We start from the raw sequence: 57,671 nt of genomic DNA on the forward strand, positions 1-57,671 counted from the left end.
CTCGTCAAAAAACTCCCAACGAGTTAGCGTTATCTGTGTTGTTGGCAGGGTTAACACTCATTTTTCTCATTGTTATTGTTTGTCTGCCCCCTGTAGCTGATTATTTGGGGAAAAGCTTAAACATTGCCACGCTCATTGCTCTGTTGGTTTGCCTAATTCCCACAACCATAGGAGCTTTGCTCTCGGCTATTGGCATTGCTGGTATGGATCGCGTGATTCGCTTTAACGTTATTGCCAAATCTGGTAAAGCGGTGGAAGCTGCCGGAGATGTCAATACGTTGATTTTGGATAAAACCGGAACAATTACAATAGGTAATCGATTGGCTTCAGAGTTTATTCCTGTTGGTGGTCATGAAGAAAAGGAATTAGCCGAGCAAGCAGTCCTATCTTCTTTGTTTGATGAAACGCCCGAAGGTCGTTCTGTGGTTGAGCTTGGTCAAACTATGGATATTCAATTGCGTCGCGAGGATTATGTTGATGCGGAGAATGTTGAATTTAGTGCGGACACACGAATGAGCGGATTAAATCTTAAGAATGGCTTCATTATCCGTAAAGGGGCAGTAGATGCCATCAAACGATATGTTCAAGAACAGGGCGGGGAAATCCCGGAAGACTTGGATCACTACACTGAACTGATTGCCAAAGATGGCGGTACGCCTTTGGCAGTCATGGTGAATAAAGAAATTTACGGTTTGATTTATCTGAAAGATATTGTTAAGCCGGGAATGCGCGAACGATTTGCTGAGCTGCGCAAAATGGGGATTAAAACAGTTATGTGTACGGGAGATAATCCGTTGACAGCCGCAACCATTGCTAAAGAAGCTGGAGTAGATGATTTTATAGCAGAAGCTAAGCCTGAGGATAAGATGCAGTTAATCCAGCGAGAACAAGAACAGGGAAAATTGGTGGCTATGTCTGGTGATGGTACGAATGATGCGCCCGCCTTGGCTCAGGCGGATGTGGGCCTAGCTATGAATACTGGTACGGCAGCTGCTAAAGAGGCAGGAAATATGGTCGATCTCGACTCTGATCCGACCAAGCTGATTGAAGTAGTTTCCATTGGTAAACAGTTATTGATAACGCGTGGAGCTTTGACCACTTTCTCCATTGCTAATGATGTAGCGAAATATTTTGCCATCATACCTGCCATGTTTGTAACGATGATTCCCTCACTACAAGTTTTGAATATTATGCACCTTTCTAGTCCAAGAAGCGCTATTCTTTCTGCGCTTATCTTTAATGCGTTGGTGATACCAGCTTTGATTCCAATTGCAATGCGTGGTGTTAAGTATCGCCCAATGAGTGCTACCCAGATGTTGATTCGTAATCTACTCATTTTTGGAGTGGGTGGGGTCATAGTTCCTTTTGCGGGCATTAAGCTCATTGATGTGATATTGACAGCAACGGGTTGGTTTTCCTAAAAAGACGAGAAAGGGGTGCCAGGATGGTCAATATTATTCGTTCTATTCGCTTCACGATAGTGTTTGCTGTGATTTTAGGAATTTTCTATCCCTTAGCAGTATTAGGTATTGGGCAATGGTTTTTTCCATGGCAAGCTAATGGAAGTTTAGTCACATTCCATCATCATAAAGTAGGTTCTATGCTTATTGCACAAGCAGTAAATCAACCAGGACTGTTTCAACCTCGCCCTTCAGCAGTGCAATATAATGCAGATGGCTCTGGAGGTTCTAATTTGGGTCCAACGAATCCAGCATTACTTAAAGAAATTCAACAAAATATCCAAAAAATAGAGAAACAAAATCCCAATATACCTATTCAAGAGATACCCACAAGTATGGTGGAATCTTCAGCATCGGGCCTGGATCCGGATATTACGTTACGAGATGCGCAACTACAAATTAGCCGGATCGCTCAAGTTACTGGCCTTTCGAAGAACTGGTTAGAACAATTGATAAAAAAGGATACCATCCATCCAACATTCGGTATTTGGGGGGTGCCTATGCTCAATGTGATGCAATTAAATTTAGCTATTGAAAAGAAATTACAAAACTCAAAAGAGTAAAATCCATAGTTAAAGACGAGGTGTTAGGATGCAAAAAGATGTTACTCGCAAAGGCGTGCTTAAATTGTTTATTGGAGCCGCTCCAGGGGTTGGTAAAACATACACCATGTTGCGAGAAGCTAAATTCTTACTTGAAAGAGGAAATGACGTAGTCATTGGATTCATTGAGACACATCAAAGAGAGGAAACCTATCGACAATTGGATGGATTAGAAATGATTCCTCCACTACAGATAAAGGTAGGGCAATCTATCTACAAAGAAGTAGATTTACAAGCGATTTTAAGGCGCAGACCTGAGTTTGTCATTATTGATGAACTGGCGCACAGTAATGCGCCAGGTTCAATTTTTTCTAAGCGTTATCAGGATGTTGAATTTTTGTTGGATAACGGAATTTCTGTCCTGACTGCAGTCAATGTTCAACATATTGAGGGAATACATAAGGAAGCAGAACAAATTACCGGCATAAAGGTGCGAGAACTGATACCGGAATCATTTGTGCGTCGAGCTGAAGAGGTGTCATTAATAGATGTCACGCCGGAAACGTTGCGACAGCGTTTACGTGACGGCAGTATCTATCCTAAAGATCAAATTCAGCAAGCTCTTCAGCATTTTTTTAAGAAAGAAAATTTATCTGGATTACGTGAACTTGCACTTCGAACTGTTGCTGATGATGTGGAAGAACGGTTGGAGAAATCCTATTCACGACAGAAAATACCCGGACCGGTTGGCGTGCGTGAGGTCATTATGGTTTGTGTCAGCCATTATCAAAGAGCTATTTTGTTGATTCAAAGAGGCCAAAGAATGGCTATTCGCTTAAAGGCGGATTTCTATGTCTTGGCAATTGCGGATACAGCGGAAGATTTACTTTCTGACAAAGAAAAAAAAGAAATGGAGAAAATACGGCAATTAGCCGAAGAAAATGGTGCAGAATGGTTGGTTGAATCCAAAAATGATCGTCCCATAGGGGAAGTAATTTTAAAAATGGCGGATCGATACAAGGTTACGCAAATCGTTTTGGGGCAACCGGCTCCCTCAAGACAACGTCTTCTTCAGTGGCAATGGCATCAACCTGTTCGCTATTTGCTTCGTAAATTACGATATACAGACTTGAGAATTGTTGGATGGCGGGATTTAACGCCTGGCGAAGTAGCGGCGCGTTATTCAGCGAGTAACCGAATTGCACGTTCTCGAAATTTATACGGGAACCTAACGATTTATATTGGAGCCGCTCCGGGAGTCGGCAAGACGTATCGGATGCTTCAAGATGCTCATGACTGGAAAGCTAAAAATAAAGATGTCGTTATAGGACTAATTGAAACACATGGTCGTGAGGATACACGCCAACAAATCGGCAATTTGGAAGTGATTCCTCAGCAAATTATTCGCTATGAGGGGCGAGGATATCCGGAGTTAGATGTACAAGCCATATTAAAAAGAAGACCGGAAATTGTTTTAATTGATGAACTTGCTCATTCAAACATTCCTGGAAGTATTCATAAAAAAAGATATCAGGATATACTTTATATACTCGAACACGGCATTGATGTAGTGACAGCAGTTAATATTCAACATTTAGAAAGTCTAAAAGATAGCGTTGAACATATCACAGGTGTCAAGGTACGCGAACGAATTCCTGATTGGTTTATGAAATTAGCTACAGAGATTAAGCTCATTGATGTGACACCAGAAACGTTGCAACAAAGATTAATGGAAGGAAGAATTTATCATATAGATAAAATTGAATCGGCTATACAACATTTTTTTCAATCTACTAATTTGGCTGCATTACGTGAACTAGCTTTACTAGAAGTAGCAGATGATGTAGATCAGAAATTACATGCGAAGCAAGATCGACATCAAATCAGGGCAATGGAATCGGAAAGTATTTTGGTTTGCGTTAATTATCGTTCACATTCAGAAAAATTAATACGACGAGGCTGGAGAGTTGCTGATAGGCTGGAAGCTAAATTATATGTACTTGTAGTTCAAACGAGTGAAACCTTGAGTGACAAAGAACAAGCAGACTTTCAAAACATTCAATCTCTGGCAGAACAATTTTCTGCGACGTTTTTGATTCGACATTCTCTACCTAAAAAGGTAGGCACAACTATTGTGGAAATTGCCAAAGCATTAGGGGTATCTCAATTGGTTATGGGGCAACCCATTCGCCGTGAATATGGATTAGCAAGGTGGAAAAGAAGTCCTATTGATGACATTCTCGATCACGCTGAATTCGTTGATTTACATATTGTTTCCTATACACAAGGTACTCCAGAAAAAAAATAATCTTTGCTCAAATTCTATCCCTGAGAAAAGGAACTTTCGTCATTTAACCATATATGTGGGTATCAGTAGCTTCAAACCATCTCAATTCCAGTTTAGTTGGCCAAAACTTGCAGATGAGTCTTTCAAAACATTCCACGGTTGTGTCAAGAACGATTACGATCGAGTCTTGCTCATTTTGGCGAGCGGCTTGACGGATACGACATCGGATGCAGATTAGATTCCGGATCACTTGGCCGTGTGCAATCTTCTTCTCCAGCTTTTTTTGTTACCAGGGTATGTACCGAACTAGCGTTTCAGCCGTGAATAAAAGTGTCATGAGAGCGTGAATATGGTTTTCGTTTGGTGAATGGCAACCGAGCATTCCGAGTTCTTGCTTTACCGTGCGAAGAAACATGACTTCCATACACCAGCGCTTTCAGCCATGCTCCACTACCACAGAAGGCGCATTGTAACGGTTGCTGACAAGCAGATAGGCTCCTTGTCAAGGAAAATTTATTTTTATCACTTCTTCCACGATTGAAATCGAATCAGGAGGGCAGCTTCAAACCCAACCTCTAAACATTCACCAATTTTAAAGATTGTCGAATGTCACAAACCGTGGTATGTTGAGTTTACAATTTCATGCATGCAAACGGGAGCTCGGCAAACCGGGCTGAGAGGGTGTTTGTGGACACCGACCGTCAACCTGATCTGGATAATGCCAGCGTAGGAATTCAATTGCACTTATACCTTTAGGTTGTGCAGACCGCCGCAAACACTATCCGGCGGTCTTTTTTCATATTCAAAATTTTATATCCAAGGAGAGTGTTTATGATGACAGAAAAAATTGATTATTTTCCTTGTAGTAAAAAAGTGTATATCCAAGGAACGCGGTCAGATTTGCAAGTACCTATGAGAGAAATTCAGTTATCTCCTTCTACGGGACGTTTTGGAAATCAAGAAAACTCGCCAATTCGAGTTTATGATACCAGTGGACCCTATACCGATATTCATAGTGATACCGATATTCGAACTGGCTTAGCTCCTATTCGTCGTCCATGGATTTTAGAAAGAGGTGATGTTGAGGAATATCAAGGGCGCCAAATTCTCCCTATTGATAATGGTATAAAAGCATCTTCGGGCTCTTCTCAGCAAGAGATATTTCCTGGATTGCTTCGTAAACCTCTTCGAGCCAAAAAGGGTCACAATGTAACCCAGTTGCATTATGCCAGAAAAGGAATATTGACGCCCGAGATGGAGTTTATCGCAATTCGTGAAGGAAGAGATCCCGAGTTTGTTCGTCAGGAAGTTGCTTCCGGACGCGCTATTATTCCTTCCAATATCAATCACCCCGAGAGTGAACCAATGATTATTGGTCGCAACTTTTACACAAAAATCAATGCAAATATTGGGAATTCTGCTGTAGCCTCTTCAATTGAGGCAGAAGTAGATAAGATGAAATGGGCTACACTTTGGGGTGCTGATACAGTCATGGATTTATCGACAGGAAAAAATATCCATACTACTCGCGAGTGGATTATTCGTAATTCTCCTGTACCTATAGGGACAGTACCAATATACCAAGCTCTCGAAAAAGTGGGAGGAGAAGCGGAAGCATTAACGTGGGAAATTTATCGAGATACGTTAATAGAGCAAGCCGAACAGGGTGTGGACTATTTTACCATCCATGCCGGAGTATTGCTGCGATATATACCACTGACCGCCAAACGTGTTACAGGAATAGTTTCTCGAGGCGGTTCGATTATGGCTGCCTGGTGTTTGGCGCATCATCAAGAAAACTTTCTATATACGCATTTTGAAGAGATTTGCGAAATTATGAAGACGTATGACGTATCATTTTCGCTTGGAGATGGTTTGCGTCCAGGCTCTATTGCTGATGCGAATGATGAAGCTCAGTTTGCCGAGCTTGAAACACTTGGTGAATTGACAAAAATAGCTTGGCAACACGATGTCCAGGTTATGATTGAGGGGCCAGGACACGTCCCTCTGCACAAAATTAAGGAAAATGTTGATCGGCAAATGGAAGTTTGTCATGAAGCACCTTTTTATACACTCGGTCCACTAACCACGGATATCGCGCCTGGATATGACCATATTACATCGGCGATTGGAGCAGCCATGATTGGTTGGTTTGGAACTGCTATGCTGTGTTATGTAACTCCCAAAGAACACTTGGGATTGCCTAATAAAGATGATGTAAAGGAAGGTGTCATTGCTTATAAAATTGCTGCACATGCGGCAGACTTGGCAAAAGGTCATCCGCATGCTCAACAGCGGGATGATGCATTATCGAAAGCGCGTTTTGAATTTCGTTGGCGTGATCAATTCCATCTTTCGTTGGATCCACAGCGTGCAATCGCATATCACGATGAAACATTGCCTGCTGAACCCGCTAAAACTGCCCATTTTTGTTCGATGTGCGGACCGAAATTTTGCAGCATGAGAATTACGCAAGACATACGAGAATATGCGCAAGCTAAAGGATTAAGTGTAGAATCTGCCATAAGTGCGGGTATGGATGAAAAGGCAAAAGAATTTCGTGAATCAGGAAGTCAAATTTATCAGGCCTAAATTGATGTTTTGCAATGAACTTTTTCTTTATTGTTCATGTCTGTAAGGTTGTCAAGGATGACACAGGGTCTCTGGAGAAATAGTCGATGTGTTGCGAATGGAGGTGGTGTCTATTTGGATTTTGAAGATATTCACCTCATTCGCAAAGCACGTCGGGGAGACTATGAAGCGTTCAGTTGTATTGTGAAAAATTATCAGAATTACGTTTATAGTACAATTTATGGGATTTTGCAAAACCGGGTAGATGCGGAGGATGTAACCCAGGAAACGTTTATCAAAGCTTTTCAATCTCTAAAGAAATTGCAAGACGAACGAGCCTTCTCTACTTGGTTAATTCGTATTGCAATTCGTACAGCAATTGACTGTTTGAAGGCCAAACAAAAATGGCCCAGTGTTGAATTGGATTCTGAGAAAATTTCCACGCCACACGATCCCCATCCAGCAATAGATACTCGTATGGATATAGAACGGGCTTTGCGTGAATTATCGGAAGAGCATCGAATCGTAACTATTTTACGTGCTGTACATGAACTTGAATATGATGAGATTTCTGTTTTGCTGGATATACCCATTGGAACGGTTCGTTCGCGCGTGCATTATGCACGCTCACGTCTGCGTGAAATCTTAAAAGAAGAGAGGGGAACTTTGTAATGAAATATTCCTCAGAAGACGAAAAACTTACGGACGATGTGGATGTGGATGTTCAGGAGTATCTCCTTTCCCTGGTTGCTCCTGTTCATCTGCATGAGCAAGTGATGCAAAAAATTTGGGATATTCGACGTCAAAAGCAGATTCAACGATTGGCTATAATCTACATACTGTTCATTTCCGTGGGATCAGTTTGTTGTCTAGCCTTGTTGTTGTCACCTTTCGGACTGATATGTAGGGTCTTGTTAACGCTTGTATATGATATTTTTCACGGGTTAAGCCATTTGCCTATACCATTGAGTTATGGTTGGCTGGGTGTGTTTGCGTTCTTGTGTGCCGTCTGTTTATTGGGGTCAGTTTATGGTTTGAAAAAGTTGTTACGAGGCCTACAAAGCGAGGTTCTACTATGAAGAAACGTTGGTGGATGGGGTTGGCCATTGGCGCTGTGGCAGTCCTTGTCTGTCTGGTACCCTTTTTCCATTTGCGAAATGTTTACGCTGTGCGCAGCGCATATACCATCTTCCGTCAACAAAATACAAGCATTGCGCGCGGTCAAGTTGTAGATGATGCGCTTATTCTTGGACACAACGTCAATTTGTCAGGCCATGTCTATGAGATTTTGGCAGTCATTAATGGTAATGTGCACGTGACATCGAGTGGAAGCGCAGATATCTTGGTGGATTTAGGAGGTCAAATTTTTCTCGATCACGGTGCGCATGTTCACCAGTTATATCATCTTTCACTGTCCACTCCGTTTTGGAACGGGGTACTTTTGGGCGGGATGTTTGCTTTGCTTTTGTGGATGGGTATGCTTGTGCTTAGTATGGGTTTGCTGTTTATAACGACAATAGTTGCATGGGTATTTCAAGAATACACAGTGGTACCGTTTAATATTTTAAAATCTTCGGCTCGCACGGCGGGAATTGCTGGTTTGCTGATGACCGTAATCTGTCTGGCTGTCAGTGGGCTTTTGGCCGTAACACTAATAGCCATTCCTCTTGCTGCAGTTGCTGTTGTGTTGTTCGTAATTGCTGGGATTTTGGGGTTATCTGTTGTTGCTCTTTGGATAGGAGATTTATTTTGGCGAGAATCCAATCAGAAACGTCCAGAATGGGTAAGAGCAATGATGGGCTCTAGTCTGATGTTGGCTTTCTGCAATCTTCCTTGGATTGGTCTGCTTTTCTTTTGTATCTTTTGGCTGATTGGAATAGGGACGATAGCGCTATGGTTAGGAGAAGTTTGGAGGAAGCGAGGAAAACGCGGAAAAGCGATGGCATCCTAAAGGGAGTATTTAGGAATCCATTGCTTTTTCACGCATTTTTTAATGGTTATCTCATTTTAAATTATAGAGTAGAAGAATGCTTTTCTTCTTTTGTTACTGCAGTAGTTTTGGGACCAAATCGAAAAATCTTGGCAATGAAAGATGAAAGCGGAAAAATCCATCGCGAAAACTTCCACATCACTTTCCCCGAAAAAATACCGATGATCATACCGCCAATGACATCTGTTGGGTAGTGTACACCAACAAAGACACGGGCAACCATAACAATAATCGCAATAACGGTAAAGGTTCGACTAATCCATCGACTATTATGTCCCCAAGAGCCGGCTGCAAAACCAAAACTCCCAGATGCATGATCGCTCGGAAAAGAAGCGTCATTGCTATGAGGAATAAGCTGGTTAAACGAACCTTTTGGAAAGACAGTAAAAGGTCGTGGCCGAAACCAGATGTGTGAAATTATCAGATTGATGATCAATGCCAATATGCCTGCCAATCCTGCCATAATCAGAGCGTGTCGACGTTGGATATCTGGTTTGGGAAGAGTAAACCAAGCAATAAGAAAGAGCAACGCATAAATCTCTGGAGCATCCTTGGCAAAAAAAATCATGACTTGGTCGAGTAAAAAGCTATGTCCAGCTAGACCGTTGATGAGATGATAGAGAACAGTATCAAATGGATTGAGTAAAGCCGCGTGAAACATGAATTCACTCCTCTTTCTATAAATAGTCACAGTATTACAGACAGTCAGGACTTGCAAGAAGTTCATTTGGCTATAAATTTTTTTCTCAGCATTTATTTGTTTGAGAAACAGGGGGGTATTTTTCATCCAACATCTTCTTCATCAGTACGGTTACGAGGGATTATTTATCATTTTACTTGCGGAAATGATTGGTTTTCCGTTTCCTGCAGAAACGACGCTGACTCTAGCTGGAGTGGAATGGTCGCAGGGTATGTTTTCTTTTCTTCCGCTATTGCTTGTATCTGCCTTTGGTAATATTGCTGGTTCGACCATCGCTTATGGGATAGGTTATTTTTTGGGTCGTCCCGTCATCTTGCGATTTGGACGCTGGGTGGGTGTTACAGAAGCGCGTCTAAAGAAGGCTGAAAACAAGTTTGCACAGTATCAAATCAGTATTCTGCTGTGGGGAAAGTTTGTGAGTGTGATTCGTGTATTGGTGCCTTACATTGCTGGTCTTGAACGTATGCCTATGATAAGATTTTCCCTTTTAAATTCCATTAGTGCTTTTCTCTGGGCTGCTGTTTTTCTTTTGGAAGGCCGCTTTTTAGGGGGTTTGTGGACTGATGAACGTCATAGAGAGTGGTATGTTGTTTTGGGCATAGGCATAGTGATGATGCTCGTTGTATGGTGGAGATGGCAAACGGCAAAACGGCGTCATGGACAGAAAAATGGATAAGGGAGGAGGTTATCTTGCGCGGACGCTTTGCACCAAGTCCAACAGGGTTACTGCATATAGGCAATGCTTTGACCGCGGTACTTGCTTGGATGCATGTTAGGTCACGGGGTGGGGAATTTTTGCTGCGAATTGAAGATATTGACCAGCAACGGTGTAAATCGATATTTGTCGATCAACTTGTAGAAGATTTGCAATGGCTTGGTCTTGATTGGGATGAGGGTCCAGATATCGGAGGTCCCTATATGCCTTATCGGCAACGCGATCGTCAAACGATATACGATGCAGCGTTTACTAAGCTTTTAGAACAAGCTTTGCTCTATCCATGTTATTGCAGTCGTTCTGAACTGGCGGATGTGCTTATTGCGCCCCATGGATGGTTTGCTGATGAGCCGCGATATCCAGGAATTTGCCGTCATTTAAAGCCTCATGAACGAGTGGAAAAAGCCTGCCATAAAGCACCTGCTTATCGTTTTCGCGTGCCTGAGCAGAACATTGGTTTTGCGGACGAAGTGTATGGAGAAGTGAACATTCGTCCATCGGAAGGCGGCGATTTTATTGTCCGTCGTTCAGATGGGTTGATGGCTTACCAACTAGCAGTCGTAGTGGATGATGCAGCTATGGGCATAACCCATGTGTTGCGGGGGTCTGATTTGCTGGCTTCGACATCTCGCCAACTGTTGTTATACCGCGCACTCGGATATGACTCGCCCACATTTGCACATACTCCACTTTTGCTTGATGAATATGGTCGTCGTATAGCCAAACGTAATTCAACAGCCACATTGTTGGGCATGCGACTGGCAGGAGTTCATCCTGAGGAGATTATAGGGGTGATAGGTTGGCTATTAGGGCTAACGGATATGGCCGATCCGCTTTCATTAACTGAACTGTTATCTTGTTTTTCTATATCCCGTATACCGCAGTCTCCACTTCGATTGTCTGTGGAGTGTCAGAAACGGCTGCGTATCAATGTGACCTATTAGGTTTCTTTCTTTTATCTATGAATCGAAAAAAATCTAAAGGAGATAAAGTTTGAAAAATGAATACATTTATAGAAGTATGAATTCTTTTTCTGTTGAGGAGGCTTTTGATGAGCGTTCGACGTCAAGATATACGTGAAGAAGAAGTTTGGAATCTGCAAGATATTTTCAAAAATGAAGATGAGTTTCAACAAGCAGTGGAACTCATCGATCACACTATAGAGCAAATGAGAGAAAATACAGAAAAAATGGAGTGGAATGAGTCCCGGTTGATGCAGTATTTGCATGCTCGCGATGCTTTGCTAGAGCAGTGTAACAGAGTAATGGGTTACGCGATGCTGCGATTTAGTGAAGATGGAACGGATCCTATTCATCAAGCTTTATTTGCCCGAGCTCGAAATGTTCGAATGAAGGTAGAAGAACAATTGACGCGTGAACGGGATGGATTATTAAAGCTTTCTCAAGAAACATTGCATCGATTTGCGGAATCAGAAGAGTGTAAATCGTATCAATTATTTTTAAGAGAATTGGCAGAAAGCAAGGCGCACGTTTTGCATCCGGAAGTTGAACATACATTGGCGGCGCTGGGGGATGTACTGTCTTCACCTTCTACCTTATACAGAACGACGACTGGTGCTGACATGAGATTTGCTCTTGTAGCAGATGAACAAGGACAGGAATTTGCTGTGACACCCTTTAGTGTATTAATCCGTGCCGAATCATCTACAGACAAGGAGTTTCGGCAGCGCGCTTACGAATCTTTGGTAGCGGGTCTAAAACCTTATCACCATACATTGGCTATGTCATTGGTAACGGAAATTCAAAAAAATGTGACTCTAGCAAAATTGAGAGGCTATTCGTCAACGGCTGATATGCTATTACATCAATCTACAGCTTTTGGCGATTGGGCTGATCAAGTACCCGTTTCTTTTTTTGAACGAGTTTTAAACGTGTTTATGAAGGAGCTGGCTCCACAAATGCGCAGATATGCGCGTCTGCGCAGTCGTGTTTGGGGAATGGAGCGATTGCATTTTTGGGATGTTAAGGCTCCTTTGGTTGCGCATTCTGAACATGTTCCGTTTTCAACAGTGACGAAGAGTATACCAGAAGCGGTTTCTCCACTCGGTAAAGATTATCAGAAGTTGATAGAGAGAGCTTTTTATGAACGCTGGATTTATCGCGGCGATAATATAGGCGCATTACAAGGCGCATATTGTTATCCCATTGCCGGTGTGCATCCGTATGTTTTTGCTCCATATCACCATACCTTGTATGACATGTTTATCGTAGCGCATGAACTGGGACATGCTGGACACGCTGTCTTGGCTGCTGAACATCAGGTTCAACAAAATCGTTCCTCAAGCCGTCTGTTTGTTGAAGCTCCTTCCACTTTTCATGAGCATCTTTTGGCGCATTATTTACGAAGTTCTCATGGCGAACAAGCAGTAGCTGAAATTCACAGTATGCAACTACTTACTTTTCACCACAATTTTGTTACTCATTTGATTGAAGCTGAGTTATTGCGCAGGTTATATCGTTTAGCTGATGAGGGGCAACCGTTAACTGCGGGAGTACTGGATACTGTTCAACTGGACATTCTAAAAGATTTTTGGGGTGACAGTGTTCATTTGGATGAGGGCGCGGAGATGACATGGATGAGACAGGCTCATTACTACAGTGGTCTCTACCCCTATACGTATGCGGTTGGCTTGACAGCATCTACGGTACTGGCTGCTCGGTTGGAACGCGGTGAGAATGTGATGACGAATTGGTTGGAAATCTTAAAATTAGGTGGAAGCGTGCACGCCTTAGACGCGTTTCAAAGAATGGATATCGATATGAATACTGAACAGCCGTTTCAAGAGGCTATCTCTTATGTGGGAAAACGAATTGACGATTTAGAAAACCTATATCCATAAGTTACTTATATTCGTTTGCCAAGGTCAATAGATGGTTTTTCAAGAAAAGGATGGTTAGCGATGGAGAAGCAAGACGGGTGTTATTTACCAAAAACACTTCAACAAACTGCTTTTAAACTTGATCAGGCGGATTTGTTGTCGGAGTTTCGTCAACAGTTTTATCTTCCCGAAGAAAGCATTTATTTAGATGGCAATTCTCTTGGATTGTTATCTAAACCAGCAGAACGGGCGGTACTTTCGATGCTGGATAGTTGGAGACAATATGCTATTAACGGTTGGAGCCAGGGGAGGCACCCTTGGTTTCAATTGTCTGAGGAATTGAGCAGAGAATTGGCAAATTGGGTAGGTGCAGACAAGGAGAATGTTATTGCAACCGGATCGACCACGGTCAATTTACATCAGTTGCTCGCCACTTTTTATCAACCCACCAGCCAACGGTATAAAATTGTAGCGACTTCACTAGATTTTCCTTCCGATATCTACGCCATTCAGAGTCATTTGCGGCTTCATGGGCTAGAGGCTAAAGATGCTCTTGTCCTTGTTCAGAGTCACGATGGTCTGACCGTACGGGAAGAAGATATTACGCTAGCCATGACAGATGATGTTTCGCTGGTGCTCCTCCCTTCGGTATTCTATCGGAGCGGTCAATACCTTTCTATGCCACAATTAGCGCAAGCAGCACGACAACGTGGTATTCTGATTGGCTTTGATTTATGTCATTCGATTGGCATTATGCCGCACGAATTACAGTCATGGGACGTTGATTTTGCGTTCTGGTGCCACTATAAATATCTCAATGCTGGTCCAGGTAGTGTGGCAGGTCTATATGTTCATCCTCGACATCATCATAGGTTGCCGGGATTGGCTGGATGGTTTGGATCGGACAAAGAAGTACAGTTTGATATGTTACATGATTTCACGCCAGCTCAAGGAGCAGGAAGATTTCAGATTGGAACGCCGCATGTGCTTAGCTTGGCCCCACTTTTGGGTTCGTTGGAAATCTTTCAGCAAGCTGGAATCCAAGCCATTCGATCTAAGTCACTTCAACTCACGCAATTTCTCATCGATTTGGCAGAAACCTATCTTTCACCTTATGGGTTTCAAATTGGCAATCCTCGCGAACCGGAACGCCGAGGCGGACATGTGTGTTTGATTCATCCTGAGGCCATTCGAATATGTAAAGCAATGAAGCAAGTGGGAGTCATTCCTGATTATCGCGCACCAGACGTTGTTCGGTTAGCACCTGTCCCACTCTATACCTCATTTACTGATGTTCTAGAAGCGGTCGAACGAATCATACAAGTTATGGAAAACAAAAGTTATGAAGCGTTTGAAAAACAACGTGAGGTGATTGCCTAAGTGTGAATGGATTGCATTGTTTGATTTGAAATATTTGGTTCTGGTGCAAAGATTGCGAGCAGCGTAGATTGGCCCGTTTGCGATCCATTGATTAGGCGGATGTTTCAAACAGGTAATCGATGAGCGGGACAATGGAACAAGCAGGCGTGCGCTGCATATCAACCTGCTTCTTTTGTAGCATATGCATAGCCTCTATCCCAGTAAGTGTCTTTTCGGCAGTCACGAATGACTGAAACCGAAGCATGGGTTTCGTCATCCTTATGAATGCGTTCATACATGTCGGCCTCATCTTAACGATTGATACGGCGATCGTAGCACTCAAGTGGTTTTTGCACCAGAACCAGCTTATTTGTGGCTATGCAATTCAATGATTTCAACAATCTGCTCAAACGTGTAGTGATGGTTCACCACATCGACCACGAAGTCCTCAGCTACGTTTTGGTCCATTACGAAGGTGTACCCGTTGTACCCTAGAAACTGAAGCAGAGATAGAAAAGCCGTGCGTTTATTGGCACTATGGAACGCGTGATTTTGCGCTAGCGATTCAAAAAGTGCAGCTCCCTTTGCAAAAATCGTTGGGTAAGCATCCTCACCGAACACCGATTGTTTAGGCCGATTTACCGCCGAATTGAGTAAATCTGGAGACTTCACTCCGGTCTGTTCACCTGACGAAAACTCCTGTATTACCCAAAGATTTATCGCAATCACTTCTTCTTCGGTCAGAAATTGGGTCATCTGTCTTTCAAACCTTCGATGGTCTTACGATATTGATCCACATTAGCTTGCAAGACCTCAAAAAATCTCGGATCAAGTCCTTGTGGAACTTTGGGAGATTTCCGAAGCACGATTTCACCTTCATTCTCGTTTACGATGATTTCAAGATCATCACCAAGGTCTACATTAATTCTCTTCAACAGTTCTTTATTAAAGGTCACACCTAAACTGTTCCCGATTTTCGTGACTTTCCGGTGTACAGGTTCCATCGGTACTGCCCCCATTGGCAAAGGTTTCTCCTCCTATCTTTACGTTACTCAGGAAACGTTATACATGTTATAACGATTATAACGCTCAAACAAAAAAAGTACACAGAACCACTTAAACATCGGGATCATGATGTGTGATTTTGAGGTTGAAAAAAGCTAGCCCATTCCAAGCTTGTCATTCGCACTTTCTTCCTCGTTTATGTATCTATGTGCTTCTTCAAACACCTATCCCAGTAAGTGTCTTTTCGGCAGTCACGAATGGCTGGAACCGAAGCATGGGTTTCGTCATCCTTATGAATGCGTTCATACATGCCGGCCTCATCTTAACAATTGATACGGTGATGATATATTTATAAATCCGGAAATACAGATATAATGTTTGGGAGTGATTCTTTAGCGTATTGGAGTGAAATCTATGGACGCACAGTATAATTCGCTCGGTCTTATGCCGAATTTGCGTCAATTTCTCTGGTTGGTTATGATGACGATTTTGGTTGGTATGACAGTAGGGTTAGAGCGGACCATCATTCCCCTCTTAGGTAAAAATGTTTATCACATTACTTCAATCACCGTTATTTTTGCATTTATCATTGCTTTTGGCGTAACCAAAGCAGCACTCAATCTGGTAGCAGGTCAACTTTCTGACAGATTCGGTCGGAGACCTGTTCTGATAAGTGGATGGGTACTTGCGATTCCAATGATTTTGCTTCTTTTATTTGTTCACACTTGGACGTCTGTCATTATTGCAAATATTTTTCTCGGAGCCAATCAGGCTTTTGCGTGGACCATGACAGTGACGCAGCAGCTCGATCTCGCTGGACCTAAGCAGCGGGGACTGGCCATGGGTATTAATGAAGCGACAGGATATATTGGTGTAGCGATTTCGACAACTTTAACCGGAATGATTGCAGCGCATGATGGACTTGTACAAGCACCTTTTGTATATGGTGCAATAGTTTTGCTGGCGGGTCTTGGTATCAGTATAGGGATTATCCGAGAAAATCGTGGTCACGTCATTCAAGAAGCGAGTATTTCATCATCTCTGAATTTGCAACAACAACAGAAAAGTGTTGAAAAATCTGGCGTTTGGCATATTCTCTGGACAACCACTATCGCCAATCCAACATTATCTGCATGTAGTCAAGCTGGAATGGTGAACAAGCTAGTAGATACACTGGTTTGGGCCATGTTACCGCTATATTTAGCACAATTACATGTATCCATTGTGGATATCGGACTGATTGGAGGAACTTACACGGTTGTGTGGGGATTTGCTCAGTTTGGGACAGGAATTTTATCTGATTATATAGGAAGAAAACCGCCCATTGTGATAGGTATGGCGTTCTTGGGACTTGGTATTTTGATTTTTGGATGGGTGGATGGTCTGATAGAGTGGCTTATAACAGCGGCTAGCATGGGGCTTGGTATGGCGCTACTTTATCCCAATTTAAATTCAGCAGTAGCAGACGTTGCTCCACCTGCAATTCGTGGTGGTGTACTTGGTGTCTATCGCTTGTGGCGTGATGGCGGATATGCGATTGGTGGACTTCTGCTCAGTATGACCATTCATTCCATGGGTATGCAGTCTAGCTTGTTTGTGATTGGGTTGATAGTCTTGGCCTCCATGATGATTGTCCTATTGCGAATGAAGGAGACGCATCCCCATCGTTTTATGAAAAAGAACGGTTTTGAATAAATGTGTATTTCATTGAGGGAAGTGATTTTATAGATGTTCCATGTTAACGAGACCTATGAATGGTTGGACAGTCAAGGGAAGATTGACGTGGTTTGTAAAGCATTGGCAGATCCAATTCGTCGATCTCTTTTGAAAATACTAGGCGAAAAACAATATTTTTGTCACCTGGATGGTGAAACGGTCAATGGTGTTTGTGTACAAGATTTGAGTAAGTTGTTGAAGTTACCCCAATCAACGGTATCGCGGCATTTGTCTATTTTAAGGCAGGCCGGTTTGGTTGGCCATGAACAAAAAGGAACGTGGCACTACTATTATTGTCGAGTGGAAACATTAAAAAAATTAGAACGCTGGATTCAGTCTATGATTCCAAAAGACTTGGACAAAGAGGATGAAAAGGCCAACTTTTGAACGCTAGTTGTTGATGAATTGGTACGATAGAAACATACGTCGGGATTTTTGAAACATTGGCACGATATACGATGTTCTCAACAAGTGAGATTCATTGGAGAGGTGTGTGTCAATGTTAGGCAAGAACTTCATCACTGTAGAAGAGATGAGTCAAGATAAGTTAGAAAGTATGATTTCAGGGGAAGTGCTGTTTCCAGAACATGTTCAGTACAATGAACGTCGTAAAGTATGGAACGGATTATTTGATAAACGGCCTGCGGTTATTGTGAATTGTCAAAATGAAAAAGATGTTATGACAACGGTGCGTTTTGCACGTTCTCAAAAACTTGCTGTGGCTGTGCGTGGGGGAACCCACCATATTGCGGGTTATGGCACTTGTGAAGGTGGTGTGTTGATTGATACGTCAGCAATGCGTGAAGTAAAAGTAGACTTAGCAAGTCAGACCGTTAAGGTTCAGAGTGGCGCGCAGGCTGGCGACGTGATTCGGGAAACACAGAAATACGGTCTTGCTGTTCCAACTGGCGATGTTTCGAAAGTTGGCATTGCAGGTTTGACACTTGGCGGTGGTATGGGTTATCTGCGGCGTAAGTATGGTTTAACCTGTGATCATCTTTTAGAAGCGGAGATAGTGTTAGCGGATGGTCATCTGATTCGTGTCAATGAAGTTGAAAACTCGGATTTGTTTTTTGCCATTCGTGGGGGTGGTGGAAACTTTGGTATAGCGACTTCGTTTACATTTCAAGCACGTCCAATAGGACCTATGGTTTACGGTATTCATCTGATGTATTCCATAGTGGATTTAACAAAAATATTACAAGTCTGTCGCAATTATTTGCGAGAGGGCCATCATGATGTCAGTTTTAATATTGCTATTCACACTATTCCTCCACTTCCCCACGTCCCAGATTTTTTGATAGGAAAGAAAATCGTCAGTTTAAGTGGAATGCATGCAAGTGAGGACATGGAATATGCTGCACGTGAAATTGCTCCGCTGCGTTCAATTGCAGAACCACTGCTCGATTTGTGTGGGCCGATTAATTACACACATCTTCACACCCAATTGGATGAACGCATTCCTGTAGGAATTCCTGCGTATGGTAAATCTATTTATTTGAGATCAATAGACGATATCTCCATTTCAACCATCACAAACGCACTCAATAAAGCAGGACCAACATCCATGGGTATGGTATGGATTCTGGGAGGACGTATGGCAGAAATCCCAGCCCATGAAACTGCCTTTGGCCAACGTGATGCCGAAGCGCTTGTCATAATGGAATCGCTTGCTGTGCCAGGCATAAGCACAATGGAAGAGGGAAAAGGATGGGTGGACGAATTTCATCAAAAATTATCTTGTCAGCAACCGTCTTTAGCAACCTATCTCAATATGGCAGGTCTTGAACATGATCCTCAAAAAGTTGTGCGAGCGTCTTATGGCCATAACTACGAGAGACTTTCTGCTGTAAAACGTCAATATGACCCAGAAAATATCTTTTGTTTCAATCCTAATATTTTGCCAGATTAAGCGGATAACTGTGTCTTGCAAACTAGTTTCTTATCCCTAGTCTGTCTTACAATATGGTTGGCAGGCTATGGATGTGTGCGGGGGTAAAGGTCAATGGGTGAAAAGTTGATAGGACGAGAAGTAGAGAAAGAATGGTTTTTGCATTGGCTTTCTAGTCAGAATCGACGGACGACAGTCCTATTTGTATCCGGAATACCAGGAGTAGGGAAAACATTTTTGATGCGTTATTTTGAAGAAGTATCAAGTGAAAATGCTGCACAAACTGAGTGGATAGATTGTGCTTTGTTAGACAGCGAACGTGTCATGCATTGTCTTCAAGAGATATCTAAGTCCAGAATTGTATCCCAATCTATGGATTCTCCAGCAGATGTCCATTCCAATAGTTTACAAGAACCTTTCATCCTCTTTGTAGATCATTTGGATACCCAATCTGAAACGGAAAATTATATATTGAATCAATGGATTCGCTGTATGCCAAAACACAATCTTCTCCTTGTTTTAATCAAACGATCCAGAAGTTCCATCCATCAATATTGTCATACTTGGTTGTTGACTGCATGGCATGACATGTATCTGGAACCTTTTACTCGTCAAGAGGCTACACAATTTTTACGTTCTTTTTCACCTCATTTAGATTCGCTGGTTATTCATCAGATGATTGGGCTAAGTGCAGGTCATCCCATGATTCTGACAGATTTTGTTTATCAGGATGCGAATCCAACACATAGATTTACTAATGAAGGATTTCCTAATCTTTTCGCAATATTGACAGATTCCATTGACGATACGGATACAATGGATGTTTTGTGTTCTCTCGCGTTTTTGCTGGAAGGGAACCAAGAAGATATGTGTGACTTTCTTAGGAAAGAAGTCAGTTGGTTGACCTACCGTCGTGTCTCCAACCTTTCCTATATTCAGTATCAATTGGGTGATCTCGTTATTCATCCAGTAGTAGCTTATCTATTAAGATTGGATTTTCATCATAGAATGCCGCGACGGGCACAAGAATGGAGTCAAAAAGCAGTTTTACTGTTCTTGGAGAGAATCGAACAGGAATCAACGTCAGAACGAAAAAGATACTGGTTCTCTCAATTGTGTTTATTGCTCAGTGAGGCTCAAACTCATCAACAATTGCTTTTTCCCCAGACCAACTCTTTATTTTATCAAGATGATTTCTATCAAATTATTGTTCCATCAGGTAAAGAGAAAAGGCAGCAGTTAATGGACTGGTTAGAAAAAATACCACATTCTCTGGATGCATCAGGCGGACAGGAAGAGATGGTCGATTGGTTTGAACAAATGGCCGAGCAAAATACTCAAGGTATCCGTGTTCTGGAAGATAGAGAAGGACAAATTGCAGCTATGCAAATGGTTGTGTCTCATTATGAACATCTTCCGAAACGAGTCAGAGCGCAGATGGCTAAACTTTCCCATTTGGAAAAAGAGCTAGGCATGGCACTTGATGCAGCCCCTTTGGTCTTACTGATGGTGCATTCTCCTGACGTTCTGGATAGTACGTTGGATGAGTGGCGAACAAGATTTCTCTGTTACCAGCTTGCTAGTCAAAGTTCCCATGTACAACCGTTAATTTTCTTGGGGCAAGCTTCTATACCTACGTATCTTCGTTTTCATCCATGGTTGAAAAACGTATCCGTTTCTGGCGTTCAAAAAAATTCGGGTATACCACTTTATACTTTGCAACTGAAAAAAGACGAACTTCAACAAGCTCATGCTTTATCTGTTCATTATCCATCTGAGAATGGGGTGGAATTGCGCACAGCCCATGAGCATGAGCTTATTTTGAGTGAGGATGATGTGCGGGAAATTTTACAGCATCTTCATCATTTGGAATATTTAGATACGTTTGTTCGCGAAAGAAAGATGAATCTCACTGTTAGTGAACTGCGGGATAAATTGGTTGGTATTCTTGTTGCCGACCAAATTCCACCTCCGCTCACTCGTGAGCAGCAACGACTTTTGCGCATCACTTATATGGATCGGCCAGGTACGGTGATTGCGATTGCTCACCGCTTGGCTATGAGCCGCACGACGTACTATAGAGTACTGGCACAAGCTCATCATCATTTTACGCTCGCGCTTCGTTCTTAAAATTTGTCGGAGGGAGATAATTGTGTTTGTTTGAGACAATGTTGGAATGTATGAAACAGTTAATTCAGGTACATTCGATATCAGAAGTAGTCTGTAATCGATAGAGAGAAACAGGAGGTGAAGATGATGTTAAATTTATCTGCTTTTGACAATGAAGAAAACTTCGGTGAAGAAGATGTTGTACGTTTTATGCGCAATCGTAGCGCTGAAGACTGGTCTGCTTTACTTGCTCAGACAGAGATAGTGCAATTCAAACAAGGTGATTTGGTATTGCAACAGGGAGAAATTGATCGCGCTTTGTACATTGTATTGACAGGTGAACTGGAAGTTGTGCTCTTCTCAACAGAAGGCGAAGATAGACGTTTAAGCAGATTAGCTGCTGGGTGCATTTTTGGTGAACAATCTTTTCTCGATGGAAAACCGAGATCGGCAACTGTGCGAGCTGTTACCAATGGAGAAATGCGTATGCTTCCTTGGTCGGCATTTGAACGTTTAAGTGATTCAAATCCACATCTCGCTTTGGGGATTTTGTTTGATATCGGTTGCGTGCTTTCAGAGCGTTTGCGTCGTATGAATCAATTCATAGTGTAGAAAAATTCTGAAATAAGGATAGGAGATAAAATCAAATGGCCCAATTAGAAGGTCACGTAATCCGAAAAACCCCTAGTGTTTTAAAGCCTTCCGTATTGCTCATACTGACGGCTGCTTTTGTGACATCACTATCCACTTACATGGCACAGCCGTTTTTCATTCTTTACTATCATCAGGCTCTGCATTTTTCTTCTTTGGAAGCTGGTGTCCTGATTGCCATCATGCCGCTATGCGGTGCTTTGTTTGGAGTTGTTGGAGGCTATGTTTCGGATTTCATAGGTATTCGCAAGGCATATGCTTCTGCGCTTTTGCTTTCCGGATTTTGTATGGCAGGTTTCGCCTTCTTTCGTTCATTTTTTGAACTTTTTATACTTTCAGCTGTACTGGGACTGTGTATGGCTACTACTCGCAGTGGCGCGCAAGCACTCTTGAAAGGGCGTGTCGCCGAGGAACAGGCGGGTACAGCGCAGACTTATCTATACTGGCTAAATAATTTATCCATCATCGTTGGCCCGCCTGTTGCTGCTTTACTGCTTGGAGCAGGCGCGAAAGCCAACGTGTTTGTGGTGTCATCTATTTTGATGGTCGTCATGTCGCTCTGTGTCTTACTCTTACTGGATTCTCCCTTAAAAACACAAAAACCAAGCGGAAGTGAGGCTTCTGCTACAAAAAACGTCAGACCACCTTCTTTTCTTCAATCCATGAGCATGTTGCAGGCCAATCGTAGACTGCGGTGGACTTTTTTTGCCCTTTTTTTCTACATCATGCTAGAAGCACAGCTGACGTCCACCGTACCGCTTTATATGTCGGAGAAATTTACAGAAGGATCTAAATTTTATGGATTTATTAATACAGAAGTTGCAGCCATAGCACTTTTTCTCACGCCTATTCTTGCTCGTATCACAAAGAAAAAGAGTGTTTTAGGAGTCTTATCCACAGGTATTCTTGTTCTAGGTATTGGACTGGTGGTCGCCGGATTTTCCGGATCAGTCATTGGTTGGTATATAGGCATTTGTTTCTACGGACTTGGTGAGGTTACAGCGATGCCCAAAATCAATGAGGTCATGGTTGACGCAGTGGATAAAGAACAACCGGCTACATCTTTTGCTGCTTTAAATACTTCTCTGTTCTTGGGAATGTTTGCGGGATATGCAATTGGTCCATCGTTGATTGCTCAGATGAGTTCAGGTTGGCTATACACAGGAGCGTTAGCATTGGCTGTACTTTCCGTGATCTGTTTTATCAATGCTCGGCGAGCTATTGTGGTGTCGCAAAGTGTGTCGTTAGAGGTGGAGGGTCATTCAAACGTATAATTGATAGTGGATTATTTGTAAAAAAATTGATATTTGCATTGTGTTTTGCGCAGAGAAAAACGATAATGAAGGGGTATAGGAAGCCTTGTAAAAAACGCTATAGGGGAGCGTTTCCATTGCCTTTCGTTTTTCATATTCCGGGGTGCGATGTGACTGAGACACTAAACGAGTCTTCGCATACTCTTGTCCTACGAGCTATAGAGTCGAGTACTTCGCGCCCAGTCATTCTAAAAATGCCAGCTACTCGTTATCCTCAACCTTCAGAAATTGCTAAGTATTCTCATGAATACGAAATACTTCAAGAATTGAATGGCGAAGGTGCCATTCGGGTATATCGTCTATTGCAAGTGGAACATGTGCCTGTTTTGATTCTCGAAGATAGCGGAACAGAATCGTTGTCTGGCTATTTGCGCAAGCATAAGCTCAGTATTGCTGAGAAACTAGAACTTGCTATTTCTCTTTGCGAATGTTTGGAGCGTATCCATACCAAACGAATTACCCACCGTGATTTAAATCCTGCGAATATATTGGTGCAATCCGATCACAAATCTGTCAAAATCATCGATTTTGGTGAGTCCACAAGATTTTTGCGAGAACAAGTGGAGGCAGTACGCAGCGATGCCTTGACGGGTACACTACCCTATATGTCACCTGAGCAAACAGGACGAATGAACCGAAGTGTTGATTATCGGACAGATATTTATTCTCTTGGGGTCACTCTGTACGAAATGTTTACAGAACATCCTCCATTTGATTTTTCTGACGCGCTTGAGATGATTCACGCGCATCTAGCACGTGAACCAAAGTCACCCGATATAGTGGATAAAACCATACCCCGTGTGCTTTCGAGCATTATTCTCAAATGTCTCTCTAAAAATCCGGAAGATCGTTATCAAAGTGCCTACGGTGTTCGGGCGGATTTGCAAATCTGCTTAGAGCACTGGAAGGATAAAGGTAATATTCCTCACTTTCCTATAGGTCTTCAAGATGCCGTCATGGGTTTTCATCCATCCAGAAAATTATATGAGCGTGACGATGTCTGGCAACAGGTTGTTCAAGCGCACGAACGGGCAGCCGCAGGAGGAGTGGAATTTTTTATCATTCGCGGTGAAGAAGGCATGGGCAAATCTATGCTTTTATCTGAGTTTTCAAATCAGTTGCGTGAAATGTCTTCTTATGTGGTTGGAGGAACCTTTCACAAGGATGATCAAAATATTCCTTATTCTGCTATTTTACAAAGCTGTGGACAATTGTTTGAGGGGCTTCTCGAATTGCCTGACGATGTTGTAAATGTATGGAAAGATCGTTTGGTTTCCATACTGAAGGACGATGTCCCTTATGTTCAGGGCTTGATTCCTTTCGCCAAACAGGTGTTTGGGGGGCAAGGAGTAATCCCATCTTTGAATGAAGCTGCTTATGCGGTTCTAATGGAGCGCATCCTAAAAAATTTATTTCGTGCTTTTGCCAATAGTCAAGAGGCGATTGTGGTTTATCTGGACGATTGTCAATGGGCGGATTCCTACACGCGCAAGTTTTTGAGTTCCATGGCAAGCGACGTGGAGTTTCACCATATGTTGTTTCTGATGACATATCGAACAGAGGACGTAATAGAGGAGTCGCTTTTCGCACGTGGCAGAGGTTCTTTTTTCGTGTCTTACTGCAAACTTCGTCCACTCAGCGTGAAGGCGGTAGCTGAACTTTTGGCGGATACTTTGTTGACGAATGAAGAACGCGTTCTTCCCCTAGCCAAGATTATGGTAGAAAAGACATCGGGAAATGCGTTCTTTGTGCATCAATTGTTAGATTCTATTTACCGTTCTTCTTTTTTATGGTATGACAACCATGAAAAAGTATGGAGATGGGATATAGAAGGCGTAAGACGTATTCATTGTACCGACAATGTCGTTGATTTTCTGTCGCAAAGTTTGTCGGAGTTGCCTGAAGAAGAACGAGTATGGCTAGGTCAAACCGCCTGTTTTGGAGCAAAATTTGAAATACACGACTGCGCATTCATCGCTGGAGTTCCTTTAGAAAAGGCGTATGAACGTATGCTGGAGTGTTTGGAGTACGGGTTTATTGAACCCGTTCGCACAGCAAATTCCTCAGAACAAATTTTCCTGACGAAACTGGAAGATACCACCTGGGATAAAACTCTAATCCTGCAATTTGCCCATGCGCGTATTCAAGAAGCTGTCTATTCCTTGCTCGATCCCGTTGTTAAGGCACATACGCATTTTAAGATTGCTCAATATTATTTGCGAAAGTTGTCATCTGAAGAGCTGGTGCAGCGAGTATTTGAATTGGCCGCTCATTTTAATGCTGCGATAGACGTTATTCAGGCACGTGAAATACGCCAACAAGCTGCAGAAATCAATTTGCTGGCCGGAAGGGAAGCCAATCGGTTGGCATTGTTTGACGAGGCTAATCGCTTCTTTACTGCAGGAGCAGCATTTCTTGATGAACTCGATTGGAAAGAACGATATGGTCTCACGAGTCAATTGTATATTGAGCGAATGAAACACGAATTTCTCTGTAATCATTACGACCATACGCTTACGATGGCCGAAGAGGTGTTAGCTCACGCACAGACGCCACTCGATAAGCTGGAAGCTCATATGTGTAAGTTGAATGTGTTTACCATGCGTTATGAGTATGCTTCCATGATGGACACAGCGAGATCGGCCGTACAATTATATGGTATCAAACTGCCAAAGCGTATGAGTCGCAGAGTAGCGCTCGAACAATATCGCACATTTAAGCAATTGGTGGCTGTTGGTGAAGAACGAATGCTGACTTCATCACCTAAAGCCGATAAAGCCTTGCAAATCGTTCTCCGTATTGTACAGGTGACTTCCAATTCTGTGACAAGCCAACCAGAGTGGATATCCTATCTTTGGTTGAAAGTGGCTGAACTTTCCATTAAATATGGTTTTTGCCCGGATTCGGCCATAGGTTTTCTAGCTCCAGTTCATCTCAGACAATTTTGGCGAAAAGAAGATATTGAAGACGCTTATCGCTGGGGGAATTTTGCCAGAGAAGTGGTGGAACGTTTTCGAGATGGTGCTGAGGGCCAATATATGCGCGCCAAAATGAATGTTTCCGTGACGTTTGCCACGACGCTTAATCACTGGCGCAACCATTTAATGTCCACGGTAGACGCTTTAGATGAATACTTTGAAGGCATTAAATCGATTGGGGCAGAAAGTTTTGCGGTTTTGCATAGTGGATGTAAGATGCTCGTGCTTTTCTCCTGTGCGGAAACACTCGATACTTTGACTCGTGAACTTCAGAAGCAGCGAACGGTTGCTGAATCTTTTTCGTTACCGTTTCCTATCCAAGTCTGTCGCATGTTAGAAATCGTTGCTGAAGAACTTCAAAATCCAGATTGGACAAAGAATCGGCAATGGATAGAGGTAGAACAATTTGCAGGTTTTGCATCTGATGTGAAATTGACTGAAAGTTTTTTGCAATGCGTTCGTGCCTATCTTTTTAATCGTTCACATGAAGCCGTTGCAGCTGGGGAAGAAGGGTATCAATTATTCAAGTCCAGTCTTGACTGTTCTACTTTTCTGGTACCAGAGCACGCGTTTTATTATGGGCTGATTTTAGCGGCTGCACCGGATACTCAGGTAGTTCCTGCAATGAATAGATTGCGGAGAATTGTAAAATTGTTTCAAATATGGTCTGAGCTTTGTCCCCAGAACTATGAACACAAATATTTATTGCTTAAAGCTGAATCAGCCCGATTATCTGGGTTATGGCATCGTGCAGTTGACCTTTACGAGGCTGCCATTCAAACCGCTAAACGAGATGGCTATTTGCAAAATGAGGCAATTGCCAATGAATGTGCAGCCAAACTATTTCTTGCCCGGAAACAGCCTAAAATTGCTCAAGTCTATCTGGCAGAGGCTCGCTACCTTTACAGCCGATGGGGAGCACACGGAAAAGTTCAACAATTGGAAGATACTTATGGGTATCTGTTGAACCTTGGCGAGAGTGGTGACAAATTCCCTGGACTCATTTCCAGTGCGATTTCATCTAGTACCAAAGAACCGAAACGCAGGCAACTTGATATAGCAACGATTCTCAAAGTGTCGCAAGCAATTTCAAGTGAAATTCGCCTCGATCAATTGTTGTCTACCTTGCTGTTGTTTGCCATCGAGAGCGCAGGTGCGGAGAGCGGGTATTGGATTCTCAAACAGGATGAAGAGTGGGTCATAGCCGCTTCAGCGACCGCAGATGGAACAGCGGATATACAGAAGACAGTTCTGGTCCACATGTCTGATGATGTGTCATTCGGAGTGGTTCAGTATGCCTTGCGCACTCAGGAATTAGTTATTCTCCATCATGCCAGCAGGGAAGGTCGGTTTGTGCGCGATCCACATATACGTAAGAAACGTGCCAAATCGATTCTTTGTTTGCCCGTTCTGAAGCAAGGGAAGATTGTTGCTATTCTATATTTGGAAAATAGTTTGGCCACACATGTATTTACATCAGATCGTATTGAACTGTTGATATTGCTTTCTGGACAGATGGCAATCTCTATGGAAAATGCCATGATGTATGAAAGCTTGGATCGTTTGGTGATTGAGCGGACCAACGAACTGAAACGAACCCAACAACAGATGATTGAGTCGGAAAAAATGGCCTCACTGGGTCAACTTACGGCAGGTGTGGCCCATGAAATTAATAATCCTATCAATTTTGTTGTGTCCAGCACGGCTCCGCTTCGCCGCGATATCGAAGATCTCATTGAACTCTTAAAATCGTACAGAGAAGCCATTAGAGAGCAAGGTCTTGTAGATAAATTCCAAGCTATCATGAACAAGGAAGAACAGATCGATCTCGATTACACGGTAGAGGAAGTCTTGCAGCTTGTTTCTGGTATTGAAGAGGGTGGTAGTCGGACAGCGGAAATTGTGAAAGGCTTGCGAGCCTTCTCTCGTCTGGATGAGGATGATGTAAAACTGGCCAGCGTCACTGAAGGTATTGATTCGACACTTACATTGCTTCATCGTAGCTATGAACGTCGAATTCGGATTGTTCGAGACTATGAAGAGGTTCCAGAGATTGAATGTTATCCGGGTAAGTTGAATCAGGTCTATATGAATCTCTTGTCGAATGCCATTCAGGCTATTCCCGATCAAGGTGAAATACGTATTTCTGTTCGTCACATCGAAGAATTTGTACAGATTCGCATTTCCGATACGGGAGTCGGCATATCTAAAGAAGTGATGCGACGTATTTTCGAACCGTTTTTTACTACAAAGGAAGTTGGTCTCGGAACAGGGCTTGGATTGTCTATTAGCTACGGCATCATAGAACTTCATCACGGTCGGATTGAAGTCGATAGTCGTTTAGGGCAAGGTACAACCTTTACGATCACGCTTCCTATACGCCAAACAGGAAACGTTTTGCAATAAGAACATGTGTCAATATAGATACAACGGAATGGTAAGTGGGGTAGAAAAATGATGAAGAAAAGCGATTTACCGATTTCCATATTGTATTTAGATGATGAAGAGCATAATTTAATATCCTTCCGAGCTGCGTTTCGTAAACATTTTGAAATTTATACAACGACTTCTGCTCGAGAAGCAGTGGATTTACTTCGCACCCATCAGATTCCCATTGTGATTACGGATCAGCGAATGCCGGAAATGATGGGTGTGCAATTTTTAGAGGCTATTATACCGGAGTTTCCTGATACCATACGCATGATTCTTACAGGTTTTAGTGATGTCGAGGCGATTATAAAAGCCATTAATACGGGACGAGTCTATCGATATATTACGAAACCATGGGTGGAAAGCGAACTTTTAATGACATTGCAAGGGGCAGCAGAGATGGTTCGCCTCCAACATCAAAACAAGCGGTTAATCGAAGAATTGCAGCAGCGTGTTCAAGATCAGGAAAGAGTGATGAAACTCTTTCAAAAATATGTACCTGAGCATGTGGTGACTGAGGTTCTGGGTCAAGACGAGGACAGTTCCATACTTAAAGGTGAACTGCGCATTGTTTCTGTTCTCCTCTGTGACATCCGTGACTTTACAGCCCGTGCTGCAGAGCTTGAGCCACGTAAAGTAGTGGCGTTTTTAAACGACTATTTCTCGCTGATGACGGATTGTGTAAAAGCTCACAACGGAACAGTCAATAAGTTTATTGGTGATGGCATATTAGCTATTTTTGGTGCCCCTGTATCTTATTTGCATAATCAAGAGAATGCAGTACTTTGTGCACTCGATATGGTAGAGAAGATTCATCAGTTCAATGAACGCCACCGTATGGAATTAGGCGGCAATTTAAAAATAGGAATAGGTATCAATACAGGAGAAGTTGTCGTTGGCAATATTGGCACGGAAGAACGTGTCGAATACACAGTTATTGGTGATACAGTCAATATGGCTTCTCGGATTGAACGTTTGACCAAAGGTCATGACAACGCGGTGTTTATCAGTTCAAGCACTTATCAGAGAGTAAGTGATATCGTGCAGGCGCGTGTCTGTGGTCCGTTTTCTGTTCCGGGTAAAGAAGAAGCCATAGAACTTTACGAGGTAATGGGACGCAAGCAAACATAAGTCCTTCATAGATATTTTGGCGCCTACCTTATTCGACCCAACGAACAGTCGCATTCATGATAGCCCCTCCGTGATTAGGGAGGGGCCATTGTTTATTTCTTAGTTCATTGAACCCATATGGCTCATTGGGTTTGAAGAACTGGAACTTGTTCCTGTACTGGATGTTGAGCTTGTAGAAGCTGCGCTCGATCCGTTGGATGATTGTCCGCTCGGCACAGATGGTATAGAACCAGCATGGGCGCTCGGTGTGAAATCCAGTGTTCCTCCAATGAACGTTGGATTCATTCCCATGGCCTTCATGACATTCAAGAGGTCATCTACTTGGATATACATTGTTCCTTGTCCGTAATTTTTCCATACTTTCCCTTCCATACTAGACATCATATGGTTGTTCACATAGAGGTGAACATTACCATTGCCGCTTGCTTGGCTGACAGAATTTGAACCGAATGCAGTATCAGAAGTAATGTTCCAGTTGGAACCGTTCCAAGAAGTTTGAATTCCTGCTGATTTTAGTAACTGCATTAAGTACCAGATGGGAACATAAGTGCTGCCATCAATGGTTTTTGAAGGCATGTTTTCCACACTGTTGTTCCAAGCGGCCGTGACCACATTCGGCTGAGAAGTCACGTTTACAGTTCCCAACATGCCCATGACGTCATGCAAAAGGCATCGGTAAGCAAAACTTCCAGACTTAATAAATGTTAATTCATAGGTAGCGCCTGGTACCAGAAAGCCGGAGTTAAAATATCCAGTACCCGCATAAATATGTCCGCCATACGGAGGTGGCATGAGACTTTCATTAGGAATGTCAGACCAGCCTTTAGGCAAAAAAGTTACCGTGTGTACTTCATTGACGCCTGTTTGTGTCCAGATGACCGTATCCCCAGTATGGATGTTCAAAGTATCTGGCAGGAAACGTTCATATGCCCAAGACGGATGATTGATTAGTCCTGTGGCCACCACTTGTTTGCTGGAGTTATATATATCAAGATTCCAAACGCCTTGAGGAAGCCCAGATGCTTCTACCGATCCCGTTACAGTTCCTGTACCGTCACTGTTCACAATCACAGTGGCAAATTTTGAATGAGGCACCATCACGCCACTACCGCTTTTTCCTTCACAAAGCATGGCGGTATACGTATGGCCAGGTTTCAATCCTGCCAACTTCACGGAAATCCCATACGTAATATACGAATTGGATTGAGAAGGTGGCTGTGCAAAAGCAATCAATGCTGAACCTTTGACACCACTGTTGTTTACAGTAGAGAGATTCATAGCATAGGATTGAGATTCTTTAGCGTCGGTCTGCGCAAAATAGGTGGTCGTGCCATTGGCATTCTTTTGAGTCTTCAACTTGAAGTCAGCAATGGATTGATTGGCCGAATTAAAATCAGCTTGCTCCTCTGCTTGTGCTTGCGCATTGTATTGCGCTTGTGTCAATGGATACGGTGTTCCTGCTGGATTGACAATGACGACGCCCATCATGCCAGGATGGAGTAAGCAGTAATACGGATAAACACCTGGTTTGGTAAAGGTCAGAGTATAGGGTTTTCCCATTAGCAATCCAGATGATGTGAAAGTAGAGCCGTTATACGTACTGCCTCCAGCAGGAAGTTGAGCCTGAGGCGATAACGCTGAAGGAAGTGTTCCATTTATTCCAGGGAAAGAAACCGTATGTCCAACACCCTCAAAAGTAATGCTGTCACCAGCATCAATGGTAATGACGTTAGGGAAGAATGACATGGCCATAACACCGCTTTTGGTCATGGGTCCCGCATTGACTGTCCAATGTGTTGCCGTGGATGCAGTGGATGAAGTAGAACTGCTTACCGTACTACCGGTATCAGCAAATACTGGCGATGAGACAGTCGCCAGCAAAGCAAGTGTTGCAACTCCGGCAGCCCCAGCCTGAAGCCATTTGATGTTCCTCATGTTTCTATATACCTCCTCAGTAAAGTAACTAGAGAGTTCAAATTTCTCGGCAATCCTGCCAGTGAAATCTAACCACTGCTCACTATACCGAGGAGTCGTGTTCCATGCGTTCCATATTATGTACCGATTGTGTCATCCTTGAACGCTGAGTTGATGTAACAGGGATACTCTAAAATATAGAGTATCCAAACTTGACGAATATACCCTACAGGGGTAATGTAAAAGAGAGGTGAGGAGTAATGAGTCATTCTTATGAAAAAGATAAAGATAATCTGTTAGCACGATTGAGACGTATTGAAGGACAAGTGCGCGGTGTTCAAAAAATGATTGAAGATAATCGATATTGTATAGATTTGCTCAATCAGTTAGCTGCCATTAAGAGTGCAACCCATCAAGTGGCGCTTGCCATATTGGAAGCACACACGCGAGGATGTGTTGCAGACGCTCTGCATGAGCGCACATCAGAAAAAGAAAAGATTGATGAATTAATGCAAGTGATCCGGCAGTTTTCCAAGTAACAGGAGGGAGTCTGTTTGAACTATGCAACAACAAATCCGCAAAGAGAAAGTTTTAACCAGAAAATCAGAGTTTAAAATTGAAGGTATGACCTGCGCTGCTTGTGCAGCCAGAATTGAAAAAGTCTTAGGTCGGGCCAATGGCGTTACCCAGGTCAGTGTCAATTTGGCTTCAGAAAAAGGAAAGGTAGAATATCTTTCTCACCTGATAGATGAAAAGGAAATTTTGTCCAAGATTGAGAAAGCAGGTTACACAGCGATTCCCATTCAAGAACTCAATGATGCAGAAGAACGAAAACAGAAAAGTTTAGCCTATCGTCGAGACCAGAGAATACTTGGGTTATCTGTTATTTTGACATTGCCGCTGGTTGTGCAGATGTTTGTCATGTTGTTGGGCAAATCGCCATTTATGTCGAATTGGGTGAGTTTTGCGCTGGCAACTCCAGTTCAGTTTTATGTAGGTTGGAGATTTTACAAAGGAGCTTACCATGCTCTTCGCGGCGGAGCCGCCAACATGGATGTGCTGGTTGCTCTGGGAACGACAACAGCATACGTATACAGCGCAATCAGAACCATTTTAGGATATCCAGTGACCTATTTTGATAGTTCTGCCACGGTCATTACGCTGATTTTTATGGGCAAATGGCTGGAAACCAGAGCGAAACAGGAATCTAGTTCTGCCATTGAACAATTGGCCGATTTGGCTGCTAAACATGCACATGTAGTGAAGGATGGCAATGTGAGAGATGTTGCCGTCGAAGAGTTACAGTTGGGCGATCTCGTTCGTGTCTATCCTGGAGAAAAAGTTCCAGCTGATGGGATACTTGTAGAAGGAACTGCTCATATTGACGAATCCTTTCTTACAGGTGAGTCAGTTCCAGTTGCGAAGCAGGCTGGCGATGAGGTGTTGGCTGCAACAATGAATCAAATGGACTCCTTTGTAATGAAAGTAACCAGAATCGGTGAGCATACAGTTTTTTCTCAAGTCATTCGTCTAGTTGAAGAGGCTCAAGGTTCGAAAGCCCCTGTGCAACGTCTGGCTGATAAGATATCAGGAGTTTTTGTTCCCACTGTACTAGGTATCGCTATTTTGACTTTTTTTCTTTGGGGTATTTTTGGTACCTGGAGTCACGCGTTGATTGCAGCTGTGGCAGTATTGGTCATTGCCTGCCCATGTTCTCTAGGCTTGGCAACACCAACTGCCATCATGGTTGGTACGGGATTGGGGGCAGCGCATGGTGTTCTCATTAAAGGTGGTGAGCATTTGGAAAAGGCTCATCAAGTCAACACCGTAGTCTTCGACAAAACAGGGACCTTAACTTTAGGTAAACCAACCCTTACAGACATCATGACCCTGTCTCAATCGGATACATCTCACCTGTTGAGTATTGTAGCTGCAGTTGAGTCGCAAAGTGATCATCCACTAGCCCAGGCTGTAGTTCAATATGCAAAGGATCAAGGAATAGATTTTGGCCATGCAGAGAAAGCAAAAATCATTCCTGGAAGAGGAATCGCTGGCGAATGGAATGGAGTTTCCATTCTGATTGGCAATGCTCAATTAATGGAAGACGAACAGGTTCAAGGGTTTCAGATCCATCCAATTTTACAGCTTGAAAAAGAAGCAAAAACTGTTATTTGTGTGTCAGTCAATGGACATTTTCAGGGATTCATTGGAATTGCAGATACGCTGAAACCAGAAGCGAAATCTACTATTGAAGCACTTCAAAAATTGGGCATTGATGTCTGGATGTTAACGGGAGACAATGAGCAAACAGCCAACGCTGTAGCACGGCAATTAGGTATTCAGCAGGTTATGGCTGGAATACTGCCGGGAGAAAAAGCACAAAAAGTGTTGGAATTAAAAGAGCAGGGACGAGTTGTGGCTATGGTTGGTGATGGCATCAATGATTCTCCCGCACTAGCGGCGGCGGATATTGGTATGGCTATGGGTAACGGAGCAGACGTGGCGCTTGAAACTGCAGATATTGCCTTGATGACCTCCAATTTGGAAGCTGTTGTATTAGCAATACAATTATCACGTCTGACCATGCGTAAAATTCGGCAGAACTTGTTCTGGGCTTTCTTCTATAACATGTTGGGGGTTCCCCTTGCTGCATTAGGAATTCTTAGTCCAATCATTGCTGGTGCGGCAATGGCGCTCAGTTCTGTCAGTGTTGTGACCAACAGTTTGCTGCTGCGTCGTGCTAAACTATAAAAAACGAAATTTAATGCAAATCATCATGAGGAGTTGATATCATATGGCGACAGCTATGATTTCGGTGATAGGTATGACTTGCGGAGGATGCGTGAATGCCGTTACAAAAGCGCTGAAAAGTGTTGACGGCGTACTGGATGTACAAGTTGAATTGGAAGCCGGTCAAGCGACTGTACAATTTGATGAAAGTAAAACGGATATATCCATGTTGAAAGAAGTCATTGAAGAAGCTGGCTACGATACTAACTGATGGTTGATAGGAAGGGATACACCTATGTATCTAAACAACGGCAGTGTTGTGCGAGCCATGACGATTGCAGGTTCAGACAGTGGCGGCGGAGCGGGAATTCAAGCTGATTTAAAGACGTTTGCTGCATTTGATGTCTATGGTTCCTCTTGCATTACGGCTTTGACGGCTCAAAATACATTAGACGTCCTGGGCATCATGGAAATGACACCGGAATTTGTTCAACTACAGTTGCAATCTATACTGGACGATATTGGAACACATGCGTTAAAAACAGGAATGCTGAGCAATGAGAACATCATTCATGTTGTTGCGCAAACTTTGCAACAGTACAAAATAACCAATATTGTTGTTGATCCAGTGATGATTTCTAAAAGTGGAAAGTCTTTGTTATCCTATTCTGCCATCCAAGCCATGAAAGAGCAATTGCTGCCTTTGGCTGATATTTTGACGCCAAACTTGCCTGAAGCTGAGACGTTATGTGGTTATCCCATTACAACGTTCGAACAATGCCTCCAAGCTGCTCAAGATTTGGCTAGCCTGGGTCCTCGAATCGTGATCATCAAAGGCGGCCATGCAAATGAAGGGGACGGGCCATCTTCGCATGTGGTTGATCTCGTTTTTGATGGTGAAAATTTTACAAGTTTTCATTCTCCTCGTATTCCTAGTCACAAAACCCACGGAACGGGCTGCACGTTTTCTGCTGCAATAACTGCAGGCTTGGCGAGAGGAATGAATTTCCTGAATGCTATCGCATCTGCCAAGTCGTTTGTCCAAGATGCTATCGAAGCTGCGACGGATTGGGATGTGGGGAATGGCTACGGTCCGACCAATCATTCTGTAGCGATTCGTATAGCGGAAGGCGTAGTGGCAGGTTACTCGTATATCAGAAAAGATGGCGGATGGATGCGCTGTGAGGAGATTTCAGTATGAAGCTAGCTCAGATGACGAAAGAAGAGTTGCGCCGTCGTTTGCGACTCTATGTGGTCACCGATGAAAGAAAAGATACGCAGAGCTTGCTCGATACGACTGCAGCTGCGATACAAGGTGGTGCTACCGCCATCCAACTACGCCGCAAGGCAGATTTAGGACGTCATTTTGTCGATCTCGCCTATGCTATAAGGCGAATGACCAGAGAGGCGGATGTGCTTTTTTTTGTCAATGATCGTGTAGATATTGCGCTTCTGTGCGACGCTGATGGGATTCACGTGGGACAGGATGATTTATCGTGTATGGAAGTAAAAAAATTATTTCCAGATGCATTGGTTGGGGTTTCAGCAGCTGGAGTAGAAGAAGCCTTAGCAGCTGAACAGCAAGGGGCGGATTACTTGGGAGTGGGGGCGGTCTATCCTACGAATTCTAAACCAGATGCGGATTTTACGGGACTTGAGGGACTTTCCCTCGTTACACAGTCTGTGTCGCTTCCAGTTGTAGCCATAGGCGGTATCAACGTTGAAAGAGCGAGTTCTGTATTAAAGGCGGGAGCCGATGGTATAGCCGTTGTTTCGGCAGTGATGTCTGCAGATGATCCCAGAATGGCGTCTATGGAACTTATTCATCGAATGGAAATAAGTGGAGGTTAAAAGAGGGCAATGAATCTTTTGGACGGTCGTCGTATAGTCGTTACAGGTGCTTCCAGTGGACTTGGGCTGGCCATGGCAGAGGCGTTGTTGAAAGCTGGGGCATCGGTTGCAATGACAGCTCGTGCAACAGATCGGTTGGACAGTGAAGTAAAACGTTTGACACATGCTGGTTATGATGCATATTCTTTGCCCATGGATGTTCGCTCTGAACAATCTATCAGCGATGCCGTAAGCTGGGTAGTTCAAACATGGGGAAAAATCGATGTTCTTGTGAACAATGCAGGAATTGGCATGCGAACAGTCAATTCTCGATTCATGTTGGAACCACAGCCTTTTTTTGAAGTGACTCCGCAAGGATTTCGAGATGTCATTGATACGAATCTTACAGGATATTTTCTTGTTTCTCGTGGATTCGCTCCTTTGTTGGTTAGACAGGGGTACGGAAAAGTCATTAACATTTCCATGAATCATTCAACAATGCGCCGACGTGGTTTTATTCCCTATGGACCTTCAAGAGCTGGTGCAGAATCACTCAGCTATATCATGGCAGAAGATCTGCTGCCCTACGGTATCACCGTCAATATGTTATTGCCGGGCGGTGCAACGGAAACAGGCATGATCCCAGATGAGATGAAAAAACAATTGAAAGTACCGCTGTTACATCCGAATATTATGGCTGATCCGATTGTTTTTCTTGCCTCAGATCAATCGGACGGAATCACTGGTGAACGCATGATAGCCACAGAATTTGCAAACTGGTACAAAGAACGTTTCGGTAATTCATAAGATTTTAGAAGATAGGTTTATTTTGTATGAACGACGATATTCAAAGCATAAACGGGATTGCCAACATACTTTCATGAATACATTTTGTTTCCTTTTTGCCAAACTATAGTCGTTTTGAGCGTACTATCAGATAGTATCAGTTGCTTGAATCATATGATTGAAAGTCCGTGTTTGGATAATAACATTATCGCTCCTTTCGACTTTACGCCTGTTTAGACGATCCTGAACACAACTTTGTGTCAAATACCTTCTTCTTATCCATTGTTAAGTTCGCGAAGAAAACCTGTGAAGAGTTCCAGTAGTGTCCGTCCAATCTTTGGGGGAATTGGGGATGCCGATTGACAGGACAACTAATGAACTCCTATTCTTTGTACTAAGACCATAAGGATAACGGGGCGGTCATCTGTGGTGAGTAAAGAATTGAAATTGTTTATTAAGTTTCCTGATATTTTTGTCATGTTATGTCTTACAATCACAGGCTGCATAGTCTCTATTTTACATTGGCAAGGTTGGCTGACCCTCATTTTTATTGTGGCTGGTATGGTGGCATACGCATTAGCGGAGTACACGACACATCGTTTCTTGTTTCATATGAAACCTCCGAAAAATCGAATATTGCTCAAATTTTTAAAGCGAATCCATTATGATCATCATGCGAATCCTGGAGATTTACACTTATTATTTTTACCTTTATGGTACAGTTTACCTAATATTGCTGTTGCATCTTCAATTCTTATGATTATCAGTCATCGCTGGCAAGAAGCGATTTTTTTTGCTACTGGTGTTGGTATTTTTCTTCTCTATTATGAATGGAGACATTTTGTTGCGCATCGCCCCTTGGTTCCTAAAACGAAATGGGGCAAAAAACTAAAAAAATCGCATTTGTGGCATCATTATAAAAATGAGAACTATTGGTACGGAGTAACTCATACAGTGCTGGATTATGTCTTTCAAACTTATCCAGATGAAAAATTGGTAGAAAAAAGTCAAACAGCTAGGGATTTGGAGCATCGGATCAAAGAACAAGTGACAGAAAGTCACTTCTGAGATAAGATATCTGTAAATTCTATCTATTATCATAGAAAAGATGGATAAAAACAGGTAACGGTTCTAACTCCAATATACTCTGTTTCTATTTTATCAAGAGGAGAATGAATATATTGTCTAACCTTTCTGCCTCTGCCATTGATGACCGAGTTTCCGAATATGCATGGCAACCCAAAACGGAAGATGATCTTGAATCGATTTATCAAAGAGCTAGAAAACAGTTTTCTGTATGGAAAAATTATAGCGTTCAAGAGCGAATAGTCTGGTTGCGAAAACTTCGTTACCATATTGCCGAGAATCGTGATCGGATTGCAAATGTGATTCATCAAGCAACGGGAAAACCCTTCTTGGAGGCGCTGTCAAGTGAAGTCATGATGGTTCTTGAATCGCTGCGTTTTTTGGAAAAACACGCTGAAAAATTGCTTCGTCCACAAAAAAGAAAAACTCCCATGATATTATTTGGGAAAAAATCGTATCTTCAATTTCAGCCGAGAGGGATTGTTTTGGTCATCTCTCCATGGAACTTCCCCTTTCAACTAGCTATGGTGCCTGTCATTGAAGCTCTGGCAGCAGGGAATTGTGTTCTGCTTAAACCGTCAGAGTGGACGCCAAGTGTTACAGAGTTGATGCAATCTTTATTTCATGAAGTCGGTTTTCCCGAAGGTGTTGTTCAAGTTATTTTGGGAGATGGCAAAACAGGAAGAGAGTTAATTCAAAAACATCCTGATTTTATCCATTTTACGGGTTCTGTAGCGACTGGCCGAAGAATTCAATCCTTAGCTGCTGAACAACTCATACCGACCACATTGGAGCTTGGCGGTAAAGATCCCATGATTGTTTTTGCGGATGCTCATTTAGAAAGAGCGGTACGTGGTGCTCTGTGGGGGGCATTTTGCAATAGTGGACAAGTATGTTTATCTATAGAAAGATTATATGTAGAAAGAAGTATTTTACCTGTTTTTCAAGAACTTTTAATCCAATCATTAGCTCAGTTATGTCAGGGTGAAGATATAGATGCTGATCTCGGTAGCATGACAACAATGGCACAAATCGAGAAGGTTAAATCCCAAGTGTTGGAGGCTCTCCAGCAGGGGGCTACATTATTGGCGGGAGAGCATCCAGATCATTGGCTGGAGAATTCAAGGAAATTAGCTCCCATGCTGATAACGAATGTTCCCAATCATGTTTCTCTGTTAAATGAAGAAACTTTCGGTCCCATACTTCCTATTTTACCGTTTGATCAAGAGGACGAGGTCATTGAACTAGCCAATCAGAGTCGATTAGGATTAGGTGCAAGTGTTTGGACAGCTGATTTGCAAAGAGCCAAAAGGGTCGCGGCTCAATTGGTAACAGGAAACGTATGTCTTAACGATGTGATTATCAGCATTGCTAATCCCTATCTTCCTTATGGGGGAACCAAAGAAGGTGGGATCGGGAAATATCATGGGGCGGAAGGTTTGTACGCTTTTTCTATTCAAACTTCTATATTGTTGTCTGAAGGAAAAAGTCCTTCGGAAATGCATTGGTTCCCTTATGCCGGAAAATCTCAATCACTCTCTCAACTTATTGCAAGTTGGTACGGAAAGCATAAAAACCCTTTTAAATTATTACAAGCGTATATGAAGTTACTGAACTTATCTCGCAAACGCAATTATAAATAGTTTCTTCTATATCGGTATAAAGATTTGGTGTAAAAAGGAAGTCAAATTTTTGGAAGATGAATTTGTGGTACAATCTATGTTAACTCGATATATTCTGGAGTTGTTCTGGAGGTGAATCTTTCATTCCCTTGTCCGGCTTAATCTCGTAACTGAATAAGGAGGAGAGTAATCCGTGCTAGGCTATATGGTACATGCTTTAGTCGGTATATTCGCAGTGATGAATCCAATTGGCAATGTCCCCATTTTTTTGTCCCTCACCGAAAATTATGATCTAAACAAACAAAGAAAAATTGCTCGAAAAGCTATTCTGATAGCTTTTTTAATTATTATGATATTTCTTGTCTTAGGACACTATATTTTTGAATTGTTTGGGATTACTGTCAATGCGTTTCGTGTTGTCGGTGGTATTTTAATTTTTGGTATAGCCTATAATCTTATTCAAGCTAAACCCTCACATGCACATACTCCCCACGCGGATGAACATGAAGACAGTGCAAATAAAGATGATATATCTGTCACCCCATTGGCTACCCCATTGATTGCTGGTCCTGGAACGATTGCTACTGTTATGGCATTAGCTGGTGGCGGAAAGTTGCTCATGAATTCGCTATCTGTATTTATTGCTGTTGTGATCGTACTTGTAGGTACCTATGTTATTCTCTACTATTCTGGTTTTATTGGAAAGCACTTAGGTAAGACGGAAATGAATGTTATTACTCGATTGATGGGTTTACTTTTGGCGATTATCGCGGTTCAAATGGCAGTGTCCGGTTTGGATAAATTGTTTCCAGGATGGCTACACACATAAAAAAATTTGTAAAAAATCCAATCATAAATATAAATGTGTTTAGGATGCAAATGTATAGAAGATTGGGAGTGAAATGATGGAAGGTAAAGTCGTTCTCATCACCGGCGGAGGACGTGGGATTGGTGCAGAGACAGCACGCCTTCTTGCTCATCGAGGCGCTTTTGTAGTTTTGAACTATCTTTCAAACCGTGAATCGGCCAATAGACTCGTCCATGAAATTGAGCAAAAAGGCGGCCGAGCATTAGCGTTGCAGGCGGATATACGAGATGAGCAACAAGTACAATATTTGGTCGAAACTACTATTCGTCAGTGTGGCAAAATCGATGGCCTGGTTAGCAATGCAGCCATGAACTTTGTGAGGAAGCCTTTTTTGGAAATGAGTTGGTTGGAATTTTCTCAGAAACTTAATGACGAGTTAAAAGCAGCATTTACCTTATCTCAGGCCGTGCTTCCACATATGCTTGAAAATCACTATGGACGAATTGTTTATGTCTCCACAGGTTTGGCCCAGCATCCACAAGTGCCTTTTATTGCCCATGGTACAGCCAAAGCGGGCCTTACTACTTTTGGAAAATATATTGCCAAGGAGTTTAGAACATATGGAATTACTGCAAATATAGTTTCACCGGGATTAGTTGAAACGGAGCGAACAAAATTTCAATCAGAAGAAATGAAAAGAAATATGGCTAAACTAACTCCGCTCGGTAGAATTGCTAAGCCTGAAGATATTGCACGAGTTATTGCTTTTTATGTCAGTGACGATAGTCAATTTATAACAGGTTGTGATATATCGGTGGATGGCGGACTCACAATTTGAGTGTAACAATTTTTATTTTATAGTCACAAAGTTGTGAGTTGGTTATGAGATTCATGAATTTCCTTGAAGTTCACTAAATTAAAAATATCATAAATACCCAAACGCCTATGGCCTTTTCTAAGGTAACAGGGCGTTTTTGTTATGCCTAAAGCATTATATGAAACACACGAGACGAAATTTGAAACGCTTGGCACACTTGCGGTGTATAGAATTCATATTACCTTCTGGTGAATGGTAAAAAACATGTGATAAAGCGAGGATATGCTATGGAATGGGTCGTTTCATTGACAGAAGCAGCAGACCAGCTTGGTAAAGAAGGCTGTGGTTCAAAAGCCTTCGAACTATCCAGACTCATGCAGCGGGGATATTGCGTGCCTGATGGTTTTGTCGTGGCGGGTAAAGTGCATGAATCTATCACTTCCGCTGAAGCGGAAAGCAAGGCAGCTGATATGCAAGTTGCCATGCTTCAAGCTTTCAATAGGTTGATGGAACGCTATGGTGCTGTATCTGTGAGATCTTCCTGTACGGCTGAAGATCTTTCTCATGCTTCCTTTGCGGGACAATATGAAACCGTTCTCAATATTCGCAATCAGGAAGCGTTTTTTCAAGCATTAAGACATTGTTGGAACTCTATCTCTTATGCTCGTGTGAATGCGTACGCGAAGGCCAATCATATTTCCTTGCACGGCTCTCAAATGCCCTTGATTATTCAAGGTATGGTGAATGCGGACACATCAGGAGTAGCCTTTTCCATTCATCCTGTTACTCATGAAAATTCGGTAATTGTCAATGTCAGTTATGGACTTGGAGAAGCGATTGTATCTGGTTTGGTAACGCCGGACACATTTCTTTATGAAAAAACAACGGGCAAACTTCATGCTGAGATAGGCAGCAAAGAATTGAAATGTGTGTTGCAAGATCAAGGTGTTTGTGAGATCGATACGACTTGGCTGGAACAACAACGTTTGTGTATTACGGAGGAGGAAGTATTGGAAGTCTGTAAGTTGACAGAAAATCTGGAAAAAGAATATCAGACGCCTGTCGATGTCGAATTTTCATTTCAAGAAGGTCAACTCTACTTGTTGCAAGTTCGTCCTATTACAACAACAAAGGAGAAAACTGCTGTATGAATTATATATATTCTGAGAAAGACCAACATGACTTTTTTGTACAAGATGATGTCCATTTTTCTCATGTTCTTACTCCTCTTTTTGCTTCATTTCAGTTGCCTAATCAGGAGGAAGGGACTCGAATCGCTTTTGACTTGATGAAAATGCCTATTGAACGGTTTGTTTGTCGTCTTTATAGAGGACGTTTTTACCAATTTAATTCGCCTTATGCTGGTGATCTCGATATTCGCGCTAAGGAACATGAACGTGTGCTTATGCAACGGATGCCAGTTATCATGGAATACTATCAGGACAAAGTTGACACTATTCTTCTTCCTTTTTATAGAAAATTGCAAGACAAAGTGCATGGGTATCTTAAGGCAGATGAGGCACTTTCTCTACTCAAGGAAATGCATCAATTTTACACAACTGCCTGGGCAATACATTTCGATGTGATCTTGCCTCGCCTTGATGTTGGTTTTATTTTGGAAGATCTCTATCAACGTCTAACGGATCGACCAGGAAAAGAAGTTTATGACTTGCTGGTGGGCGTCATGAGCAAAACATTAGAAACGGATCGGGCATTTTGGGAACTTGCGAATGAATTGCGTCAGTTTCCAGCACTTGTAGAAATTATAGCCAACGTCAATCTTGACGATATTGATGGAATGTTGCAGAAAGACCCTGATGGTCAGTATTTTGTTCATCAGATGAAATCACTTTTAGACGTTTATGGATATCGCACTTCTTATTCGCATGAATTTATTTATGAGACATGGAGAGAAAATCCAAAGTACGCTTGGGAATTAATTCGTTCCTATCTGCAAAGAAATTATCATTTTAATGCCGAATTTGATGCTCTTGTGCGCCGACGTCAAGAAGCATTGAACAAATTATTGGAACAAATTCCAGATAGCCCATTACGTCAAGAATTTTTGCAGATGTATCAAATTGCTCTTCAATGTTGGGGACTTGATGAAGATCATCATTTCTATATTGATACCATGTTGCCAGCAGTATATCGGCCCGTGCTGTTAAATATTGCAAGAACTTTGGTTTCACTCGGCGTGATCGATCAACCGACAGATATACATTTTCTTTACTATGAAGAGATATGTGAGGCATTACAAAATCCTCAAAATTTAATGAACAAAGTACAAAGGGAAAAAGAAGCTTACCACTTATACCAAAATGAACAACCCGTTCCTCATCTTGGACCAGAGCCGTCAGCTACGGAAGTAGAAGATTTGTTGGCAGACCGCTTGTTTGGTTTACCAAAATTTCTAAAAGAAAATACATCGACTTGTATCAAAGGATACGCTGCTTCACAAGGAGTTCACACAGGAACTGTGAGAATTGTGAAAAACCAGGATGAATTTGGAAAGTTAAATCACGGTGATATTCTAGTATGTAAAACAACGACGCCTCCATGGACAGTGCTCTTTTCAGTTGCTGGCGCTATTGTAACTGATGCTGGCGGCATTCTGTCTCATGCGGGTACGGTAGCCCGAGAGTACAGAATACCGGCTGTTCTCGGTACCAAAATAGCTACATCCACACTGCGTGATGGTGATGTGGTTACAGTTAATGGGACAGAAGGAACGATTACTCTTGAATCTTAAAGAACGCCTGCTACTCTTCTCATTATTGATGGGCATCGTATTGGTGCCTATCAATTCAACCATGATTTCTGTTGCACTTTCACCTTTGGCGGACAGTCTGCATGTGCCACTTTCTGCAATCACATGGCTAGTCACCGTCTATTTGTTAGTGATGGCAAGCGTTCAGCCTCTCTCAGGAAAAATGAATGACCTTTGGGGGAGAAAAAGAATTTTTCTGAGTGGTGTTGCGCTATTTTTAGTGGCTTCGTTCGGTTGTATGATTGGGCATTCTCTGATAGCAATTATTATATTTCGCGCTCTTCAGGCAATGGGTGGAGCAGCTATGACGCCCGCTGCCAGCGCATTGATTCGAGTGAATTGGCCAGAACATCGGCTTGATCGCACTTTGAGTATAATGTCACTTGTGCTCGGATTAGGTGCGGCGCTAGGTCCAATCTTAGGTGCAGCATTATTAAATCTTGGTAGTTGGCGTTGGTTGTTTGCTGTCAATATTCCCTTTGCTGTGATGAGCTTTATGGTAGGGTATTTTGTTATTCCCGAAAGTCGTGGTAAAGCTGCCGTGGTTGATTGGCTGGGAGCTCTATTTCTTCTCGGGTCATTGCTCGGCGGTGTTCTCTTTGTCATGAAAAAAATACCGTTTATGTGGGCCTCAGCATTGCTATGGATTGTTTGGATGGCTCTATTCTTTAGGCGCCAACAAACGACTCAATATCCTCTGATTCAGTTGAAGTTGTTTCGCAATATCGGTTTTACTGTAGCAAATCTATCCATTCTTTTAAGTAATTTTACGATGTATGCCACATTGTTGATTACACCGATTGTACTGGAGAATCGTTTTCAAGTGTCTCTTCGCTCAGTGGGCATGTATTTGTTTATTTTTTCTCTAAGTATGTCCATTCTTTCTGGAGCAGGGGCTCGTTTGTCATTACGTATGGGTCCAATTGGAGCGATAGGTACGAGTTTTGCGGCTGCCGTCTTGAGTTCTTTGTTTTTTTGGGTTTGTTTATCCATGATGAAAATAGACAGTATTCCACTTTGGGTCATCTTGTTTATTCTTGGTGGTGCAGCATCAGGTGCAGGTATCGTTTCCATGCAAACATTGTCTCTTAAGTCTGTGGATAAAACAGATTCTGGTTCTGCTTCTGGAGTTTATTCGACCTTTCGCTATATGGGGAGTATCTTAGCCTCTGTGGTAATTGCTTCTTACTATGAACATACGGCCGTGGTCTTTCTGGGAATGGCTGGTATGTCTTTGATCGGATTGATGATGGTTTTTGCCAGTGCGAAGAAAATCTATAGTGTTTAAAATTTAGAAGTCCATCCGAAAAATGATGCATTTTGCATCATTTTTTTATTGGCAGGCAAATTTACATAAAATTTATGCTTTCTTTACGGGATGTATGCTGAATTTTTACAGAGCGTAGTTAGACTGGGCATGATCCTGACAGAGGGGGATGAGAAGAGATATCAGCTTAATTTAAAAATAAAAGGAGATGGAGAAGTTTGTCCTTGGTGGGGTCAACGGGCAGAGAGAAGAAACATCGTTTTCAGTTTCCTTACCGATGGAAAAGAGAATTGACAGGTTGGTTATTTGTATTGCCTACAACGTTTTTTGTAAGTCTTTTTGGGGTAGGGGCTATTCTCTATGTTCTATATCTCTCTTTTTTACAGTGGAATCTTATCGATCCTGTAAAGAAATGGGTTGGTTTTCATAATTATCAACTGATTCTTCAGGATTCGAGTTTTTGGCAATCCGTGTTTCGGACGTTGCTGTATTTAATTGGTACAACAGGCATAACAGTCCCATTCGCTCTTTTCATAGCAGTGTGTATGAATAAAACGTTTCATGGCGTTCGTCTATTTCGAACAATATTTTTTATGCCGTATGTTGTTCCAACAGTTGCGAGTGCAGTCGTTTGGTTCAGATTTTTTAGTTCCAGCGATGGTTTAATGAATGCTATTTTCCGATTGTTTGGATTGCCTCCACAAGGCTGGCTCAGTAATTATCACGAGGCTTTATGGGTGATTGTGTTGCTTTATGTATGGCAATTTACAGGATATTTCGCAATTCTCTTTCTCCATGGACTGCAAAATGTGCCTGACAGTCTTTATGAAGCCGCTGCAGTAGATGGTTCTACTCCGTTTTTAATTTTTTGGAAAATCACTTTGCCTATGATTTCTCCTACGACTTTTTTTGTTGTAACCGTTTCGTTCATCTTCTCATTTTTATCCTTTGATCAAATTTATGTACTTACGGAAGGTGGACCGGCCGATAGCACAACCACACTTGTATATGACTTGTTCGAGCAAGGATTTGAGTTTTTTCATATAGGAATCGCTTCGGCTATGTCCATCTTTTTGTTCTTGTTTTTGCTTGGCTTGACTTATCTGCAATTTCGAGGGGAGAGCAAATGGGTACACCATCAGATGTGATGACTTTGCGTGAGACTGTATGGCCAAAAAAAACGAGTCGTACCGCTCGCTATTCATCGTCCTGGAGAATAGTGATTACAGGGGTATTGGCCATTGTATTCTTTGCTCCTTTTTGGTGGATGGTTGTAATTTCCTTGCTGCCCAATCGTCTTGTTTTGTCTTTTCCACCACAATGGTTTCCTTTTCACCCGGAGTGGAGAAATTTTTTTCTGGCATGGGAGCAGCCTTACTTTGCAAGGTATTTAATCAATTCTCTACTGGTATCCGTTGCTATTGTCATCGGGCAACTGATGACCTCGTCGCTTGCTGCCTATGCTATCGCCCGCATTTCCTTCAGTGGAAGACGTCTGGTTTATTGGGTCCTACTAGTGACTCTGATGATACCTGGACAAGTTACATTTATCCCAGTTTTTTTGATAATGAAACATCTGGGATGGATAGATACTTATCAGGCTTTAATTGTTCCTTTTATCGGATCGGCATTTGCCACGTTTTGGTTGATTCAGTCGTTCCGTCAGGTACCACAGGTAATTCTCGATGCTGCACAAATAGATGGGGCAGAGCATTTTTGGATTTTTATGCGGATTATCTTGCCTCTCAATAAATCCGCTCTACTCTCAATAGCGTTTCTCAATTTTGTATTTCATTACAACGATTTCTTTTGGCCGCTTATTGTTACACAAAGTAATAGTATGCGCACATTTCCAGTAGGCTTGTCTTACTTAATAGCGAGTGATGGAAGTGGAACAATGTGGAATGTCTTGATGGCGAGCACTTTGATAGGAATTGTACCTGTTCTGCTTATCTTTTTTGTAGGTCAACGATTTTTGGTTCAGGGTATATCCTCTGCAGGTATAAAAGAGTAAATAGATTTTGGAGAAAAGGAGAGAATTAGCATTGAAACAATTATCAAAATGGGGATTTTTTCTGTTGGCCAGTACAACTATGACGATGGGGGTTGTAGGTTGTGGTACAAGCCAGTCAACAGATCAGTCATCAAGCTCTTCAAACGCATCAAACAATCAACCTGTTCAAGTAACGTTTTGGGAAGGTATGTCGGGGCAATTAGGCGGCGTACTACAACATTTGGTCAGTGAATTTAATGCAACACATCCTAAAATTCATGTCAATGCAATATATGAAGGCAGTTATTCAGATCCCAGCAGTACATTGCAACAAAAATTACTGGCAGCAATTGCTTCCGGCAAAGTGCCAGATATGGTACAAGTAGAAGTTCATTCATTACCGACTTATGCTGCAAATGGAGCTTTGCAAAATTTAACTACTTACATGACAAATTCACAACACGATAAAATTTCTGATTTTGTACCCGGTATTCTCAATAATACGATGTACGATCAAACTGTTTATGGATTGCCCTTTAATCGCAGTGTGCAAACTTTTTACTATAATCCTATCATGTTTCGTGAAGCTGGGATATTAACCCCTCCCAAAACTTGGTCTCAAGTCCAGCAGGATGCCTTGATCATTTCAAAGAAATTGAGTAAACCAGGCAAAAAAGTGTATGGCTTTGAACCTGCAGGCGGTTGGTGGACATTTGAACAGAACGTGCTCTCTGCCGGAGGCACATTAATGAACAGCAGCATGACTCAAGCGACTTTTGATTCTCCCCAAGCAGCAAAAGTTTTGAAAATTATGAAGCAAATGGAGCAGCAAGGAACTCTTAAGTATCACGCTTCAGCGAATGGATGGGATGAAACCATAGCTGATTTTGGAGACGGAAAAACGGCGATGTACTGTGGATCTGCAGCAGATATGGGACAAATTCGGCAAACAGGTGTTACCTTTAAAGCAATTCCAATGCCTTATGTTACGCAACCGGTTGTAACATCCGGAGGAGCGGATATGGCTATACTAGCGGCAGCTCCGGCTGCTGAAAAGAAGGCTGCTTGGACTTTTATGGAGTGGATGACAGCCCCGGGCCAAACAGAGTATTGGAGTATGCATACAGGATATTTACCTGTATTAAAGGCCGCACTCAGCTCGTCTACCATGGAAAATTACTTTCACCAGCATCCCAATGCGTACGTTCCGGTTTCAGAGTTATCGTTCGCAGTACAAGCACCACCTACTCCGCTTTATTTAGAACTTCAGCATTATGAACAGAACGCGGTTGATGATGTGCTTGTTAAGCATGAATCGGTCATGCAAGCCTTACAGCAGAATGTAGAAAAAGCTAATCAAGCTATTGCACAATAAAAAGCCTGCAAAGGATTCTAAAATTCATTCATGAAAACTTAAAGCACTTCCATTCTTTGAGATAGGATGGAAGTGCTTTTTGATCCAATGCTTATTGCTTATGATTCATATAAAGGTTGAATATAAGTTTCTTGAAAACGATTAGAGGACAGGGGAGGGTTATAGTAATAACCTTGTAGGTATTCAATACCGCAATGAATTAAAAATTTCTCCTGTTCTGCGCTTTCAACTCCTTCGGCCACAGCAGTAAGTCCTAGCAATTTTCCCATTGTAATAATGGCGCGAACCAAACGCTCATGATATTCATTATGGGGTAACGTTTGAATAAAACTACGATCAATTTTTATGTGATCAAAAGGGAAGCGATGCAAATAAGCTAATGAAGAATAGCCTGTGCCAAAATCATCAATGGCCAGACGAACTTCAAGAGAATGGAGTTTTTGTAATGCTTCTACAGCCTCCCCTTTCAGCAAATCGTTTTCCGTAATTTCTAATTGAAGCATATGAGGTGGAAAAGAATGGACTTTTAGTAGGTTATCAAGGAAATTGTAAAAAGAATCAATGTCACGAATATCTTGTCCTGACAAATTCACTGAAAGTAAAAAAGGATGTCTTAGTTGTTTTAGCCACATGTTTGTTTGTGTAATCGATTTTTCTAAGACATGCATTGTGATTCTGGATAATAAGCCTGACGATTCTGCCAAATGAAGGAATTGTCCGGGGGTTAACAATTCTCCATTTCCGCGATTCCAACGAATTAATGCCTCTGAACCACAAAGAGTTTGACTGGATGCATGGATAATAGGTTGATAATAAATTTCCAGTTCATTTCTATCTATTGCACCGTAGAGATCGTTTTTCAGTTGTTGTTCATATCGAATATTCTCGTTAAGTGCTGAACTAAAAAATTCAACCCGATGGCCTCCCGTTTGCTTGACTCTATACATAGCATGATCGCTGTGAGACAGCAAAGTTTGCAAATGATCTCCATCTCTTGGGAAAACGGAAATCCCAATACTAGCACTTAATTTTGTGGAAATATTTTTCAAATATGGATCAGAAAATGTGTCCATAATTTTTTGAGCAATGGTAATGAGTTCGCCCTCTATTTCTGCGTGGCGTACCAGGATAACGAATTCATCGCCTCCAAAGCGTCCAATATAATCCATAGAGCGAATAGCTTCTCGAAAATTAGAAGCGACTTTCTTTAGAACCTCATCACCCGTAGCATGTCCATAGGTATCGTTGATATTTTTAAAACCATCCAAGTCTATAAATAAGATACCAATCATTTCATTGTCTTGTTTACTTTGTTCTAAAATAGAGTTTGCATTTTCAAGAAATGTGGAACGGTTGAGTAATCCGGTCAGTCCATCCAAACTTGAAATTTGTTTGATTTTTTCATTCAGGCGTTCTCTGGTCCGTAGATTTTCTAAAATGTGCATATAGCTTAACCATGCAAAAAAAAGAAAAAGTGATCCAGCAATAATAATCCAGAGAATGCTATTTTTTAAATATTCTGATGCTAACATACGATTACTAGATTCGTTATGTAAAAAAGGTTTTTGCATAACTTGAATCATGGAATAAATATTATTTAATGGAATTTTACGGTTTTCTTGATGTATAGTTTGTAAAACTTTTTGATGAAATCCATTTTGTTGATTCTGTATTTCCGAACTTAGAAAAGATAATTTTAAATGAATCATTGACTCAAAATGATCCACTTGCGAAAGAGATAAACCATTGGATAATAAGGCTGGTTTAAGAGAATGTAGAATCGGTTGAATTTGATTGTAATAATGTTGGTAATAATTTAAATAAATGGGATTATTCGCAATAAGATAGCTGCGTTGATTGGATTCTGCTGTGACGATTTGATTGAATACTTTTTCTAAAGTATCGATGGTTTGAGCATCTGCGTAGGATTGATTTTGGGCTTGGACAATCTCAACACCTCGATGAATGATCCATCCACCAATTAAGCCGAGAAATAGAACCATAACTGAAATTTGCAAAAGAATGAGTCTTTCAATTTTTAATTTTGGAAAACGAAAATAAGTTGACATCATATTTACCTCGTTTCCATTTTTAAAATAATCTACAAAATATAACTATACATAAAAAATATACCTATTAGATTCAAAATTCAATCTTGCCCGATCCGGTATGTAGGAAAAGCAGTTTTCAATTAGAACATCAACTTTATAATTTCAAACTGGATACTTGCTCTTCATCTCTCTATCTTTCCAAATGATTTTTCCTTTACGAATAGCATGGGCGGAATCGATACAAAGACATAGGGATGTCAGGATGAGAAATGGGAAAAAAATAACCATCCAAATAGGAATCTGAATGATTCGGCGAGTACACATCCAAGTTAGTACACTTGTTCCAATGCCAACGAAAGCCACAAGAATAGATGATTGAACAAGGTTCGATACGCACGAGGTTATCAACAAGAAGTAAGGTAACGTGAAACTAATAGATAACCAGATCCAAATGATAAGGGCAATCATAGGTTTTCCGGCAATCAAACTCCAATTTTTTCTGAATCCAAGCCATGCTTGTTGCCCGTTTTCATACATGGTACAGGATGTTTGAGAAATCCCGTTGAGAAATAGAAGGTTAAGGCCAAGTTTCGCACTTAGACGAGCCAGCGCAATGTCTTCTACCCACTCGGTTTTGACAGCACAGTGTCCGCCTATGGCATCATAGGCCTGGCGACGAAAAGCGAGTACTTGACCAATGGCAATTGGAAAGGAAGAAAAGACTCTCCATCGAGATCGGGCAATGAGAAAAAGAGGAAGGTGAGTAAGTAGACTCCATCCGAGCATGGATAGTAGCCAGGCACTGCCTACGGTTTGAGTTTTTTGATAGGGAAAGACGGAAACGAGGTCTATCTTGGGGTTGCTAAACTTTTCAGACATGGCTTGAAGAAATGTGGGTTGATGGATGGTATCGGCATCCACAAAGACAAGAATGTCTGCATGACTGGCGTTGGCCAGTTGTTGACATGCCCATGATTTTCCGACCCAACCAGAAGGAAGTGGTTTTCCATGTATTAACTTCAATTTTCCTGATGGAGATTGATGAATGAATTGTTGGACAAGAGCAGAAGTCGTATCTGTGGATCTATCGTCAAGTACTGTAATCGAATAGTTTGTATAGGTTTGAGTCAATAGAGACTGGAGACATGTTTGAATATTGTTTTCTTCGTTACGAGCGGGTATGAGTACATCCATATGAGGATAATAGTTTGTCTTGGAAGATAAGATAGTTTCTTTGTCCTTTGAGCAGGTCAGGCGCGGCCAGAAGAAGGTATTAAGCAAAGTAACAGTTGCAATACAGATGTAGTAGACGAGCATCAGATTATCTGTCATAAGAGTCACCTTGATCAATTTAACACAGTTTTTGGCCGTTTGTAGCCAAACCAAAGCAGCGGTGTTGTCAAACACCAAGTTGACAAAAGAATCAATGCGTGAGGTGAAAACAGTAAATAAAGAGCGAATAAAAGGGTGGCTAGGGTAACAGATTTGAATCTGTCTTGACGCAGGATCATGATAAATATCAAAAACAATACACCCAGTACAAAAGACGCCCAAGGCCCTGGCACTGCCGACCATAAACCTATGTAGGCAGCCAAACCAATTCCTCCTTTACCACGTAAGAATGGGCTCCAGCGATGTCCATAAATCGGCGAACTGGCAATAAAGGGGATCCACCATCCCCAAGAGAGTTCCAGTTGAGCCACATGTGCGGGCAAATATCCTTTCGCTATATCCAGTAATAACACAATTGTTCCAATCCATTTTCCTGAAGCTTTCCATGTATTAAAAGTCCCTGGATTGCCATCACCAACCAAGCGGGGGTCAGCAGATTTGAGCTTGGATAGCCAGACTGACCAAGGTAACGAACCTAGAAAAAAACCACCGATTACAAGCAACACGATTTGGGCAAGCAGATTCTCTTTCAATTTTTTCCCCTCATTTATGTGGAGCATCTGAAAATGCTGTAAGAATCTTTACATTGCGTGGAGGAATTGATTTTTCTTTGGGCCAGACAAGAATGGCTGACCAGGAAACAAGAGTATTGGTCAACAGAAAAAAAATGATTTCTTCAATAGGAACACCATAGACAGTTAAATCAAGAATACGAGATTGATGAAAGTACCAGATCCCTTGGTGAATAGCAACACTATCACATACCGAAAGGTAGAGAGTGGGTGGGAAAATAACCCAAAAGAGCAGTTTGCTATTCGCCAAGAGAAGCTTAGCATTGTATAGCATTTGAATTCCTAACGGGAAAAGAGCCCAACTGCCAAGTAGGGATAGATATGTAAGGTGAGACGAGAGTCTGTGATTCAAGACAAAATAGAGCGTGATCGCAATACCAAACCAAAAAACCCAGATGATGATGGATGCTAATCGTGTTTTCCATTTGGAATACATTTGAGGATGTAAAACAGGGATATTGAATTGTATCAACGTAAACCACTGTAAGATCAGTATAGTCTGTAAAATATAGAAGGTAATTTCTTCAATTGGCACACCATAGACCGTGATTCCTATCACTTGATTGCGATGATAGTTCCATACGCCCTTGTGAATGAGAAATGAATCCCAAGGGGTTGTGTAGAGAATGATAATTATGAAGAGAAGGATGAATAATAATCGCCGATTTCGATGATTCCACTGAATTGGTGAATCATACTTGGCTCCTCTCTTTCGTTTCTGCAACAACAGAAACAACAAAATATTAGCACTTAAAATAAAAGTAAGCAGGAATGAAAGGTAGCTCATATGGGAAACACCTCTACGACGAATCGTTGTGGCTCAAGAGCTGCTCGCATTTTTTGACGCGGAATGTGACGATTTGCTTGGATGGAAGCTTGTTGCAACAAGCGAGCCAACATCCACTTGACTTGCAGTTTGGCAAAAGTTGCTCCTGGGCAGAATCGTCTGCCAGCTCCAAAGGGCAGATAGGTGTATGGTGTTGGTCGAAAATGTTCATGCCATCGCATGGGATCAAACTCCAGTGGACGCTCCCAGTAGTTCTCATGCCGATGCAGCAAATAGTAACTCAACATCACACGCTCTTGGAGGCTCTGTGTGCTCTCTTGTGTTCTTGGGCACCGCTTGGTGCGGATTCCAGAATGAATGGGTGGATAAAGACGTAACACTTCTTTTATAAATTGATCTATAAATTGTAATTGATTTGCAGTACGGACATTAGCCAATGAATCTCCCATTTCGTTGCAAATTTCCTTACGTATGCGTTTCTGCCATTCTGGGAATTTCGCTAGCAGTGCAATAGACCAAGCCAAGAGTGAGGTCACAGTGTCGTGACCAGCAATGAGCAAGGTCATGAGTTGATCAGTGACAAATGATTCACCATATGCATCGGTTAGGGATTGAGAGAGAAAATCAATTGCTTTGACTGGGGCAGATGGAGCTTTTACAGCTTGTTGAGCTAAAGTTTCAAGGTGATGGCGTAATCGTAATAACGATTTTGGCAGAGAAGATTTTCCGGAAAGCAACCACCATCCGGGGCCAATATAGTGAACAGCCTGCATAAGTAGTGGAAAGTAAGTTCTTTTTTCCTCTTCTGATAATTGATGGTTAAAATACACATTTTCTAGTGTTTCCCAAGCGTATTTCCTTACTGCAGAGTTGACATTGATTGTTTGAGAACGTATCCAACTCTGAATCGTTCTATCTAAAGAACGCTCGGTTTCTTGAAGAAAATATTCCAATTTAGACTCTGGTGTCGCTTGCATTAGCAATGATTTGACCTCTGCATGTCTATGGTCGTCAAGGACGAGCAACCCGTCTCCGAAAAGTTTCGTTACTGGGTCGGTCTCCATTCTTGTTGTAAAAGAAACAGCATCAGTGACCAAGAGGCGCTTGGCGTTTTCTGGGGAGGCAACAATTACGGTCGAAAATTTGGGAATTTGCAATCGAAAGATATCGTGTCCCAAGGAAGTATGAATGGTGTGCAATCCTTCCAATGGACACCCGGGAGCCTTGACCATAGATTTTAGCGCTAAAAGCCCGGATTTTGCTTGCAAATCACGTGTGGAAGGAATATCGCCCCATTCATGATCGGTCATTCTGTTGACCTCCTTAGTTCGATTGTTCAATATCATCAAGAATCAGCTTATGTACAATTTTGGCCGACAGCAGTACTCCTGGAATACCAGCGCCAGGATGGGTTCCTGCTCCCACTAGGTATAAACCTTTTACGGTTTCTGATGCGTTATGCGGCCTAAACCAAGCGGATTGAGTCAGATGCGGTTCAAGTGAAAATCCCGTTCCAAGATAGGTGTTCAGTTCATGCTCAAAATAATTGGGATCAATCACACGCCGCTTGACAATATGACGTTTCAATCCAGGCATAAAATGTTGATCAATCACTTGCGTGACGCGTTCTTCTAATCTAGGCAACGCTTCATACCAGTCAATGTTGGAGAGCTGGTTCGGAACGGGAACCAGCACATACATCGTCTCATGTGCTTCTGGAGCCATGGAGGGGTCAGTACGTGTGGGCAGATGAATATACATAGAAAAATCTTCAGCCAGTCGATGAGAAACAAAGATGTCATGGATCAGGCCGCCAAATCTTGGACCAAAAACAATATTATGATGGCCTAGTGGATTGTTCGTAAATTTTTTGTTGAGCGCAAAATACCATACAACAAGCGACATACTGTATCTGGAAAATCGTTCATAGCGTAGGCGATGATGTCTCCATGCTCGATCCCGGTCTTCCAATAATGACAAATATGTGGTAGGAACATCGGCATTGGAGACAACATAATCTGCCGAGAATTTTTCCCCATTTTTTAAGAGTAATCCGGTGACTCGACCATGTTGGGTTGTAATACGCTGTATTTCAGTTTGGAAATGAATATTTCCGCCCATTTGCTGAAAGAGTTGGACGAGCGCATTGATGAGTTGTCCCATGCCACCTTTTGGATACCATACACCCCAAGCGCGTTCGATAAGATGGATCATGGTATAAATGGAAGAGACTCGAAGCGGATTACCGCCAATAAAAAGAGGGTGGAAAGAGAAACACATTCTTAGAAAGTTGTCTTCAATATGTCTTGAAACAAAACGATAGACAGATTCATGAGCACGCAATCGTAAAAGATTCGGTGCTATGCTTAACATGGTATTTAATTTCAGAAAAGGTTCTTGACCTAATTGAAGAAAACCTTTTTCAAACATGGGTTCGGCAGCTTTAAGCAAGTTCAGGTAGCCGTCGGTATCACTGGCGCGAAATTTTCTGATTTGCTCCATTACAAAGGGGATATCGGCATTATAGACAAAATTTCGTCCATTCCAGTCAAAGATATGGTAAAACGGATCGACAGGTAAAAAAGTAATATTCTTACTGCGTTCTTGATTGGCCAGCTCGAATAATTCGTCAAACATCCAAGGAGCAGTCAGTACTGTAGGTCCGCCATCAAATCGAAATTCGTCCATATGAAATGTGCGCGCTCGTCCACCTGGGTCAGGATGTTTTTCAAATAGATGAACCTCCAAATCATGTGAAGCCAGACGAATGGCTGTTGCCAAACCGCCAAATCCACTGCCAATGACTGCGACAACTTTTTTCTTCACACATTTAACCGCCCTTCGTGGATGTTCTTGTCCATTTTTGCAGCGTATCTGACGACTAAGGGTAAAGCTTCGACGGTCGCCGTGATCAACTTGCGCCGCCATGAGGCGTGAGAGCGTCGAGAAAATACATCGTATGAATGTCGCTCTATATCACGAAGGATGTCTCGATACCAAACTGCTGAAAGAGCAACTGGTAAACGTGCACTCATATGGAGATACGCAATACCTGGCAAAGCGGATTTGTACAGTTGACGGTTTCTCGCAATTTGAAATTGCATAAAGCTTCTCCAGTTGCTTGATACCTTCTGACGATTGATTGCCGCTTCATCAATCTGGAAATGAGCCAGTTCGTCTTGCGGTAAATAAATGCGTCCTCGCTCGAAATCTTCACGTACATCGCGCAAGATATTGGTGATTTGTAGAGCTATGCCAAGTTCAATAGCGTATTGAACAGCCTTTAGACTCGAAAATCCGAAGATGTGCATGGAAATCAGGCCAACTGTGGAGGCCACACCGTAACAATAATGAATTAAATCATCAAACGATTCATATCGAGTCTGCACAAAATCCTGCAATAAAGTTTGTAAAAGATCAGAACTAAATGTAAGTGGAATTCGATATTCTGCACTTGTTCTAAGCCATTCTTCAAGAATTGGATGTGGCTTAGCCGATGGACAATGATTTGAAATCGTCTCAAGCCAGCAGGATAGAGTTTCTTTACCTGAGAGATCATGTAAATCAGCGAGATCGTCAGCAGTACGGCAAAATGCATAGAAGGAATAGATGGCTTGACGTTTCCTGCGCGGTAGAACCTTGGCAGCTAGGGAAAACGTCACACTATTAGATTGGATGATCTGCGATAAATCAGTTACGCTTTCCTGGATAGACAGGTAATCTTCTTTGTATACCTGCATCTGTTGAATTTCTTGAATTGCACGATCTGTCAATTTTTCAATGGAATGGACCCCTGACAACACGAGACGAATCGCCTTCTCTCGCAGGATTTCTTGTATGATTTAGTGAATTTCCATCAATCTGTAAAGACATTGGAATAGTTCACTCTTCCATGGTTCGTTCCATTCTACGTGTTCAAGATATTGGAGGATTTCTGTTTGCAAGTTTCGTTGAATCGATAGAGATTCTTCTAAAATATCGTCTTCCATAAGCGCTATCTGCCAATCGGACTGTGTCATTTCGCTTTGTAGAGCTTCTGAGTTCCAAAGTGAATAAAAATGTTTTTGTGCTTTAAGCCCCAGTAATACGGGTAAAGTTTTTTTCCTTCTCAGTGCATCCTGTCCAGTTGGTTTGCCAAGGTTCCTTTCAACTTCAAAAAGATCTCGAAAATCATCTTGGATTTG

At 42.1% G+C, this 57,671-nt stretch carries 49 protein-coding genes and 1 riboswitch (2 of these 50 cut by a window edge); of the genes, 36 read left to right on the forward strand and 13 right to left on the reverse strand.

The features are described from left to right. The 8 genes from kdpB to BUA75_RS07115 all read left to right on the forward strand — a co-directional run. Nucleotides 1–1,421, forward strand: partial view of a potassium-transporting ATPase subunit KdpB gene (kdpB, locus tag BUA75_RS07085; RefSeq protein ID WP_072873906.1) — the 3' portion only. 640 nt of this gene lie to the left of the window's left edge; 1,421 of the gene's 2,061 nt are visible here — the last part of the coding sequence; its start codon lies beyond the left edge, outside the window; its stop codon occupies nt 1,419–1,421. A gap of 23 nt (nt 1,422–1,444) precedes the next feature. After that, a complete protein-coding gene (gene kdpC / locus BUA75_RS07090; RefSeq protein ID WP_072873907.1) occupies nt 1,445–2,023 on the forward strand; it encodes a potassium-transporting ATPase subunit KdpC in 579 nt (192 codons plus the stop codon). A 28-nt stretch (nt 2,024–2,051) separates the two neighbouring features. Next, entirely contained in the window at nt 2,052–4,310 is a 2,259-nt protein-coding gene (locus BUA75_RS07095; protein WP_072873908.1) for a histidine kinase, read from the forward strand. Nucleotides 4,311–4,365: 55 nt separating this feature from the next. Next, nucleotides 4,366–4,527 (forward strand): hypothetical protein, encoded by a 162-nt coding sequence (locus BUA75_RS16080; RefSeq protein WP_207549723.1) that lies wholly within the window; start codon nt 4,366–4,368, stop codon nt 4,525–4,527. 404 nt (nt 4,528–4,931) lie between these two features. Further along, nucleotides 4,932–5,039, forward strand: a riboswitch (TPP riboswitch). A gap of 84 nt (nt 5,040–5,123) precedes the next feature. Beyond that, complete coding sequence (gene thiC / locus BUA75_RS07100; protein WP_083574170.1) at nt 5,124–6,881, forward strand: phosphomethylpyrimidine synthase ThiC; 1,758 nt, start codon at nt 5,124–5,126, stop codon at nt 6,879–6,881. Nucleotides 6,882–6,995: 114 nt separating this feature from the next. After that, the gene (locus BUA75_RS07105) at nt 6,996–7,532 is read left to right on the forward strand and encodes an RNA polymerase sigma factor (RefSeq protein WP_072873909.1); all 537 of its coding nucleotides are present in this window, start codon (nt 6,996–6,998) and stop codon (nt 7,530–7,532) included. Beyond that, on the forward strand, nt 7,532–7,939 hold the full coding sequence (locus BUA75_RS07110) for a hypothetical protein (RefSeq protein ID WP_072873910.1): 408 nt from the start codon (nt 7,532–7,534) through the stop codon (nt 7,937–7,939). Before BUA75_RS07105 ends, BUA75_RS07110 begins: the two co-directional genes overlap by 1 nt. Continuing rightward, on the forward strand, nt 7,936–8,811 hold the full coding sequence (locus tag BUA75_RS07115) for a hypothetical protein (RefSeq protein WP_072873911.1): 876 nt from the start codon (nt 7,936–7,938) through the stop codon (nt 8,809–8,811). The genes BUA75_RS07110 and BUA75_RS07115 overlap by 4 nt, the downstream gene beginning before the upstream one ends. Before the next feature lie 61 nt (nt 8,812–8,872). Here BUA75_RS07115 and BUA75_RS07120 read toward each other — a convergent pair whose 3' ends face one another. Further along, nucleotides 8,873–9,511, reverse strand: a complete 639-nt coding sequence (locus tag BUA75_RS07120) for a phosphatase PAP2 family protein (protein WP_072873912.1) — start codon at nt 9,509–9,511, stop codon at nt 8,873–8,875. Between the two features lie 184 nt (nt 9,512–9,695). On the opposite strand from BUA75_RS07120, the gene BUA75_RS07125 reads away from it, so the two are divergent. The 4 genes from BUA75_RS07125 to kynU all read left to right on the forward strand — a co-directional run bounded on the left by BUA75_RS07125 (nt 9,696) and on the right by kynU (nt 14,484). Then, nucleotides 9,696–10,226, forward strand: coding sequence for a DedA family protein (locus BUA75_RS07125; protein ID WP_083574159.1), 531 nt, complete (start codon nt 9,696–9,698; stop codon nt 10,224–10,226). Between the two features lie 14 nt (nt 10,227–10,240). Further along, on the forward strand, nt 10,241–11,209 hold the full coding sequence (gluQRS, locus tag BUA75_RS07130) for a tRNA glutamyl-Q(34) synthetase GluQRS (RefSeq protein ID WP_341350428.1): 969 nt from the start codon (nt 10,241–10,243) through the stop codon (nt 11,207–11,209). 107 nt (nt 11,210–11,316) lie between these two features. Continuing rightward, nucleotides 11,317–13,125, forward strand: a complete 1,809-nt coding sequence (locus BUA75_RS07135; RefSeq protein WP_072873913.1) for a M3 family metallopeptidase — start codon at nt 11,317–11,319, stop codon at nt 13,123–13,125. A gap of 60 nt (nt 13,126–13,185) precedes the next feature. Beyond that, nucleotides 13,186–14,484, forward strand: coding sequence for a kynureninase (gene kynU, locus BUA75_RS07140; protein WP_072873914.1), 1,299 nt, complete (start codon nt 13,186–13,188; stop codon nt 14,482–14,484). 91 nt (nt 14,485–14,575) lie between these two features. Here kynU and BUA75_RS16085 read toward each other — a convergent pair whose 3' ends face one another. From BUA75_RS16085 to BUA75_RS07155, 3 genes are all read right to left on the reverse strand, one after another. Then, the gene (locus tag BUA75_RS16085; RefSeq protein WP_207549724.1) at nt 14,576–14,728 is read right to left on the reverse strand and encodes a hypothetical protein; all 153 of its coding nucleotides are present in this window, start codon (nt 14,726–14,728) and stop codon (nt 14,576–14,578) included. Between the two features lie 101 nt (nt 14,729–14,829). After that, nucleotides 14,830–15,219 carry a type II toxin-antitoxin system death-on-curing family toxin gene (locus tag BUA75_RS07150; protein ID WP_072873916.1) on the reverse strand — a complete coding sequence of 130 codons (390 nt, stop codon included), beginning with the start codon at nt 15,217–15,219 and terminating at the stop codon, nt 14,830–14,832. Further along, nucleotides 15,216–15,482 carry an AbrB/MazE/SpoVT family DNA-binding domain-containing protein gene (locus tag BUA75_RS07155; protein ID WP_083574171.1) on the reverse strand — a complete coding sequence of 89 codons (267 nt, stop codon included), beginning with the start codon at nt 15,480–15,482 and terminating at the stop codon, nt 15,216–15,218. Before BUA75_RS07155 ends, BUA75_RS07150 begins: the two co-directional genes overlap by 4 nt. A gap of 400 nt (nt 15,483–15,882) precedes the next feature. Between BUA75_RS07155 and BUA75_RS07160 the strand changes: the two genes are divergently transcribed. The 8 genes from BUA75_RS07160 to BUA75_RS07195 all read left to right on the forward strand — a co-directional run bounded on the left by BUA75_RS07160 (nt 15,883) and on the right by BUA75_RS07195 (nt 29,687). After that, complete coding sequence (locus BUA75_RS07160; protein WP_072873917.1) at nt 15,883–17,163, forward strand: MFS transporter; 1,281 nt, start codon at nt 15,883–15,885, stop codon at nt 17,161–17,163. Nucleotides 17,164–17,196: 33 nt separating this feature from the next. Then, nucleotides 17,197–17,571: an ArsR/SmtB family transcription factor gene (locus BUA75_RS07165; RefSeq protein ID WP_072873918.1), complete on the forward strand. Its 375-nt coding sequence runs from the start codon at nt 17,197–17,199 to the stop codon at nt 17,569–17,571. A gap of 112 nt (nt 17,572–17,683) precedes the next feature. Continuing rightward, entirely contained in the window at nt 17,684–19,096 is a 1,413-nt protein-coding gene (locus tag BUA75_RS07170) for an FAD-binding oxidoreductase (protein ID WP_083574160.1), read from the forward strand. 93 nt (nt 19,097–19,189) lie between these two features. After that, entirely contained in the window at nt 19,190–21,205 is a 2,016-nt protein-coding gene (locus BUA75_RS07175) for a hypothetical protein (RefSeq protein ID WP_072873919.1), read from the forward strand. 126 nt (nt 21,206–21,331) lie between these two features. Further along, nucleotides 21,332–21,796, forward strand: coding sequence for a Crp/Fnr family transcriptional regulator (locus BUA75_RS07180; protein WP_072873920.1), 465 nt, complete (start codon nt 21,332–21,334; stop codon nt 21,794–21,796). A 35-nt stretch (nt 21,797–21,831) separates the two neighbouring features. After that, the gene (locus BUA75_RS07185) at nt 21,832–23,109 is read left to right on the forward strand and encodes an MFS transporter (RefSeq protein WP_072873921.1); all 1,278 of its coding nucleotides are present in this window, start codon (nt 21,832–21,834) and stop codon (nt 23,107–23,109) included. Nucleotides 23,110–23,225: 116 nt separating this feature from the next. Beyond that, nucleotides 23,226–28,532, forward strand: coding sequence for a trifunctional serine/threonine-protein kinase/ATP-binding protein/sensor histidine kinase (locus tag BUA75_RS07190; protein WP_072873922.1), 5,307 nt, complete (start codon nt 23,226–23,228; stop codon nt 28,530–28,532). Nucleotides 28,533–28,583: 51 nt separating this feature from the next. Next, the gene (locus BUA75_RS07195; protein ID WP_129583552.1) at nt 28,584–29,687 is read left to right on the forward strand and encodes an adenylate/guanylate cyclase domain-containing protein; all 1,104 of its coding nucleotides are present in this window, start codon (nt 28,584–28,586) and stop codon (nt 29,685–29,687) included. Nucleotides 29,688–29,786: 99 nt separating this feature from the next. Here the strand turns inward: BUA75_RS07195 and BUA75_RS07200 are convergent, their stop codons facing one another. Next, a complete protein-coding gene (locus BUA75_RS07200; protein WP_072873924.1) occupies nt 29,787–31,622 on the reverse strand; it encodes a cupredoxin domain-containing protein in 1,836 nt (611 codons plus the stop codon). A gap of 239 nt (nt 31,623–31,861) precedes the next feature. Here BUA75_RS07200 and BUA75_RS07205 point away from each other — a divergent pair, with 239 nt between their 5' ends. The 16 genes from BUA75_RS07205 to BUA75_RS07280 all read left to right on the forward strand — a co-directional run bounded on the left by BUA75_RS07205 (nt 31,862) and on the right by BUA75_RS07280 (nt 48,685). After that, nucleotides 31,862–32,140: a metal-sensitive transcriptional regulator gene (locus BUA75_RS07205; protein ID WP_072873925.1), complete on the forward strand. Its 279-nt coding sequence runs from the start codon at nt 31,862–31,864 to the stop codon at nt 32,138–32,140. 22 nt (nt 32,141–32,162) lie between these two features. Next, nucleotides 32,163–34,352 carry a heavy metal translocating P-type ATPase gene (locus tag BUA75_RS07210; protein ID WP_072873926.1) on the forward strand — a complete coding sequence of 730 codons (2,190 nt, stop codon included), beginning with the start codon at nt 32,163–32,165 and terminating at the stop codon, nt 34,350–34,352. Nucleotides 34,353–34,395: 43 nt separating this feature from the next. Beyond that, nucleotides 34,396–34,602, forward strand: a complete 207-nt coding sequence (locus BUA75_RS07215) for a heavy-metal-associated domain-containing protein (protein WP_072873927.1) — start codon at nt 34,396–34,398, stop codon at nt 34,600–34,602. Nucleotides 34,603–34,626: 24 nt separating this feature from the next. Next, entirely contained in the window at nt 34,627–35,532 is a 906-nt protein-coding gene (gene thiD / locus BUA75_RS07220; protein WP_072873928.1) for a bifunctional hydroxymethylpyrimidine kinase/phosphomethylpyrimidine kinase, read from the forward strand. Continuing rightward, entirely contained in the window at nt 35,529–36,182 is a 654-nt protein-coding gene (thiE, locus tag BUA75_RS07225; RefSeq protein ID WP_242650268.1) for a thiamine phosphate synthase, read from the forward strand. The genes thiD and thiE overlap by 4 nt, the downstream gene beginning before the upstream one ends. A 9-nt stretch (nt 36,183–36,191) precedes the next feature. After that, nucleotides 36,192–36,968: an SDR family NAD(P)-dependent oxidoreductase gene (locus BUA75_RS07230; RefSeq protein ID WP_072873929.1), complete on the forward strand. Its 777-nt coding sequence runs from the start codon at nt 36,192–36,194 to the stop codon at nt 36,966–36,968. Nucleotides 36,969–37,424: 456 nt separating this feature from the next. Then, nucleotides 37,425–38,015, forward strand: coding sequence for a sterol desaturase family protein (locus BUA75_RS07235; RefSeq protein ID WP_072873957.1), 591 nt, complete (start codon nt 37,425–37,427; stop codon nt 38,013–38,015). Nucleotides 38,016–38,128: 113 nt separating this feature from the next. Further along, the gene (locus tag BUA75_RS07240) at nt 38,129–39,676 is read left to right on the forward strand and encodes an aldehyde dehydrogenase family protein (RefSeq protein WP_165611970.1); all 1,548 of its coding nucleotides are present in this window, start codon (nt 38,129–38,131) and stop codon (nt 39,674–39,676) included. A gap of 172 nt (nt 39,677–39,848) precedes the next feature. Next, nucleotides 39,849–40,484, forward strand: coding sequence for a MarC family protein (locus BUA75_RS07245; protein WP_072873931.1), 636 nt, complete (start codon nt 39,849–39,851; stop codon nt 40,482–40,484). Between the two features lie 76 nt (nt 40,485–40,560). Further along, on the forward strand, nt 40,561–41,301 hold the full coding sequence (locus BUA75_RS07250; RefSeq protein WP_072873932.1) for an SDR family NAD(P)-dependent oxidoreductase: 741 nt from the start codon (nt 40,561–40,563) through the stop codon (nt 41,299–41,301). A gap of 266 nt (nt 41,302–41,567) precedes the next feature. Next, nucleotides 41,568–42,431: a PEP/pyruvate-binding domain-containing protein gene (locus BUA75_RS07255; RefSeq protein WP_072873933.1), complete on the forward strand. Its 864-nt coding sequence runs from the start codon at nt 41,568–41,570 to the stop codon at nt 42,429–42,431. Further along, nucleotides 42,428–44,032: a PEP-utilizing enzyme gene (locus BUA75_RS07260; RefSeq protein WP_072873934.1), complete on the forward strand. Its 1,605-nt coding sequence runs from the start codon at nt 42,428–42,430 to the stop codon at nt 44,030–44,032. Before BUA75_RS07255 ends, BUA75_RS07260 begins: the two co-directional genes overlap by 4 nt. After that, nucleotides 43,998–45,338, forward strand: a complete 1,341-nt coding sequence (locus BUA75_RS07265) for an MFS transporter (RefSeq protein WP_072873935.1) — start codon at nt 43,998–44,000, stop codon at nt 45,336–45,338. The genes BUA75_RS07260 and BUA75_RS07265 overlap by 35 nt, the downstream gene beginning before the upstream one ends. Before the next feature lie 206 nt (nt 45,339–45,544). Continuing rightward, the gene (locus BUA75_RS07270) at nt 45,545–46,465 is read left to right on the forward strand and encodes a carbohydrate ABC transporter permease (RefSeq protein ID WP_242650271.1); all 921 of its coding nucleotides are present in this window, start codon (nt 45,545–45,547) and stop codon (nt 46,463–46,465) included. Further along, entirely contained in the window at nt 46,444–47,331 is an 888-nt protein-coding gene (locus tag BUA75_RS07275) for a carbohydrate ABC transporter permease (RefSeq protein WP_083574165.1), read from the forward strand. Before BUA75_RS07270 ends, BUA75_RS07275 begins: the two co-directional genes overlap by 22 nt. Before the next feature lie 31 nt (nt 47,332–47,362). Then, complete coding sequence (locus BUA75_RS07280; protein WP_083574166.1) at nt 47,363–48,685, forward strand: ABC transporter substrate-binding protein; 1,323 nt, start codon at nt 47,363–47,365, stop codon at nt 48,683–48,685. A gap of 98 nt (nt 48,686–48,783) precedes the next feature. Here BUA75_RS07280 and BUA75_RS07285 read toward each other — a convergent pair whose 3' ends face one another. The 8 genes from BUA75_RS07285 to BUA75_RS07320 all read right to left on the reverse strand — a co-directional run. Then, on the reverse strand, nt 48,784–50,754 hold the full coding sequence (locus BUA75_RS07285) for an EAL domain-containing protein (protein ID WP_072873936.1): 1,971 nt from the start codon (nt 50,752–50,754) through the stop codon (nt 48,784–48,786). Between the two features lie 144 nt (nt 50,755–50,898). Then, a complete protein-coding gene (locus BUA75_RS07290) occupies nt 50,899–52,068 on the reverse strand; it encodes a glycosyltransferase family 2 protein (protein ID WP_072873937.1) in 1,170 nt (389 codons plus the stop codon). A 14-nt stretch (nt 52,069–52,082) separates the two neighbouring features. Next, a complete protein-coding gene (locus BUA75_RS07295) occupies nt 52,083–52,661 on the reverse strand; it encodes a glycerol-3-phosphate acyltransferase (protein WP_165611971.1) in 579 nt (192 codons plus the stop codon). 10 nt (nt 52,662–52,671) lie between these two features. Continuing rightward, nucleotides 52,672–53,487 (reverse strand): lycopene cyclase domain-containing protein, encoded by an 816-nt coding sequence (locus tag BUA75_RS07300; protein ID WP_072873938.1) that lies wholly within the window; start codon nt 53,485–53,487, stop codon nt 52,672–52,674. After that, nucleotides 53,484–54,797: a cytochrome P450 gene (locus BUA75_RS07305; RefSeq protein ID WP_165611972.1), complete on the reverse strand. Its 1,314-nt coding sequence runs from the start codon at nt 54,795–54,797 to the stop codon at nt 53,484–53,486. The genes BUA75_RS07300 and BUA75_RS07305 overlap by 4 nt, the downstream gene beginning before the upstream one ends. A 13-nt stretch (nt 54,798–54,810) precedes the next feature. Then, complete coding sequence (gene crtI, locus BUA75_RS07310; protein WP_072873939.1) at nt 54,811–56,313, reverse strand: phytoene desaturase family protein; 1,503 nt, start codon at nt 56,311–56,313, stop codon at nt 54,811–54,813. Further along, nucleotides 56,310–57,287, reverse strand: coding sequence for a phytoene/squalene synthase family protein (locus BUA75_RS07315; RefSeq protein ID WP_207549725.1), 978 nt, complete (start codon nt 57,285–57,287; stop codon nt 56,310–56,312). Before BUA75_RS07315 ends, crtI begins: the two co-directional genes overlap by 4 nt. Before the next feature lie 42 nt (nt 57,288–57,329). Then, nucleotides 57,330–57,671 carry the end of a polyprenyl synthetase family protein gene (locus BUA75_RS07320; RefSeq protein WP_072873941.1) on the reverse strand. 684 nt of this gene lie beyond the right edge of the window, so the window shows 342 of its 1,026 coding nt (coding positions 685–1,026); its start codon lies beyond the right edge, outside the window; it ends in the stop codon at nt 57,330–57,332.

This window comes from Alicyclobacillus tolerans (assembly GCF_900142255.1).
In the GTDB taxonomy this organism is placed as follows: domain Bacteria; phylum Bacillota; class Bacilli; order Alicyclobacillales; family Alicyclobacillaceae; genus Alicyclobacillus_I; species Alicyclobacillus_I tolerans.

Coding starts and splice junctions, on each gene's coding strand:
- kdpC (WP_072873907.1), top strand. CDS start 1,445: ATGGTCAATATTATTCGTTCTATTCGCTTCACGATAGTGTTTGCTGTG.
- BUA75_RS07095 (WP_072873908.1), top strand. CDS start 2,052: ATGCAAAAAGATGTTACTCGCAAAGGCGTGCTTAAATTGTTTATTGGA.
- thiC (WP_083574170.1), top strand. CDS start 5,124: ATGACAGAAAAAATTGATTATTTTCCTTGTAGTAAAAAAGTGTATATC.
- BUA75_RS07110 (WP_072873910.1), top strand. CDS start 7,532: ATGAAATATTCCTCAGAAGACGAAAAACTTACGGACGATGTGGATGTG.
- BUA75_RS07115 (WP_072873911.1), top strand. CDS start 7,936: ATGAAGAAACGTTGGTGGATGGGGTTGGCCATTGGCGCTGTGGCAGTC.
- BUA75_RS07120 (WP_072873912.1), bottom strand. CDS start 9,511: ATGTTTCACGCGGCTTTACTCAATCCATTTGATACTGTTCTCTATCAT.
- BUA75_RS07125 (WP_083574159.1), top strand. CDS start 9,696: ATGATTGGTTTTCCGTTTCCTGCAGAAACGACGCTGACTCTAGCTGGA.
- BUA75_RS07135 (WP_072873913.1), top strand. CDS start 11,317: ATGAGCGTTCGACGTCAAGATATACGTGAAGAAGAAGTTTGGAATCTG.
- kynU (WP_072873914.1), top strand. CDS start 13,186: ATGGAGAAGCAAGACGGGTGTTATTTACCAAAAACACTTCAACAAACT.
- BUA75_RS16085 (WP_207549724.1), bottom strand. CDS start 14,728: ATGCTTCGGTTTCAGTCATTCGTGACTGCCGAAAAGACACTTACTGGG.
- BUA75_RS07150 (WP_072873916.1), bottom strand. CDS start 15,219: ATGACCCAATTTCTGACCGAAGAAGAAGTGATTGCGATAAATCTTTGG.
- BUA75_RS07155 (WP_083574171.1), bottom strand. CDS start 15,482: ATGGGGGCAGTACCGATGGAACCTGTACACCGGAAAGTCACGAAAATC.
- BUA75_RS07160 (WP_072873917.1), top strand. CDS start 15,883: ATGGACGCACAGTATAATTCGCTCGGTCTTATGCCGAATTTGCGTCAA.
- BUA75_RS07165 (WP_072873918.1), top strand. CDS start 17,197: ATGTTCCATGTTAACGAGACCTATGAATGGTTGGACAGTCAAGGGAAG.
- BUA75_RS07170 (WP_083574160.1), top strand. CDS start 17,684: ATGTTAGGCAAGAACTTCATCACTGTAGAAGAGATGAGTCAAGATAAG.
- BUA75_RS07175 (WP_072873919.1), top strand. CDS start 19,190: ATGGGTGAAAAGTTGATAGGACGAGAAGTAGAGAAAGAATGGTTTTTG.
- BUA75_RS07180 (WP_072873920.1), top strand. CDS start 21,332: ATGTTAAATTTATCTGCTTTTGACAATGAAGAAAACTTCGGTGAAGAA.
- BUA75_RS07185 (WP_072873921.1), top strand. CDS start 21,832: ATGGCCCAATTAGAAGGTCACGTAATCCGAAAAACCCCTAGTGTTTTA.
- BUA75_RS07195 (WP_129583552.1), top strand. CDS start 28,584: ATGAAGAAAAGCGATTTACCGATTTCCATATTGTATTTAGATGATGAA.
- BUA75_RS07200 (WP_072873924.1), bottom strand. CDS start 31,622: ATGAGGAACATCAAATGGCTTCAGGCTGGGGCTGCCGGAGTTGCAACA.
- BUA75_RS07205 (WP_072873925.1), top strand. CDS start 31,862: ATGAGTCATTCTTATGAAAAAGATAAAGATAATCTGTTAGCACGATTG.
- BUA75_RS07210 (WP_072873926.1), top strand. CDS start 32,163: ATGCAACAACAAATCCGCAAAGAGAAAGTTTTAACCAGAAAATCAGAG.
- BUA75_RS07215 (WP_072873927.1), top strand. CDS start 34,396: ATGGCGACAGCTATGATTTCGGTGATAGGTATGACTTGCGGAGGATGC.
- thiD (WP_072873928.1), top strand. CDS start 34,627: ATGTATCTAAACAACGGCAGTGTTGTGCGAGCCATGACGATTGCAGGT.
- thiE (WP_242650268.1), top strand. CDS start 35,529: ATGAAGCTAGCTCAGATGACGAAAGAAGAGTTGCGCCGTCGTTTGCGA.
- BUA75_RS07230 (WP_072873929.1), top strand. CDS start 36,192: ATGAATCTTTTGGACGGTCGTCGTATAGTCGTTACAGGTGCTTCCAGT.
- BUA75_RS07235 (WP_072873957.1), top strand. CDS start 37,425: ATGTTATGTCTTACAATCACAGGCTGCATAGTCTCTATTTTACATTGG.
- BUA75_RS07250 (WP_072873932.1), top strand. CDS start 40,561: ATGGAAGGTAAAGTCGTTCTCATCACCGGCGGAGGACGTGGGATTGGT.
- BUA75_RS07255 (WP_072873933.1), top strand. CDS start 41,568: ATGGAATGGGTCGTTTCATTGACAGAAGCAGCAGACCAGCTTGGTAAA.
- BUA75_RS07260 (WP_072873934.1), top strand. CDS start 42,428: ATGAATTATATATATTCTGAGAAAGACCAACATGACTTTTTTGTACAA.
- BUA75_RS07265 (WP_072873935.1), top strand. CDS start 43,998: ATGGGACAGAAGGAACGATTACTCTTGAATCTTAAAGAACGCCTGCTA.
- BUA75_RS07275 (WP_083574165.1), top strand. CDS start 46,444: ATGGGTACACCATCAGATGTGATGACTTTGCGTGAGACTGTATGGCCA.
- BUA75_RS07285 (WP_072873936.1), bottom strand. CDS start 50,754: ATGTCAACTTATTTTCGTTTTCCAAAATTAAAAATTGAAAGACTCATT.
- BUA75_RS07290 (WP_072873937.1), bottom strand. CDS start 52,068: ATGACAGATAATCTGATGCTCGTCTACTACATCTGTATTGCAACTGTT.
- BUA75_RS07300 (WP_072873938.1), bottom strand. CDS start 53,487: ATGAGCTACCTTTCATTCCTGCTTACTTTTATTTTAAGTGCTAATATT.
- BUA75_RS07305 (WP_165611972.1), bottom strand. CDS start 54,797: ATGACCGATCATGAATGGGGCGATATTCCTTCCACACGTGATTTGCAA.